This is a genomic window from Enterococcus sp. C74, from assembly GCF_040887125.1.
GTDB lineage: Bacteria > Bacillota > Bacilli > Lactobacillales > Enterococcaceae > Enterococcus_B > Enterococcus_B hirae.
The window spans coordinates 1-57671 of record NZ_JBFOFA010000009.1 but is presented as its reverse complement, the minus strand read 5'-3'; the positions used below and the strand labels follow the sequence as shown (position 1 = coordinate 57671).

46 protein-coding genes (1 of these 46 running past the window's edge) are annotated in these 57671 nt (G+C 37.1%); 34 read left to right on the top strand and 12 right to left on the bottom strand.

The window, feature by feature from the left end; translation table 11 throughout:
* The 5 genes from glpK to AB3H93_RS11425 form a co-directional block, all read left to right on the top strand.
* Window positions 1-711, top strand: partial view of a glycerol kinase GlpK gene (gene glpK, locus AB3H93_RS11445; protein WP_010720962.1) — the 3' portion only. It extends 786 nt beyond the left edge of the window; the window shows 711 of its 1497 coding nt (coding positions 787-1497); its start codon lies off the left edge, out of view; its stop codon occupies window positions 709-711.
* Window positions 712-725: 14 nt separating this feature from the next.
* On the top strand, window positions 726-2549 hold the full coding sequence (gene glpO, locus AB3H93_RS11440) for a type 1 glycerol-3-phosphate oxidase (RefSeq protein WP_010737029.1): 1824 nt from the start codon (window positions 726-728) through the stop codon (window positions 2547-2549).
* The gene (locus AB3H93_RS11435) at window positions 2550-3266 is read left to right on the top strand and encodes an MIP/aquaporin family protein (protein ID WP_010720960.1); all 717 of its coding nucleotides are present in this window, start codon (window positions 2550-2552) and stop codon (window positions 3264-3266) included.
* Between the two features lie 512 nt (window positions 3267-3778).
* Complete coding sequence (locus AB3H93_RS11430) at window positions 3779-5677, top strand: endonuclease MutS2 (protein WP_368020594.1); 1899 nt, start codon at window positions 3779-3781, stop codon at window positions 5675-5677.
* A 203-nt stretch (window positions 5678-5880) separates the two neighbouring features.
* Window positions 5881-6429, top strand: coding sequence for a CDP-alcohol phosphatidyltransferase family protein (locus AB3H93_RS11425; RefSeq protein WP_368020593.1), 549 nt, complete (start codon window positions 5881-5883; stop codon window positions 6427-6429).
* A 135-nt stretch (window positions 6430-6564) separates the two neighbouring features.
* Here AB3H93_RS11425 and AB3H93_RS11420 read toward each other — a convergent pair whose 3' ends face one another.
* Both AB3H93_RS11420 and AB3H93_RS11415 read right to left on the bottom strand, forming a co-directional pair.
* Window positions 6565-6876 carry a DsrE family protein gene (locus tag AB3H93_RS11420; protein ID WP_010720957.1) on the bottom strand — a complete coding sequence of 104 codons (312 nt, stop codon included), beginning with the start codon at window positions 6874-6876 and terminating at the stop codon, window positions 6565-6567.
* Between the two features lie 12 nt (window positions 6877-6888).
* A complete protein-coding gene (locus AB3H93_RS11415; RefSeq protein WP_010737033.1) occupies window positions 6889-7149 on the bottom strand; it encodes a metal-sensitive transcriptional regulator in 261 nt (86 codons plus the stop codon).
* Window positions 7150-7319: 170 nt separating this feature from the next.
* Here AB3H93_RS11415 and AB3H93_RS11410 point away from each other — a divergent pair, with 170 nt between their 5' ends.
* The 6 genes from AB3H93_RS11410 (at window position 7320) to AB3H93_RS11385 (ending at window position 15751) form a co-directional block, all read left to right on the top strand.
* Window positions 7320-7631 (top strand): rhodanese-like domain-containing protein, encoded by a 312-nt coding sequence (locus AB3H93_RS11410; protein ID WP_368020592.1) that lies wholly within the window; start codon window positions 7320-7322, stop codon window positions 7629-7631.
* Window positions 7632-9287 (top strand): FAD-dependent oxidoreductase, encoded by a 1656-nt coding sequence (locus AB3H93_RS11405; RefSeq protein WP_088762444.1) that lies wholly within the window; start codon window positions 7632-7634, stop codon window positions 9285-9287. It begins immediately after the preceding gene.
* Window positions 9288-9362: 75 nt separating this feature from the next.
* Window positions 9363-11498, top strand: coding sequence for a UvrD-helicase domain-containing protein (locus tag AB3H93_RS11400; protein ID WP_368020591.1), 2136 nt, complete (start codon window positions 9363-9365; stop codon window positions 11496-11498).
* A 293-nt stretch (window positions 11499-11791) separates the two neighbouring features.
* Complete coding sequence (locus tag AB3H93_RS11395) at window positions 11792-12301, top strand: hypothetical protein (RefSeq protein WP_010737037.1); 510 nt, start codon at window positions 11792-11794, stop codon at window positions 12299-12301.
* Window positions 12301-13605 carry a glycosyltransferase gene (locus AB3H93_RS11390; RefSeq protein ID WP_368020590.1) on the top strand — a complete coding sequence of 435 codons (1305 nt, stop codon included), beginning with the start codon at window positions 12301-12303 and terminating at the stop codon, window positions 13603-13605. The genes AB3H93_RS11395 and AB3H93_RS11390 overlap by 1 nt, the downstream gene beginning before the upstream one ends.
* A gap of 193 nt (window positions 13606-13798) precedes the next feature.
* Entirely contained in the window at window positions 13799-15751 is a 1953-nt protein-coding gene (locus tag AB3H93_RS11385) for a glycosyltransferase (protein ID WP_368020589.1), read from the top strand.
* On the opposite strand, the gene AB3H93_RS11380 is transcribed toward AB3H93_RS11385, so the two are convergent.
* A complete protein-coding gene (locus AB3H93_RS11380) occupies window positions 15735-16613 on the bottom strand; it encodes a cation diffusion facilitator family transporter (RefSeq protein ID WP_368020588.1) in 879 nt (292 codons plus the stop codon). The two genes, AB3H93_RS11385 and AB3H93_RS11380, sit on opposite strands and share 17 nt — an antisense overlap.
* A gap of 294 nt (window positions 16614-16907) precedes the next feature.
* Between AB3H93_RS11380 and AB3H93_RS11375 the strand changes: the two genes are divergently transcribed.
* Entirely contained in the window at window positions 16908-18365 is a 1458-nt protein-coding gene (locus tag AB3H93_RS11375) for an NAD-dependent succinate-semialdehyde dehydrogenase (RefSeq protein ID WP_368020587.1), read from the top strand.
* A 75-nt stretch (window positions 18366-18440) separates the two neighbouring features.
* Here AB3H93_RS11375 and AB3H93_RS11370 read toward each other — a convergent pair whose 3' ends face one another.
* Window positions 18441-19397: a glycosyltransferase family 2 protein gene (locus AB3H93_RS11370; RefSeq protein ID WP_002317103.1), complete on the bottom strand. Its 957-nt coding sequence runs from the start codon at window positions 19395-19397 to the stop codon at window positions 18441-18443.
* Window positions 19398-19568: 171 nt separating this feature from the next.
* Window positions 19569-19922 carry a PepSY domain-containing protein gene (locus AB3H93_RS11365; RefSeq protein WP_002317104.1) on the bottom strand — a complete coding sequence of 118 codons (354 nt, stop codon included), beginning with the start codon at window positions 19920-19922 and terminating at the stop codon, window positions 19569-19571.
* A gap of 198 nt (window positions 19923-20120) precedes the next feature.
* Here AB3H93_RS11365 and pepA point away from each other — a divergent pair, with 198 nt between their 5' ends.
* The 4 genes from pepA to ytpR all read left to right on the top strand — a co-directional run bounded on the left by pepA (window position 20121) and on the right by ytpR (window position 23225).
* Window positions 20121-21200, top strand: a complete 1080-nt coding sequence (pepA, locus tag AB3H93_RS11360) for a glutamyl aminopeptidase (RefSeq protein ID WP_010720947.1) — start codon at window positions 20121-20123, stop codon at window positions 21198-21200.
* Between the two features lie 292 nt (window positions 21201-21492).
* Window positions 21493-21813 carry a thioredoxin family protein gene (locus AB3H93_RS11355; protein WP_002317106.1) on the top strand — a complete coding sequence of 107 codons (321 nt, stop codon included), beginning with the start codon at window positions 21493-21495 and terminating at the stop codon, window positions 21811-21813.
* A gap of 29 nt (window positions 21814-21842) precedes the next feature.
* Window positions 21843-22310: a universal stress protein gene (locus AB3H93_RS11350; protein WP_002317107.1), complete on the top strand. Its 468-nt coding sequence runs from the start codon at window positions 21843-21845 to the stop codon at window positions 22308-22310.
* Window positions 22311-22619: 309 nt separating this feature from the next.
* Window positions 22620-23225, top strand: a complete 606-nt coding sequence (gene ytpR / locus AB3H93_RS11345; RefSeq protein ID WP_010737044.1) for a YtpR family tRNA-binding protein — start codon at window positions 22620-22622, stop codon at window positions 23223-23225.
* Window positions 23226-23282: 57 nt separating this feature from the next.
* On the opposite strand, the gene AB3H93_RS11340 is transcribed toward ytpR, so the two are convergent.
* Window positions 23283-24569 (bottom strand): S1C family serine protease, encoded by a 1287-nt coding sequence (locus AB3H93_RS11340; protein WP_010737045.1) that lies wholly within the window; start codon window positions 24567-24569, stop codon window positions 23283-23285.
* Window positions 24570-25021: 452 nt separating this feature from the next.
* Between AB3H93_RS11340 and rlmH the strand changes: the two genes are divergently transcribed.
* On the top strand, window positions 25022-25501 hold the full coding sequence (rlmH, locus tag AB3H93_RS11335) for a 23S rRNA (pseudouridine(1915)-N(3))-methyltransferase RlmH (protein WP_002317110.1): 480 nt from the start codon (window positions 25022-25024) through the stop codon (window positions 25499-25501).
* A 191-nt stretch (window positions 25502-25692) separates the two neighbouring features.
* Here the strand turns inward: rlmH and AB3H93_RS11330 are convergent, their stop codons facing one another.
* The 4 genes from AB3H93_RS11330 to AB3H93_RS11315 all read right to left on the bottom strand — a co-directional run bounded on the left by AB3H93_RS11330 (window position 25693) and on the right by AB3H93_RS11315 (window position 30589).
* Complete coding sequence (locus AB3H93_RS11330; protein ID WP_368020586.1) at window positions 25693-27483, bottom strand: nuclease domain-containing protein; 1791 nt, start codon at window positions 27481-27483, stop codon at window positions 25693-25695.
* Window positions 27467-29461, bottom strand: coding sequence for an McrB family protein (locus AB3H93_RS11325; RefSeq protein WP_368020585.1), 1995 nt, complete (start codon window positions 29459-29461; stop codon window positions 27467-27469). Before AB3H93_RS11325 ends, AB3H93_RS11330 begins: the two co-directional genes overlap by 17 nt.
* Entirely contained in the window at window positions 29462-30100 is a 639-nt protein-coding gene (locus AB3H93_RS11320; RefSeq protein ID WP_368020584.1) for a hypothetical protein, read from the bottom strand. It abuts the gene before it with no gap.
* Between the two features lie 108 nt (window positions 30101-30208).
* Window positions 30209-30589 carry a hypothetical protein gene (locus tag AB3H93_RS11315; protein WP_368020583.1) on the bottom strand — a complete coding sequence of 127 codons (381 nt, stop codon included), beginning with the start codon at window positions 30587-30589 and terminating at the stop codon, window positions 30209-30211.
* 1394 nt (window positions 30590-31983) lie between these two features.
* Between AB3H93_RS11315 and AB3H93_RS11310 the strand changes: the two genes are divergently transcribed.
* From AB3H93_RS11310 to AB3H93_RS11245, 14 genes are all read left to right on the top strand, one after another.
* Window positions 31984-33633 (top strand): hypothetical protein, encoded by a 1650-nt coding sequence (locus AB3H93_RS11310; protein WP_368020631.1) that lies wholly within the window; start codon window positions 31984-31986, stop codon window positions 33631-33633.
* 564 nt (window positions 33634-34197) lie between these two features.
* Complete coding sequence (locus AB3H93_RS11305) at window positions 34198-34893, top strand: DUF4767 domain-containing protein (RefSeq protein ID WP_010737048.1); 696 nt, start codon at window positions 34198-34200, stop codon at window positions 34891-34893.
* A 428-nt stretch (window positions 34894-35321) separates the two neighbouring features.
* On the top strand, window positions 35322-36962 hold the full coding sequence (locus tag AB3H93_RS11300; protein ID WP_368020582.1) for a hypothetical protein: 1641 nt from the start codon (window positions 35322-35324) through the stop codon (window positions 36960-36962).
* 362 nt (window positions 36963-37324) lie between these two features.
* Window positions 37325-38143: a toll/interleukin-1 receptor domain-containing protein gene (locus AB3H93_RS11295; RefSeq protein WP_010720936.1), complete on the top strand. Its 819-nt coding sequence runs from the start codon at window positions 37325-37327 to the stop codon at window positions 38141-38143.
* Window positions 38144-38884: 741 nt separating this feature from the next.
* Complete coding sequence (locus AB3H93_RS11290; protein ID WP_368020581.1) at window positions 38885-39628, top strand: hypothetical protein; 744 nt, start codon at window positions 38885-38887, stop codon at window positions 39626-39628.
* Window positions 39629-40001: 373 nt separating this feature from the next.
* Window positions 40002-40310 carry a PTS sugar transporter subunit IIB gene (locus AB3H93_RS11285; RefSeq protein WP_161638034.1) on the top strand — a complete coding sequence of 103 codons (309 nt, stop codon included), beginning with the start codon at window positions 40002-40004 and terminating at the stop codon, window positions 40308-40310.
* Window positions 40311-40316: 6 nt separating this feature from the next.
* The gene (locus AB3H93_RS11280) at window positions 40317-41606 is read left to right on the top strand and encodes a PTS sugar transporter subunit IIC (protein WP_368020630.1); all 1290 of its coding nucleotides are present in this window, start codon (window positions 40317-40319) and stop codon (window positions 41604-41606) included.
* 14 nt (window positions 41607-41620) lie between these two features.
* Window positions 41621-41968, top strand: a complete 348-nt coding sequence (locus AB3H93_RS11275) for a PTS lactose/cellobiose transporter subunit IIA (RefSeq protein ID WP_010720932.1) — start codon at window positions 41621-41623, stop codon at window positions 41966-41968.
* A 10-nt stretch (window positions 41969-41978) separates the two neighbouring features.
* Window positions 41979-43424 carry a glycoside hydrolase family 1 protein gene (locus AB3H93_RS11270; protein ID WP_368020580.1) on the top strand — a complete coding sequence of 482 codons (1446 nt, stop codon included), beginning with the start codon at window positions 41979-41981 and terminating at the stop codon, window positions 43422-43424.
* A gap of 114 nt (window positions 43425-43538) precedes the next feature.
* The gene (locus AB3H93_RS11265; RefSeq protein WP_178306369.1) at window positions 43539-45437 is read left to right on the top strand and encodes a BglG family transcription antiterminator; all 1899 of its coding nucleotides are present in this window, start codon (window positions 43539-43541) and stop codon (window positions 45435-45437) included.
* A gap of 334 nt (window positions 45438-45771) precedes the next feature.
* The gene (locus tag AB3H93_RS11260) at window positions 45772-46710 is read left to right on the top strand and encodes a 2-dehydropantoate 2-reductase (protein ID WP_010720928.1); all 939 of its coding nucleotides are present in this window, start codon (window positions 45772-45774) and stop codon (window positions 46708-46710) included.
* Between the two features lie 13 nt (window positions 46711-46723).
* On the top strand, window positions 46724-47776 hold the full coding sequence (locus AB3H93_RS11255) for a PTS sugar transporter subunit IIC (RefSeq protein ID WP_010720927.1): 1053 nt from the start codon (window positions 46724-46726) through the stop codon (window positions 47774-47776).
* A 261-nt stretch (window positions 47777-48037) separates the two neighbouring features.
* Window positions 48038-48955, top strand: coding sequence for a hypothetical protein (locus AB3H93_RS11250; protein ID WP_010737054.1), 918 nt, complete (start codon window positions 48038-48040; stop codon window positions 48953-48955).
* A gap of 13 nt (window positions 48956-48968) precedes the next feature.
* Window positions 48969-49292 (top strand): hypothetical protein, encoded by a 324-nt coding sequence (locus AB3H93_RS11245; protein ID WP_010737055.1) that lies wholly within the window; start codon window positions 48969-48971, stop codon window positions 49290-49292.
* A gap of 105 nt (window positions 49293-49397) precedes the next feature.
* Here AB3H93_RS11245 and AB3H93_RS11240 read toward each other — a convergent pair whose 3' ends face one another.
* Window positions 49398-51602 carry a GH92 family glycosyl hydrolase gene (locus tag AB3H93_RS11240; protein WP_368020629.1) on the bottom strand — a complete coding sequence of 735 codons (2205 nt, stop codon included), beginning with the start codon at window positions 51600-51602 and terminating at the stop codon, window positions 49398-49400.
* Window positions 51550-52596, bottom strand: coding sequence for a substrate-binding domain-containing protein (locus AB3H93_RS11235; protein WP_010720919.1), 1047 nt, complete (start codon window positions 52594-52596; stop codon window positions 51550-51552). Before AB3H93_RS11235 ends, AB3H93_RS11240 begins: the two co-directional genes overlap by 53 nt.
* A 154-nt stretch (window positions 52597-52750) precedes the next feature.
* Between AB3H93_RS11235 and AB3H93_RS11230 the strand changes: the two genes are divergently transcribed.
* Genes AB3H93_RS11230 through AB3H93_RS11220 form a run of 3 tightly spaced genes read left to right on the top strand, consistent with a single transcriptional unit; the run spans window position 52751 to window position 57608 of the window.
* Window positions 52751-54052: a glycoside hydrolase family 125 protein gene (locus tag AB3H93_RS11230; RefSeq protein ID WP_368020579.1), complete on the top strand. Its 1302-nt coding sequence runs from the start codon at window positions 52751-52753 to the stop codon at window positions 54050-54052.
* Window positions 54053-54062: 10 nt separating this feature from the next.
* Window positions 54063-56744, top strand: coding sequence for an alpha-mannosidase (locus tag AB3H93_RS11225; RefSeq protein WP_368020578.1), 2682 nt, complete (start codon window positions 54063-54065; stop codon window positions 56742-56744).
* Window positions 56745-56747: 3 nt separating this feature from the next.
* Window positions 56748-57608 (top strand): ROK family protein, encoded by an 861-nt coding sequence (locus tag AB3H93_RS11220; protein ID WP_034700407.1) that lies wholly within the window; start codon window positions 56748-56750, stop codon window positions 57606-57608.
* Window positions 57609-57671 lie beyond the last annotated feature (63 nt).

Here is a 57671-nt window from a genome sequence, read left to right as displayed (position 1 = left end):
AAAAATACGTATGGTACAGGATCATTTATCGTCATGAATACTGGGGAAGAACCACAACTATCCAAGAACAATCTATTAACGACGATTGGTTATGGAATCAATGGCAAGGTTTACTATGCACTGGAAGGGAGCATTTTCGTAGCAGGTTCTTCCATCCAATGGTTGCGAGATGGGTTGCAAATGTTACAAAAAGCAAGTGATTCCGAAGAGGCAGCAAAACGTTCCACAAGTGAGGATGAAGTCTATGTCGTGCCAGCATTTGTTGGGTTAGGGGCACCTTATTGGGATCAAGCTGCGAGAGGTTCGATGTTTGGGTTGACACGTGGGACGACCAAAGAAGACATTATCAAAGCAACCTTACAATCGATTGCATACCAAGTAAGAGATATCATTGATACGATGCAAGAAGACACAGGGATCAAAATACCAGTCTTGAAGGTCGATGGTGGAGCAGCGAATAATGAATATTTGATGCAATTTCAGACAGATATTTTAAATATTCCGATCCAACGAGCAGAAAATCTGGAAACTACGGCATTAGGTGCGGCATTTCTAGCTGGTTTAGCGGTTGGTTTTTGGAAAGATACAGATGAAATCAGAGAATTTTATGAAGCGGGCAAGATGTTTGAAGTAGAGATGCCTGAAGAGCGTAGAGAAAAATTATATGGCGGTTGGAAAAAAGCGGTAGTAGCAACACAAGCATTTGAGTAAAGGGAGGGAATGTCATGTTTTCAAGAGGAACAAGACAAGAAAGTATTGAAAAAATGCAACACGAAAAATTGGATCTGCTGATTATTGGTGGCGGTATCACAGGGGCTGGTGTGGCGCTTCAAGCCGCTGCATCAGGAATCAAAACGGGGCTAATCGAAATGCAAGACTTTGCAGAAGGTACTTCTTCACGCTCCACAAAATTAGTACACGGAGGGATTCGTTATCTTAAAACTTTTGACGTCGAAGTTGTAGCAGATACTGTAGGCGAACGAGCGGTGGTCCAAGGCATTGCACCGCACATTCCAAAACCTGATCCAATGTTACTACCGATCTATGAAGATGAGGGGGCAACGACATTTAATATGTTTTCAGTCAAAGTGGCAATGGATCTCTACGATAAATTGGCAAATGTGACTGGAACAAAATATGAAAACTATACGTTGACACCAGAAGAAGTATTAGAACGAGAACCATTTTTGAAAAAAGAAGGGTTAAAGGGCGCTGGTGTTTATCTAGATTTTCGGAACAATGATTCACGTTTAGTGATCGATAACATCAAAAAAGCAGCAGAAGATGGTGCTTACCTAGTAAGTAAAATGAAAGCGATTGGCTTTTTATATGAAGGAGATCAAATCGTGGGTGTCAAAGCACGTGATCTGTTAACGGATCAAGTCGTGGAGATCCACGCAAAAATAGTGATCAACACAAGTGGTCCATGGGTCGATAAAATCCGTAACTTGAATTTCAAACGTGCGGTATCACCTAAGATGCGACCAACCAAAGGTGTTCATCTAGTCGTAGATGCTAAAAAACTGCCTGTTCCACAACCAACATATTTTGACACGGGCAAACAAGATGGCCGAATGGTTTTTGCCATTCCACGAGAAAATAAAACGTATTTTGGAACGACAGATACGGACTATCAAGGGGACTATACAGATCCAAAAGTAACGCAAGAAGATGTGGACTATTTATTAGATGTCATCAATCATCGTTACCCAGATGCAAACATCACCCTCGCAGACATCGAATCAAGTTGGGCAGGGTTACGCCCATTATTGATCGGTAATTCTGGTTCTGACTATAACGGTGGTGACAACGGCTCTATTTCAGATAAAAGCTTTAGTAAAGTCGTTGATACGGTTACTGAATATAAAGAAAACAAGGCTTCTCGGTTAGAAGTAGAGGATGTATTGAATCATTTAGAAAACAGCCGTGATGAAAAAGCCCCTTCTTCGATTTCTCGAGGCAGCTCGTTAGAACGTGAATCGGATGGTTTGGTGACACTATCAGGCGGGAAGATCACAGACTACCGTAAGATGGCAGAGGGCGCACTAAAATTAATCCGCCAGTTGTTGAAAGATGACTACCGAATGTCAGTAAAAGAAATCGATTCGAAACATTATCCCGTTTCCGGAGGAGATTTTGATCCAACGAAACTGGAAGAAACTGTGGAAGAATTGACAAAAATCGGAGTTGAATCTGGTTTAGCAGAAGCTGATGCAAAATACATTGCAGATTTTTATGGAACCAATGCGAAAAAGATTTTTGCTTTGGCAAAAGAAATGACACCGTATGAAGGACTAAGTTTAGCTGAATCTGCTCGTTTACGTTATGGGTTAGAAGAAGAAATGGTATTAGCACCAGGCGACTACTTGATTCGCCGCACGAATCACTTGTTGTTTGAACGTGATCAACTTGATGCAATCAAACAACCGATCATTGATGCCATTGCGTCTTACTTCGCTTGGTCAGCAGAAGAGAAGAAGCGTCAAGAAGCTCATTTAGAAGAATTGATCGCAGAGTCGGATCTACGTGAATTGAAGGGGGAAAAATAGATGAGTGCAGAAATGACGCAGATCATGGGAGAATTTATTGGTACGATGATTTTAGTTTTACTTGGTGATGGGGTATGTGCTGCGGTTAACTTGAACAAGAGTAAAGCCCAAGCTTCTGGTTGGATCGTGATTGCTTTTGGTTGGGGACTAGCCGTTACAATGGCTGTCTATATTTCCGGATTTATGGGACCTGCTCATTTGAATCCAGCCGTATCTTTAGCGATGGCGATGACCGGTGCAATTGGCTGGAACTTAGTGATTCCGTTTATTATTGCGCAAATGTTAGGAGCGATCGTCGGTGCTGTTTTAGTTTGGTTGACGTATTTACCACATTGGAGTGTGACGAAAGACCAAGGCGCAATTTTAGGTACATTTGCGACAGGTCCTGCCATTCGAAATTATCCAGCGAACTTTATCACCGAGTTGATCGGTACCTTCGTTTTAGTACTAGGATTATTAGCGTTTGGACAAAACTCATTTGCCGATGGTACGAATGTCTTTGCTGTCGGAGGTTTGATCTTAGCAATCGGTCTTTCCCTAGGTGGACCAACTGGCTATGCGATCAACCCAGCTCGTGACCTAGGTCCACGTCTGACCCATGCGATTCTACCAATTGCAAACAAAGGAAACTCAGACTGGGGCTATTCATGGATACCAGTAGTAGCGCCAATGGTCGGAGCTGTCGTGGCTGTGGGCATGTACATGTTGATGGTATAAAAAAGCGATAAAGTGTGTTATTCCTTAATAAATAATATAGAAAACGGTAAAATAGGTCTTCTATTTTACCGTTTTTTAGAACTTGACAAAGAGCAGCGCTTTAAAAAATGGGTTATTGAAGATCGCAAAATCAACGGGGTGCTTTGCTGACAAACAGAAATTTTTTTTAGATTTGTTCATGGGACTTGATTGAACTAACCAGAATGAAATAAAGGGCTTTCGTTATTGATTGACAGTGACAGCTAAACTTGCTATAGTGAATTTGAAAATAAATAAAACCTAGATGAATGAGGTATTTTGATGAGTGTAGCAGGTATCTAACGTAGTAAGTTGAATAGCCAATAGAGCCGTAAGCTTATTTGGCATGCTTATAGATGGTACCTGTCATTTCATAACCAACAATTCTATTAATGAGGGATGGGGCGCGTCTTATTTGAGATGTTCCTCATCTTTTTATTTTTCCTAGGTCTTATTTATTTTAGGACAGGTATCTCTTCAAAAAAGGAGAGAATATGAAACAAACAATCGATAAATTACAATTTAATCAAATCAAAGAAGAAGTGAAAAAACGAGCTATTGGACAATATAGCAAAAAGCGTATCGAAGAAATGACCCCGCAAACTAATCTACAGACAGTCAAAAATCGCCAAGAAGAAACAAAAGAAGCGCGACAAATCTTAGAAAGTCAGCAACACGTTCCCTTTATGGGATTGACACGGATTGATGCGTTGACTTCCCAAGTGAAAAAAGGCTTTTTACTGACACCAACTGAATTGATCGAGTATGCAGATTTTTTAAGAAGTAGTCGAATGATCCGGCGTTTTTTTGAAAAAAATCAATATCAAACACCCTTGTTGCATGTTTATAGTAAGAATATGCCTGATTTGTCGATGGTCGAAGAGTTGATCTATCAACAAATCAAGAACCAAAAAGTGAGTGATGAAGCCTCACGAAATTTACGAAAAGTACGAAAACAATTACAACTAACAGAAAAAGAAATCCAGGATCGTCTTTTAAAGTTTCTAAGACATCCGCATAACAAAGAAATGATCCAAGAAGCAATGATTGTTCAAAAAGGCGATCACTATACGATCCCAATCAAAGCTAGTTATAAAAACAAAGTGCCAGGCACGATTGTTGAACAGTCAAATAAAGGAACGACCGTCTTTATCGAACCAACGGCTGTGGAAAAAGCAAGTATGAATTATCAATTGTTAAAAGCAGAAGAAATAGCAGAAGAATATCAAGTTTTAGCTTATTTGACTGGTGCTTTAGCAGAACAAGAACAAGCAATCGATTTGATTATCGAAACGATTACTAGATTAGATATCATTTTCGCCAGAGGGAAGTATAGTCGAGAAATCCATGGTGTGACACCACGGATCAATCAATCAGAATACATCAAGATCAAACAAGGGAGGCATCCGCTGATCCAAGGGAAGGCTGTTCCGTTAGACTTTGAACTTGGTAATGACTATCGAGGATTAGTGATCACTGGAGCGAATGCAGGTGGTAAGACTGTCGTATTAAAGACAGTGGGGTTATTGACGTTGATGGCGATGTTTGGTTTACAGGTTCCGGCAGCCGAAGGAACAGAGCTAGCTGTTTTCGATGAGATTTTTGTGGATATTGGCGATCAGCAAACGATCGAGAATGCGTTAAGTACGTTTTCTGGTCATATGCAAAATATTGCCGAGATGTTACGCAAGGTGAGCAGAAATACCCTTGTATTACTTGATGAGATCGGCAGTGGCACAGAACCTAATGAAGGAGCAGCGCTAGCAGTTGCTATCATGGAAGCCATGTATGAACAAGGGGCATTGATCGTTGCAACTACTCATTATGGCGAAATCAAAAAATTTGCGAATGATCATGAAGATTTTATTCCAGCCGCAATGGCATTTGATAAAGAAGCATTGAAACCTAAATACCTTCTTCAAGTGGGGGAAACAGGAGAAAGCCAAGCGCTATGGATCGCTCAAAAAATGAACATGTCGCAAACCTTAATCGAACAAGCCCAATATTATATCCAGCATAAAGCTTATCGGACAACCAAAAAAGTGTTTCAGACAACGAAAGTAAACGTGCCTAGGACGAAGACACAAGTGCAGCAATTTTCGAAAGGGGATCGGGTATATTCTGCGGTCCACCAACAAGAAGCCTTAGTTTATGAAGATACAGCAGAAGAAACGGTTACGATTTTCTTGGATAAAGAGTTAATCAATGTCCCACGAAAACGTCTCACGTTAAAGATGTCAGCAGAAAAGTTATATCCAGTCGGTTATGAATTAGACCATTTGTTTACAGACTTTCAAACTAGAAAATGGCAAAAAGATCTAGCGCGAGGATCGAAAAAAGCGCATAAAAAATTAGCCAAAGAAGCTAAAGAACGACGAGAAAAAAGAGACTAGGGGTTAAATGAAGACATTGTTTTAAAGAGGAATAGCCAATAGCTCTCGTCTTTTTTCGACAGTCGTTCCAGTAGTTTTTACGATCCAAGTATGTGAATAGCTAAATTGGAGAGTTACTCATGACTTTAGACAACGGGAAAAAATTGGCACTTGTACCGATTTAGGTTAAAATGGAACAAAGTTTATTTAGGGAGATGTCATGTATGAAACTGACTTCGAATTGGCGAAAAGAAATAGGAACGATCCCTAATCTCTTATCAATTTTTCGTGTGGTTCTTTTGCCGTTTTATTTTTACTTTGTTTTAGAGCAATCGTTTATGCTTGCCGGTATCTTGATTGCTGTATCAGGAATCACTGACTTTTTAGATGGATTTATTGCTCGTAAGTTCAACCAAATCACGGAATTGGGGAAATTATTAGATCCAGTGGCAGACAAGTTGACGCAACTGGTCTTGATCCTTTCCATGGCTTGGTATCGACCAATGATTTGGTGGATATTCGGTTTGTTTCTGATCAAAGAAGGGTTCATGTTTTTTGCTGGTATCATTGGATTGAGAAAAAATGTGAAATTAGATGGAGCAAAATGGTATGGGAAATTAGCAACTGCGGTCATTTACGCAGGCATGGTGCTTTTACTGTTGTTTCCCGAACTTCCTGCGATCTGGGTCAATTGGATCTTTGGATTGATCACTTATAGCTTGCTTCAATCCTTCATTTTGTATATCCGTGAATATCATAGACTATTGAATTAAGAGAGTGATATCTCAAATAAAAGAACTCAAACCAAGGAAGTGGTTTGAGTTCTTTTACTTGATGAGGGGATGGATTTCCGCTCATTGTTTTAAATTCTGTAGGAGAACCTTGCTTAACTCTCGAAGCTAGTAGTCTTAAGGTTTGATATAAGCATAGCCTTTTTCTTGTAATTCAATGAGGTCTAAAATACCAGCTGGTACCACGATGACTTTTTCAGGCAAGGATTCTGTACTGATGTGATTGCCACGTAGCGCATTAGCACAAGCGTGGAAGGTAACCCCTAAAGCAAGAAATTCTTCATTTGCTGGATCAAGGTAGCCGGTGATGCCTTCACCGTTGACACTAACCACAATCGTCGTTTCAGGAGCGATTTTCAATAGGTTCTTGACGTTATTCATCGTTTCATGCCACTTTCTCGTTTCATCGATATGAAAAACAACTTTCATTTGAGTCTCTCCTTATTTTTTGATGATCAAGTTGATTGCTTGTTCCATTTTTTTGGCTTGCTCTTCTGCGCTGTTTTCTGGATGCTCCAAACAGTCTTTTAAGTTTTCTGCCACGATCATTCCCATGACACGATCAATGCTAGAACGAACGGCACTTAATTGTGTGATAATTGCCATACAGTCTTTCTCTTCTTCAATCATCTTTTGGATGCCGCGAATTTGTCCTTCTGTTCGTTTTAGTCGATTGATGATGTTCTTGTCATTGATTTCCATTTGAAAACCTCCTTTATGCTTCTAGTGAGATGATACCCTATGTAGGTATATTTTGTAAATAATTATGTCGATTTAAAAAAACCAGAATTTGAATAGTTGACAATTCTCTCTTTTTTGTGTTGAATATACCCCGTAAGGTATTTACAAAAATAAAAAAGGTGGAAATCAAGATGTCACTATTTCAAACAGTCAAATCAATCTCAACAGCGGAATTAAAAGAAAAATTGAATGGTTCTATTCAGTTGCTCGATGTAAGAACACCAGCAGAATACCGAAGGGGGCATATCAGACAAGCGAAAAATATTCCACTTCAACGTATTCTAAGTTTTAAAGGAAAACAAGAAGCGCCTGTCTATGTCATCTGTCAATCGGGAATGCGGAGCAAACAAGCTACGAAAGAGTTGAAGAAAATGGGGTATGATGTTATCAATGTACGTGGTGGAATGAATCAATGGTTTGAACCAACAGTAGGAGGGAAATAAATGAAAATTGTTATTGTCGGCGGGGTAGCAGGGGGGATGTCTGCTGCTACTAGATTACGTCGTTTAAAAGAAGATGCTGAAATCGTCGTGTTTGAAAAAGGACCGTATGTCTCATTTGCCAATTGCGGGTTACCTTATTATCTCTCTGGTGAGATCAGTGAGAGAGAGAATCTTTTGGTACAAACACCAGAATCATTGGCTGCTCGTTTTCAATTAGATGTGCGTCCCAATCATGAAGTCACAGCCGTTTATCCAGATGAAAAGAAAGTTGAAGTTTTATCTGACGGGAAAAAATGGCAGGAGAGTTATGATGTATTGCTTCTTTCCCCAGGGGCAAAACCAGTCAGACCAGCTATTTCAGGATTAGCAGAAGCCAAAAATGTTTATACTGTTAGAAATGTACCGGATATTGATATGGTAATGACTGCTCTTGAAGAACAACCCAAAAAAGCTGTCGTAGTAGGGGCAGGCTTTATCGGATTGGAAATGGCAGAGAATTTAAAAAAACGTGGACTGGCAGTTTCAATTGTAGAACTGGCACCACATGTCCTGCCTTCTTTAGATGAAGAAATGGCGGTGCATATCCAAAATGAACTCATTAAACAAGGCGTCCATGTCCAAACAAAACGTTCTGTCACTGCTTTTGAACATGGTGGCAAGCAGTTACGCTTGGATGATGGCACAACGATCGATTCTGATTTAACGATCCTCTCAGTAGGCGTTCAGCCAGACAGTACATTGGCAAAAATGGCTGGACTTGAAACAGGGCTGCGTGGGGGGATCGTAGTCAATGAACACTACCAAACAAGTGATCCTTCCATCTATGCGGTGGGAGATGCCATCGTTATCAAACAACAAATTACAGGTGCCGATGCGTTGATTTCTCTTGCTTCTCCTGCTAACCGTCAAGGGCGACAAGCAGCAGATAATATAGCGGGAATCGTTCGTAACAATCGAGGAAGTCTTGGTACGTCAATTGTGCGGGTCTTTGACCTTGCTGCTGCTTCTACTGGATTAACAGAAAGAATGGCCCAACAAGCCAACTTACCTTTCTCAGTAGTCCATGTTTCTGGGAAAGACCATGCTAGTTACTATCCTGAAGCTACAGATATTTTGTTAAAACTGATCTTTCATCCTAAGACAGGTGAAATCTATGGTGCACAAGGAGTCGGTGCCAAAGGTGTTGATAAACGAATCGATAGTTTAGCCACAGCCATCAAAGGACAACTAACGATTTTTGATTTACCGGAATTAGAATTTACCTATGCGCCACCTTTTGGTTCTGCGAAAGATCCAGTGAACATGTTGGGATATGTGGCCATGAATGTTGCAGAAGGGCTAAGCGAGACGATCCAATGGCATGAATTGCCAGAAGCACTTGCACAAGGAAAAATCTTACTCGATGTTCGTAATGAAGGCGAGTTGCAAAACGGTGCTTTTAAAGATGCGCTGAATATTCCTTTAAATGATTTACGCTGTCGATTGGCGGAATTAGACCATGAGAAAGAATACATTGTCAGCTGTCATAGTGGACTGCGTAGTTACTTAGCAGAACGTATCTTGAAACAAGCAGGCTTTCATGTCCAAAATCTCGATGGCGCCTTTGCTTTGTATCACGCTGTTCGTCCAGAAGACTTGATTTATCCAGAAAAATAGAGCTTTGCCTTGCATTCTTAGTAAAATGGCGCTAGACTGGTTAGTTCTACTACTTCGAATCAAAGGAGAATGTGTATGGTCAACACACGAAATTTAGAAGAAGCCTATCTAGCGTCAGTTTATCGGCAATTACTAGAAAAGCAGGAAGAGTATCAGCAACTATTACAAGAAACCAGTGCGTACGGACGGGATTCGTTACAAACGATGTCCGAAGATATTCGGATCAATTTTGATAGTTATTTAGACAATCTTGATACGTATTCACTGATTGAGATGAAAAATCGCGAAATCGATCAATTGAATCTCAAGATCCAATCAGCTAATGATACTTTGAAAAAAATCGAACGGCTATTGATGAGTCCCTATTTTGGGAAGATCGAAATTGATTTTTTAGAGGAAGAAGCACAAGGAAAAAACAGTCACGAAGCTTTTTATATTGGTACGGCTAACTTTACTAATGATGAGGATGAAACCTTGGTTTATGATTGGCGTTCGCCGATTGCTTCTCTTTTCTATAACAATGATTTAGGTCAGTCTTCTTATTTAGTGAATCAAAACCAAATCGAGGTAATGATCCATGAGCGACGTCAATTTATCATCAAAAAAGATCAATTGCTCCACTTTTTTGACACCTCGGTAGCAATCCAAGACGATGTCTTACTTGATGCTTTAGAACAAAGTGAGACGTCAGAGATGAAGGCAATCACGGCTACGATCCAATCTGAACAAAATACGATCATCCGAGACACTACAAGCCAAAATATCTTAGTCAATGGCGTGGCAGGCAGTGGGAAAACCTCAACGATCATGCAACGAATTGCTTATTTGCTTTATCAATACCGAAACCAACTTTCTGCGGATGATTTGCTGATTTTGTCACCGAACCATCAATTTATTGATTATATCGGTAAGGTATTACCTTCGTTAGGTGAAAAAAATCCGTTGAATGTCACGATGCTTCAGTTGGTGGATCAACTTTTTTTAGGGAATGTTGAGTCAGAAAAAGCTTATTTTCAACGGATTACGCAGACGGATGTGGATGACCAGACAGCAGTTCTCAGAAGTCAGGCATTTATGAAGCAGATCGAGCAAGCGACCTCCTTGTTTACTGAACAGGCTGATTTCTTTTTAGCTATCAAAAAGAAGGAAAAAATCGTGATCTCAAAAGAAGTGATCAAAAAAATCTATGGTAGCACGCCCGATTACCCGAGTCTAAGAGAAAAACTTCAAGCGACTAAAGACCGATTGTTGCGCTACTGGGAAAAGCAATTGCTGAAACAAGCAGGTAGTGACGCCATTAAAGATCAATTATTATCCTTACCAGAAGAGATGCAACAAAAGTATTTCCAACAGTTGATCACCGATGAATCGCCAGAGAAATTAGTCAGTTATGGCAAACAATTGCTTCAAAGAAAATATCGAACAGTAACGAAACAAATCAAACAGTTGGCGTGGGTCGATGAACAATTTTTATTTGAGGAGATTTATCAAAGTTACACTGGGAATAAGTATCAGCGAACAACTCCTTGTACATTAGATGAAGCCGTCGCACGTTTGCATGTGCGCCATCTGCTGATCGAAAAAATCACCCAAGTCAAAAAGTTCGTGTTGATCGATGAGGTGCAAGACTATACAAGTGCGCAACTTTTGCTCTTGTTAAACATCTTCCCCAACGCTCGCTTTACACTCGTAGGAGATGAAAATCAGGGGATTTTTAATTCCACGACTTCTTTTGAAGCAATTGAACGCTATTTTTCAACGGCTGGACGATCTGTGACGAGATATGATTTATTGAATAGTTATCGTTCAAGCGGGGCAATCACGACTCTCTTTACCCAATATTCAGGGGAAAAAGAAAAGATCGCTATTGTTTCCGTTCGTCCTTATGGGGAAGAGCCGGAATTTACGACTGTAGCGACTTTTGATCAGTGGCTCAGTCAGGTCAATGAACGACAACAGCACACAGGTGAACAATTAACAGTTATTACGTTGGAAGAACAGCAAGCCGCAATGATACAACAAAAAGTAGAGCGGAACAATCAGCTGAACATCCAAGTACGCCCATTGAGTCTTTCTAAAGGACTCGAATTTGATCACGTACTGATTTATCTAACAGCTGAACCGAATACCCCACGTGAAAGAAGGCAAATGTACACGGCTATATCTCGAGCAATGAAAACTGTCGTTATTTCTTTGGTAACAGATCAATAGAGAAAAAACAAGTTATCTTTAGTGAGACTCGCTAAGATAACTTGTTTTATATTTTTATTATTTTAGTTATTTTAATTTATTAAGAAAACCTTAACGTCAAGATCAAATCTCATACATATTTCAAGAAACAAGCTACTATTAAATAAACAAATTTAAATAAATACAATAAAAGTAAAGTATAAGTAAGGTCTAGTTGGTCATTTTGATGAATTGTTCGTCTAGCTGTCATCATCAAAAAATGTAAAGGTTTTTATAAAAGGGGACTAAATTTATTTTTTAAAGGTGGGAGAAAAATGAATACTCGAATAAAACGTGAAGAAGTAGCAACTCTTTTGATTAAGGATAAGTTTTTTGCCAAAGGAAATCGACGGTTAAAAATCAAGCAATGGATTGTTGCGATTCTAGGATGGTGTGGCGTGATTTTTCCATTTATTTGGGTAACTATTTCGTTTCGGGCTTCAATGAAAGGGAGAGGATTACAATGGCATTCGTTTCCGGAAGAACGAAAAACGTTTTCTTTTTTGTTGCTATTTTTAGCGGTTGCTTTTTTAGGCTTTGTTCTTTTATTCTTATTCATGACTCGTTGGAATAATCGTCGTTACCAGACGATGCTAAGAAGTGAAAAAATGTATGATGAAGAAAAATTAGAAAAGCGTCGAGATATTTTAGAAACGGAATTCAGCATGCGCTTTGGACCTAAGGAAGAGCGTGAAGCGGTTTGCTATTACGTAGTATCAGAAGAGCAAAATCTTGAAAAAGATTTGATCGAAAACCTCTACAAAAACGAGGGGGTCGAACTCTAATGGTCAGAGTCATTCATACAGGTAATGAACTACTGGATTTTGTAGCTACGATCATTTATTTTATCCTTGTTTCTTACCCAATCCTTGGTAGTTTTGCATGGTTTATTGGGGTATTATGCTATTCGTTTTTATTTAAATATAAGCACATTGATTGGGCGGAGATTCCGACAGAGGTCGAACCGTTTATCACGATCATGGTACCGGCCCACAATGAAGAAGTGGTGATTGAAGACACAATCGATTATTTAATGACAAAAATCAATTATGGGAATTATGAAGTGTTAGTGACAGATGATGGTTCAACGGACGAAACCCCGGCAATATTAGCTCGTTTACAAAAAAAATACCCCAAATTACGAGTGATCCGCATTGATAAAAATAAGGGGAAAGCTCACGCATTTGATATTGGGATGGCTTTTGCCAAAGGTCGGTTGATCTTAAGCAATGATGCGGATACGGTACCTGAACCAGATGCTTTGTCAAATTATGTGAATTACTTTATTCACCCTGGTGGTAGAAATATCTCTGCTGTTACTGCCAATATGGACGTGAAAAATCGTACGTCTTTACTTGGAAAATCCCAGACTGTTGAATTTTCGAGCATCGTAGGGATCATCAAACGAACACAAGCAGGTGTACTTGGTGGTCTTTATGCGTACAGTGGGGCAAATACCATGTATCGAAAAGACGCATTGATCGATGTTGGCGGCTTTCGTCAAGATCGGGCAACAGAAGATATCAGTATTGCGTGGGATCATCAGTTGAATGGCTGGATCTCGGTGTTTGCGCCAACCATCATATTTTTTATGGAAGTTCCAGTAAGTTTGCCGATGCTTTATCGTCAGAGAAAACGTTGGGCAAAAGGGGGGACGGAAGTCTGGTTGACGAATTTTAAAAAAGTCCTCTTCCATCCTTTTGAAAATATCGGCAGGACGTTCATGTTTATTGATCAAACTTTTAGTATTATTTGGTCGTTGTTCTTTTGTATTTCATTTTTCGTTTTTATTATTTTAATGGGTATTTATCTTTATCAAGGAAATTTTGAACAAATCTATCGGACATTGACGATTAGTTTTCTGTTTGTTTGCTTCGAAATGATCTCAGGCATCATTCAACTGATTGCATCTTTGGTGGTAGACGATCAAGGAAGAAAATTGAAATATATGTTATTTGCCCCATTGTATATGTTGTTATTCTGGATGGTCAATGCGATCACCATCATGACAACCTTTATCCCAGCAATCAAAACGATTTTAGGATACGGAAGCGGAACATGGAAAAGTCCAGAACGAAAAAGTGAATGATGCAACTGAAAAGGACTAGCAAACAAGTGACTGTAGCAGAAGACGAAAGCCGTCTTTTACTACAGTCTTTTTGGTTACATAACTAACTAAATGATCTTAAAAAAACAGCTAAACGATCCCTGGAAACCGTTTACTAACTGTTTTTTATAATAACCATTATAATGTTTAATATAAACATAAAGGAGGAGATAATGTGGAATTGTACTATCTGACGGGGTTGTTTTTAATAATTATATTGTTGTATTTGTTGGCAAAAAAATATGATTTTGTCAAACAACTTTTTTCAAAGATCACGATTACTTTTTTAGTTGTTTATTTGATATGGCGTTTGTTTTATACCATACCAATAGATAGTTCTGTTTCTTTAATATTTGGGATCATTCTTTACATTGCAGAATTTATCGGGTTATTTGTCTACGGTTTTTTTATTTACCTATTTTCGAATAAATTGTCAAATGAACATCTCTATGAGGCCTATGACGAGAGTTTTCAACCAAGTGTTGCGGCGTTTATTTGTACGTATAACGAAAATAGTAAATTAGTGATCGCCACGGCTTTGGCTGTCAAAGCGTTACGATATCCCAATAAAAAAATATATATTTGCGATGATGGTCATCGTGAGGAATTAAAAGAGATGGCGGAACGTTTTTCCATCGGTTATTTATCACGAGAGGGCAATGAGCATGCGAAAGCTGGCAACATCAACTATGCACTCTCACAAACGACTAGTGACCTCGTACTACTATTGGATGCAGATTTTATTGTCAAAAAAAATATCATTTTTGAAGCCGTGAATTATTTCAAAAATCCTAAAATGGCACTCGTTCAATATCCTCAAACCTTCTATAATAAAGATCCATTTCAGCTTTTAAGAAATTCCTTTTATAATGAGCAAGAATTATTTATGCGCTTTTTGGAGCCAGCTCTTTCTCGAGAAAATGCCCTGATCCATATCGGGACAAATGCAATTATTAGAAGAAGTGCTTTAGAAGAAATCGGTGGGGTTCCAACGAATAGTATTACAGAAGACATGGCGACAGGGATGTTGTTACAAAATGCCGGCTACGAGACCCTCTTTATCAACAAGGCTTATGCATTGGGAATTACCCCTTATACAGCGAAAGAACTAGCTTCCCAACGCTCGCGTTGGGCACAAGGTACGAAGCAGATTTTTGACCACTTCAAGCCACGAAAGTTAAAAGGATTGTCATTGATGCAAAAATTGTGTTATTACAACTCTTATTTGTATTGGTTTACTTCTTTCCAGAAAATTATTTTTTTATTAGCTCCTACGCTGTTTATGGTTTTTGATATTTTTATTGTAAGAAGTAACAACCATCAATTGTTACTATTCTTTTTACCGCCGTTTGTTATGATCACCTTATCCTTTAGGTTATACGTACCTAAAATAAGAAATCTAACGAGTTCTCACATTTATGACTGCTTTGTGGCACCGATCCACACAGGAGCATTACTAAAAGAATTTTTCAAACCACAAAAGAAATTCAACGTAACGAAAAAAGAAATTGTCGGGAGTAACGCATTTGATTGGCGTACGGTGTTCCCGCATATCGTCCTTTTTTGCTGGATTCTTTTTGCTTGTATCATTGCTCTTTACCGATTGATTCGTGGGGAAGGCTATGAATTTGGTTATATTGTTACGTTAGTATGGTCAGTCTATAATCTTTATGGCTTGTTTTATGCCATCACGATCGGTAAAAACCGAGATATCGAAAGTGACAGTGAAGCATTAAGTATTACAGTCAATCGTCAGTTATCCTATGATTCGAAAATCTTTGAGATGTATCAAATGAGTTTTAATGGCTTTCGGATCAGAACTGGTGGGGAATCATTCATTCCGGGAGAAAACTATATGTTTGTTGATCAACAACAAGGGTTGCAGATTACTTCAGTGTGTCGAGAAACACAGGAAGCTTACACCACTTTCTCATTTGAAGATTTGACCCCACAATCAGCGGAAGAACTAGCGAGTTATTATAGTGACCAGCTGAATGCTGCCAAACAACTAGAATTTGATATGGAAGATGATTTAGTAGAAAGCAAAAAAAGAAGAATCACTCGCTTTTCAAAAAAGGCGAATGATTCTTTTTTCATTTTTTATCAGCTATTCAAGACTTCTCCATAGGCTCGACATGTACATCTGTTTCGTGGACTTGGAATTGTTCAAATAAAGTGTGTTCGATCAAATCAGAAATATCATGACTTTCTTTGACAGTCAAATTAGGGTCCATGGTAACAGTGATATCTACATAGGTATTTGAGCCATAAGTACGCCCTTTGATACTCTTCACGCTTTGGACTTCCGGGATGTTATTGACTGCTTGTTTGTAGCGCTCTAATTTTTGTTGGTCAAAGCCATCAGATAAAGAAAAGGAGCTTTCTCTAAAGATATCAACCGCTGTTTTTAAAATCAATAAACCCACGACGATTGCAGCGGCACTGTCCAACCAACCCAAATTGAAGGAGGCTGCAAACACTGCCACGGCTGTACCGATACTTGTCCACGCGTCACTAAGATTGTCTTTCGCAGCAGCTAGTAAACCAGGACTGTTGACTTTCGTGGCTAGTTTTTTATTAAAGAGATAAACCCCATACATGATCAGCGCTGAGACAATCCCAACAATGGCTGCGGTCATATCAGGTGATTCCATTTTTTTGTCAGTAATCGAGAGAATCGAAGAGTACAAGACTTCCAGACCAACCAATAACATGATAAACGAAGTGATTAAACTCGCAATATTTTCAGCTTTCCAGTGACCATAACGATGTTCAGTGTCTGCAGGTTTGCGTGAGATTCTCAAACCAATCAATACAGCAACCGAAGCTAGGATATCCGTAAAATTGTTTAAGCCATCGGCTCTTAACGCTTCAGAATTTGCGAGATTCCCGATAGTCAACTTCAGTATCGAGACTACGATATAAGCGACAATACTGATGATTGCACCTAATTCTGCTTGTTTCAATTGTTTATATCTGTCTTTGTTCACACATTTTCACTCCAACATAAAGTATTTTATTATCTTATAATATTTTCGAATAAAATCACTAAAAGTGTGGAAAATATAATGGTTTTGGATAGGCGAAATTTGGAACTATTCCGAGCTTAACTGAATCGATAGGAGCAGCGAATCAAAAGGGATCAGCTATGATGGCACCTGCAGTAGATTCAGTGATGAGCTAAAAGCAGAAAGCAGGAAAGTCATCTGATGCGTATGCTTTGAGCTTTAAATTTAACCGTGTTAGGGTAGATTTGTACCGAATAAGAAGGAGGAAAGAGACACATGGCAAAAAGAGATTTACCAAAAGTCGAAACTCGTCTTTATATCAATGGCAAATGGCAGACAGGAACAGAAGGTACCTTCGAGGTGATCAACCCTGCAACAGGTGAAACCTTAGCGAATGTTCAAAAAGGTGGAGAAAGTGAAACACATGAAGCAATCAAAGCCGCTAAGAAAGCATTTGAAGAGTGGTCAAAAACTTCTCCTGCTCAACGGGCAAAATTAATGAACAAGATGGCAGATCTAGTGGAAGAAGACAGTGAACGTTTAGCTACGATCATGACGATGGAACAAGGAAAGCCACTCAAACAAGCTGCTTCAGAAATCAACACGAATGTTGAAAATTTGCGGTGGAATGCTGCCGAAGGGCAAAGAATCTTAGGCGAGATCATTCCTTCTCCGGCAACCAATGAATGGCAAGTACGTAAAGAACCAGTTGGAGTAGTAGGTGCAATCACTCCTTGGAACTTTCCATCCAATATGATTATCCGTAAGATATCTCCAGCAATCGCGGCTGGCTGCACGGTTATCTTAAAACCAGCAAAAGCGACACCGCTTTCTGCATTGGCGTTAATGGAGCTTTTTGATCAAGCTGGCTTTCCTCCAGGAGTCGTCAATATCGTGACTGGAGACTCCTCAACGATCGGTAAAATTCTAACTGAATCAGAAGACGTGCAAAAAATCACTTTCACTGGTTCGACAGAAGTAGGACAAATCTTAAATAAACAAGCAGCATCAACATTGAAAAAAGTTTCCATGGAACTAGGCGGACATGCGCCGTTGATTATTTTTCCAGATGCAGATTTAGAATTAGCAACGGATCAATTGATCAAAACAAAATTCATCAATAACGGACAAGTATGTACGTCGCCTAATCGAATTTTTCTTCATGAAGCAATCAAAGATGAAGCTACGAAATTGATCGTCGAAAAAATCAAACAAGTATCCGTTGGTAATGGCTTAGATGATCCAACGACAGGACCTTTGATTAATCAAGAAGGTGTGGAAAAGGTAGAAGAACAAATCAAAGATGCCGTAGATAAAGGAGCCAAGATTTTAGCAGGTGGGCAACGACTGACAGAAGGCGAGTATGCGCATGGCTATTTCTTTGAACCCACTGTTTTGGATGGTGTCACGAAGGAAATGGACATCTTTTATCAAGAAACCTTTGGACCAGTGATTCCGTTGATTGCGTTTAAGGAAGAAGAGGAAGTGATCAAAGATGCCAATGATACCATCTTTGGGTTAGCTTCTTACTTCTTCGCAACGAATATCCACACGATCGCGAATGTTAGCCAAAAACTCCAATATGGGATGGTCGGTGTCAATGATACAGCTATTTCAAATTCAGCTACGCCATTTGGAGGGGTCAAGCATTCAGGCTTTGGTCGGGAAAATGGAACTTACGGTGTGGAAGAATATGTAGTAGCGAAGTTTGTGACGATTCGGACAGCTAAATAACTAGCGTATCAAAAAGCAAAAAAATAACCAAAGAAGCTAGATTTTTCCCAGCTAGTTTCTTTGGTTATTTCTACGTTATTTCTGTTGTTCTTGCTTTCGACATTCATGATAGACATGATAGAGATTTAGTTCATATTCTTTTTTGGCATTCGTTACAACAGTATCTAAAATCAACCCAGTAACTAATGAAAGTAAGGCAAGGATCATCAATCCGGTACTTAAAATAGCAGAAGGTACCCGTGTGATAAAGTGAGTCAGCATATACTCTCGGATCACTGGAACACCGGCAAATAAGCCGAATACAAAAAAGAAAAAGGTCCAGATGCCAAAAAACATCAATGGTTTGTAGTCTTTCCACATTTTAACGATCATCATGATCACTTTAAATCCATCAGAAAATGTATTCAGTTTCGATTCACTGCCTTCTGGACGGTCTCGGTAATCGATCGGCAATTCGACCAATTTGAATTTTTTGTCTAAGGCATGGATCGTCAGTTCAGTTTCGATTTGGAATCCGGAACTCATGATCGGGAAACTTTTGACAAAAATACGATTAAATCCTCGATAGCCTGTCATGACGTCTCGTATTTTTGTTTTATATAATCGTGTGATTGTGTTTTTTACTAAATTATTCCCAAAATCATGAAACGGACGTTTGTTTTCGTCAAAGTAAGTCCCATTTGAAAGTCGGTCTCCAATTACCATATCCGCTTCACCTGAGCGAAGTTTATCCAGTAATCCATGCACCGCTTCGGCAGGATAGGTATCATCACCATCCACCATGAGATAGTAATCTGCATCAATATCAAAAAACATTTGCCGAATGACATTTCCTTTCCCTTGTCTTGGTTCTTTTTTGACGATTGCCCCACACGCCACGGCAAGTTCATAGGTGGTATCAGTCGAATTGTTGTCATATACGTAAATCTCTGCTTCCGGTAATTCTCGTCTAAAGTCTGCAATGACTGTTGAAATCGTCGCTTCTTCATTATAACAAGGAATCAGAACAGCAATTTTCTCTTGTTGTTCCATTTTTCACTCTCCTTAAATCATAGAAAACAAAATCTCTATTAAGAATACTGTATCAAATTCTTAAATGCTAGTACCTAGAGAGAATTTTCACTTCTTTTTGTTTCTATTGTAAAAAGCCCCGTATAAAACCACTATTTTTATATTAATGGTGATGGCTGAGACTTCGCTTTATTAAATCAATTCATTCTTTTTTCTTGAAATCTCTAACACGGTGCCGGTATACGCATCCGCTAAAAATTCGTAGCAAATGATTTCGCCATCTTCTAGGCGGGAAATCCCTCCACGATAAGCTTTGGAATGGATCGCAAATTTTCTAGTCGGTTCTTTTTCAAATGAGATCCAAGACCCCTCGATGGACCCTTCTTTTAAGAATGATTCTTTGACTTGTTCTAAGACTTGATCGGCTGATAACGTTTTCTTACGTTGATACAAAACCATTGAAGTGATGCCACTGATTAAACCAAGTCCGATACCTATAGCAAGACCGTTTTTAAAATTATTTGACTCACATTCTTCAGAATACATACGTCTTACCTCCTTCTTTGTCCAAAAAGATTATCTTCATTTATTCTACCATACTCTGTGTTTTTCTTAGAAATAAATAACCGCTATCAATTAAAATAAGCTATAATAAATGTGAGTGATTGACTAAGAGTAATACAAATTAGTCAGTCAACTATAAATTTGAGAGGAGCATAGTCTGAATCTTAGGCGAACTTTATTATGGATGAAAAAACATTTCAACGAATCAAAGAGTTAACAGAACTTCAAGGAACAAGTGGTTTTGAACAAGACATTCGTGCGTATATGGAAGCGCACATGGAACCCTTAGTGGACGAATTACAACTAGATGGTTTAGGTGGAATCTTTGGCTTACGCCAACATGAAGAGGCAGATGCCCCACGCGTGATGGTTGCGGCTCATATGGATGAAGTAGGATTTATGCTAACCCAAATCCAGGACAACGGTTTATTCAAAGTTGTACCTTTAGGTGGCTGGAATCCGTATGTGGTTTCTGCTCAACGCTACACATTGAAGACTTCTTCTGGTAAAAATTACCCATGTATTTCTTCTTCTGTTCCACCACATTTATTACGTGGAACAAGCGGCCAAAAATCAGTGGAAGTGACAGATATCTTATTTGATGCTGGTTTTGAATCACGTGAAGAAGCAATGAGCTTTGGCGTATTGCCAGGCGATACGATCGTACCATTCGCTGAAACCATCAAAACGGCTAATGGCAAAAATATCATCAGTAAATCATGGGATAACCGCTATGGTTGTACAATGGTGTTAGAAGCGTTAGAAGCGCTGCAAAATGAAAAACTAGGTCATACATTGATCGCAGGAGCAAACGTGCAAGAAGAAGTTGGTTTACGTGGGTCAAAAGCTTCTGTCAACAAATTCAAACCTGATCTATTCTTTGCAGTCGATTGCTCAGCAGCAGACGATACGGTAACGAAAAAAGGGACATTCGGACATCTAGGTGAAGGAACCTTGATGCGTATCCAAGACCCAGGATTGATCATGTTACCACGCTTGCGTGAATACTTATTAGACGTGGCTGAAACAAACAACATTCCATATCAATACTTTGTCTCAAAAGGCGGCACAGATGCAGGTGCGGCACATACACAAAACGAAGGAATCCCAAGTACGGTGATCGGAGTCGTAGGACGCTACATTCATACACATCAAACAATGTTTAGCATTCGTGACTTTGAAGCAGCAAGAGAGATGTTGATCCAAACATTAAAAGGATTAGACAAATCGACTGTCAATACGATCGTTTACGGAAAATAAGAATATATCCTTTAAACGAAGTGAAACGAGAACCATGGATCGTGGAACAGAGATAAGCGAAGGATAGTATAAATAGTTAAGAAGTTCAGAAATAGAGGAAGTCCTATTATTGGGCTTCCTTTTTAGGTCTTCTTGTTTTGTCGTCAGTCAGTAAATACGGGGGAAATCGGTGAATCGTTTTTTTGGTTGAAGCACCTGAATTTTTTGAATACAAAAGTGAGGACTGGTTAGGAGTTGGTGACTTTTAAAGAAAGGTGTATAATTTAAATATAAGAAGAAAAGAGGGACAGCAATGATTATTCCAGAAAACTTAGAAGAATTAGCAGGTTACGTTGAAAAAGGGAACAGTGTCTTTTTCTTTACCGCAGATTGGTGTGGCGATTGTCGCTTTATCAAGCCTCAAATGCCAGAAATAGAAAATGATTTTGCCGCATGGCGTTTTATTGAAGTCGATCGTGACAAATACATAGATGTAGCCGCTGAGTGGAACATTTTTGGAATCCCAAGTTTTGTAGTGATCAAAGACGGTAAAGAATTAGGTCGTCTAGTGAATAAAGATCGGAAAACAAAACAAGAAATCGAGGATTTTTTAAATCGTGTGACGAACGGCTAACATCTGGATATTTGTTAGGAGGGATCAGGATGGAACAAGAATATAAAAATATTTTGGTCGGGATCGATGGAAGTGAACAAGCACTTTCTGCCTTTAAAAAAGCAGTCGAGGTTGCTCGAAGAAACGACGGAACCGTCTATGTAGCAAATGTGATCGACCAACAATTTTATAATTTCATGGGCTATGTCCCAATAGATCAAACGCTAGTTGACCAACAAACAGAAGCAGCGAAACAAATGATCGAAGACTGCAAAGCTTATGGAAAAACAGTTGACTATCAAAAAATCGAAGGAATCGTCGCTTATGGTTCTGTTAGAGAATCAATGGCAGTCAACTTACCAAAAAAATATGCGATCGATTTGATCATGGTCGGTCAATCAGGATTAAATGCGGTTGAACGATTTATGACAGGTAGTGTTTCCAGCTATGTCATCCGCCGAGCACCATGTGATGTCTTGATTGTCTCTGATGAAGTGGAGAACAACACCGACAATTAAATACGTTAACTAAGAGATAGTGAAATGCCTAGCTCTAAGAAATAAGCCGGAGAATCCGAAAATAGTTCCTCCTATTTTTGGGATTCTCCGGCAAATTTTCTGATAGAGCGACTTTTTGCATGCTGTTTACTCGTTTTTTAGAGTGAAGGGCAAGATATATTTCACAGGCTCGTTGCTATTGAAAATTCTTGCGATTCCATAAATAAGAAAATAGTTGTTCGCACTTTTTTTGAAGAATGAAAAAAAGCATGCACAAAAACTTTTTTTTTGTTAAGATAAATGTCAGCAAAGGATAATGGAGGAAAAAACATGATTTTTGCTTATAATAAAGCGCACGTGGGAGATACCTTGATGGTCATCGTCTCAAATGACAACGGAACCGAAAATACGGTCATCCGTAAATGGAATGTTGCTCAAATCAAAGATGAAACAGGACAAATCGTTGGCTGGAATTTTTTCCATATCTCCGACCATCTTACGATTGAAGGTAACGGACAAGTCAAACTAACAGAAGAACAAATTGCACAGTTGAACCGCTTGATCAAAGAAGCTGGTTTTGAAGAAACGTTAACAGAAGAAAATGAACCAAAAATCGTTGTTGGCTACGTCAAAACTTGCGTACCACATCCTGATTCTGATCACTTATCGATCACTGAAACACAAGTAGGAAAAGAGGAAGTCTTACAAATCGTTTGTGGCGCTCCGAACATCGAAGCAGGACAAAAAGTCGTTGTTGCCAAACCAGGAGCTATGATGCCTGATGGAATGATGATTTGGCCAGGAACATTACGTGGGGTTGAAAGTCACGGAATGATTTGTTCGGCGAAAGAATTACAATTACCAGATGCACCGAAAGAAAAAGGGATCCTTGTTTTACCAGAAGATGCAGTGATTGGCGAAGCATTTCCAAAATAAGCAAAAAACAGCACAGTTGCCGAGCAACCGTGCTGTTTTTGTATAGGAAATTAGTTATTAGTTACCAGAGTTCTCTGATTGGCTTTGTTTTAATGCAGATTGATCAATTGTTAATTGAATCGTTGTTGTTTTCTTTTCTTTTCCGCGATAGTAAGTGACCTTCACTGAATCGCCGACTTTTTTCTGATACAAGACAGATTGTAATTCTACACCAGAAGAAACATCAGTATCATCGATTTTTGTAATGACATCATATTGTTTCAAGCCAGCTTTTTCTGCAGGTGTCGCCGGTTGAACGCTGGTAACAATCACACCATTTGTCACAGACTCAGGAATTTTCAAGATTTGTTCTTGTTGTTGGGTTGAAACGGCTGAAAGGTCAACCATTGTGATCCCTAGAGCAGGACGGGTTACTTTTCCATCTTTTTCAAGTTGGTTGATAATATTTACTACATCGTTACTTGGGATCGCAAAGCCCATTCCTTCCACGCTTACACCTGATGAAGAAGCAGAAGTACTTGCAATTTTACTTGAATTGATCCCGATTACTTGTCCTTCAATATTAACTAATGGACCACCAGAATTACCAGGGTTAATCGCAGCATCTGTTTGGATCGCATTGATATTGACCGTTTGATTTGACTCGTTCGTGCTGGTTACTTGGCGATTCAATGATGAGATGATCCCCGAAGTCACAGAGTTGGCATATTCAGAACCTAGAGGAGAACCAATTGCGATCGCCGGTTCACCCACTTTCAATGAATTAGAGTCACCAAATGAAGCAACTTTGTTCACTTTATCTGCACTGATTTTCAAAACAGCTAAGTCAGAATAAGCATCCGTCCCGACTAATTCAGCTTTGACTTTTGTTCCATCTTTTAATAAAACTTCTAATCCTTGTTGTCCTTCCACTACGTGATTATTCGTTACGATATAAGCGGAATTACCACTTTTTTTGTAGATGACACCACTACCTTCACTAGAAGCCTCTAGATTGCTATCATCAGAACTTTCTTGTTGTTGTTGACCAAACAGTTGCCCAAAGCCGTTGGTCCCTTGATTTTGGCTTTGAAGATTGATAACAGATACCACCGCATCTTGGACTTTATCGACCGCATTCGTGATATCTGAATCGACATTGACTTTGACATTTTCAACGACAGTTTCGCCCGCTGAATTTTGATGACCACCCGAATTTGACGCTGCGTTTCCAGAACCCATGACAGCATAAAAAATACCAGCCGTTACCAAGCCCCCAATAATTCCACCGACTAAGCCTAGACCCAGCTTACGCCAGATTCCATTATTCTTTTTCATTTTTGGTGTCACATCTTTTCTCTCCATGTGATCTGCCTCCATTTATCATTTTCTTCTATCTCTAAGTATAGACTTATTTGTTAAGATTAGTCTACTTGGAGACTATGAACTTTTTATGAAAAACTTTAGGAAAAATCATTGCGTTCAGATGAAAAAATAAGAAAAAAGTTTTCCACAAATCCTGTGTAGAAATCAGCGGAAAACTCGCAGAAAAACAATACCCTTTTTTATCCACAAGATGTGGACAACGTGGATAAATCGGTGCAAAACATACGTTTGCTTAAGAAATACTTATAAAATAAGCCAAAACCATCGTCTTTTCTGTGGATAAACCTGTGGATGATGTGTATAACTATGTGGGAATCTTTAAATAAATAAAAAATAACTCGCTTTTTCTTTTAGCAAACATTTCGTTATAATAGAAAAGAAGGAAATACGAACAACGAACAATGAAGAGAAAAAATGAAGGAGTAAAGCAATTGAATATCAAAATCATTTCAGTCGGTAAACTAAAAGAGAAATACTTGATCCAAGGAATCAATGAATACGTCAAAAGGCTGCAAGCATACGCTAAAATCGAACGAATCGAAGTCCCCGATGAAAAAGCACCTGAGAACTTGAGTGAAGCTCAAATGCGCCAAGTCAAAGAAAAAGAAGGCGAGCGGATCTTGAGCAAAATCAAAGAACAAGAATACGTCTACGCACTAGCGATCGAAGGGAAAAATCCAACCAGTGAAGCTTTCGCCAAAGAAATCGACCAACTAGGAATCCAAGGGAAAAGCCAGATCACTTTTGTCATCGGTGGCTCACTCGGCTTAAGCGAAGCCGTCATGAAACGCAGCAACGCCCAAATCTCATTTGGCAAAATGACCTACCCCCACCAACTCATGCGCTTGATCCTCGTCGAACAAATCTACCGTGCTTTTCGAATCAATGCGGGTGCGCCGTATCATAAGTGAGAATGTCTAAGATTGAATACTTATGAACAATAAGTTAGCTTTTTTTGGAATATATATAAATTAACTTGAAAGTTGCTGATAATTATAAAAAATAATAATAATGGATAATAATTCTATTATGTATTCAAATTTGTTACAAAAAATTGAAGATGAAGAGCGCTCTCATGTATAAAGAGACGTTCTTCATCTTTTTAATTTCTACTTTGTTGATTAAATAAAGAAATTCTTTCTTCAATACTTGTTTGAATTTTTACTGAAAGTTCTTTTTCATCAGATGAAGGATTTAATAAGTGAAAAAAAATACCTTCTTTTTCGTAATATTTAGGTGCAGTTTTTTTTCTCCCTTCATTTGAAGGGTACAAAGCAATGACGGCAGAGACAGCTTGCAAAGAACGCGTAAGAATTTCAGGAAATGCCAAAATACTTGACATAGTATTTTGCTTATAAGCCATTAATTGTTGACGTTGTCTACCTTTATCATTATCAAGTATATTGTCTAGTTTTTTATATTTTACTTCAAATATTAAGCTACCGATATAGTATTTTTCTTGAATTATAATGTCTAATCTAATATCAGGTTTATTTCGTTTTGAAGAGGTTTTTACTGGGCTGTCTAGTGTATTGGAGAAATCTTCTTTTTTCATAGAATTATTATATACAAGATTAATTCGTATATCATTTTTACTTAATACGACAGTAGTGTCTTCATGTAAAAACGGTAATTCTTGAGACAGAATGTCATTCTCAAAAATCCATCCAGAAATAGGAGTATAGCCTTGCATGGATAGGGCTCTAATAATTTTTATAAAGCACCAAATTTCATAGAGTATATCTGTGCGTTTCCAATAATACTGATATCTATTTGAAAAATTTAAAGTATTACGATTCTTTATACTTTTTAAATACATTTTATATATAGTGTTATATTTAGGATTCATAACAAGTGACTTTGGAACATTTATAGGTCTTCTTGATGAAATGTTTTTCATTACTGGTGTATCTAAAAATTCAAGGATATATGCATAAAAATGTTTTATCTTTTGCTGATTGTTTTTCAAAGTTTCAATTTTTCTATTATATATGTTTCTATTATAGTTTTGTACGCTTTGAGAGTGCGCGCCAGTAAACTTATCTTCTCTTTTTTTCTCTTCAATAACACCTTGAAGGATTTTCTCTAAATATCTATCAGCTAGAAGCGAAAAATTTTTAAAATAAGATAAGATAAACTTGATCCATTGATTTTCAATAATATCATATTTTATTATTCGACTGGGTGTATATAGTAGACCACGTTTTTCTGGGTGAATTTGTAACTGTGAAATAGTTTTTTGATCAACTAAATTTTTACTTCCTATTGGTTTCCAGTTATATCGTTTGTCAATTCTATATTTTGCTTCTTTTTTTAAACTTTCAAGAGAAACTATTGCTTGAGGTATATTATCCTCAAACTCTAATATTCGTTGAAAAAGTTGATCATTCATTAGATAATTTGAAGTAGTCATTTCACGACGAGAAGTTTTTTTAGGAATAAAAGTTCTTGCAAGACCGCCAACCATTTTTTCAATTTCAATTTTCATTTTTTCCCATTCCGGTACACCTAAATCTTTAAGTATTACTTCAAATCGAGAGTAAAAGATAGTTTCACCGATTTTAACATAAAGAGTATAGTAACCTGGAATAAGAGGTACTGTTTTACCTTGATCCCTGTTATAGATGATTACATTACCGTCACTTGGAATATAGCAAGTATCTCCATTTTCCTCTTGTATTTGATTTTCAATCAAATAATCATCTAATTCTGGTATATATAGTCTTGCTTGTTTGTCTATGCTGTTAAATGTAAAGCTTAGATTAGAAAATTCTTTTACTTTAACCGGTGTATACTCTAATAACGATGTTTCATCTTGAAAAAATAAAAGTTCGCATTCTTGTTCTTCACTTTTATAACCAAAGTTCAATCTTATACTAAAGGGTAAATCCATGTAAATTCAACTCCCTAGCTTTCTGCAAAAGAATTTTTTTAGTATATTTAAAATCTGAAGTCTCAGGATATTCATTAATAATTTGTTCAAATTCACCCATTTGTCTTAAATCATTATCATTCCATTTACCAACTAATTCTGATAATTGTTCATCAGAACCTCTGATTTTACTTAATACTCTCTGAACAAGTTGAATGTCGATAGCTTCTCTTCTTGGTAAGTCATTTTGTACTGGAAGGTTTTTTAAATATTCATCAATTTGTTTTAATATTCTCCAACCGATACCAATATTTTTGTCTTTGGAATTAATTGCTAGATGGAGTTTCCAAAACATTTCTTTTTCTTTCTGGGTCAAGCCATTAGTAGGATTAGAATTTTTAAAATTTTTGAAATCATCATATTTAAGTTGATTACGTTTCTTTTGATCTGATTGGATATAATCATTTACATCACTAATTTCATGGAATGGTACTAACTCGAGTGAAATAATATTTGATCTATCTAAAACTTTATCTGAGAATTGATGAGTAGATTCATCAGTATTTATAGTTCCTACAAATAATATGTTTTGTCCTACTTCAATTGTAGAAGGATAGGTCGAAGAGTTGTATAATTTATTTTCTAGATCTTCATTATACAGTTTGATTTTCCTAGTACTTGGCTCCATTTCTAAAACTGAAAGAAATTGGGAAAAATAATGTTCAACCCGAGCTAAGTTCATCTCATCAAAACACACCATATAAATATTTTCTTTATGCCTTGAGGCTTCTAATAGTGCATCAATTAGACCACTATCCCCTGGACGATAGACAGAATTTACAGTATCAGCATAGCCCAATAAATCAGAATCATCTTCCCAAAATGGTCTCACAGAAATAAACTTTATTTGTGTATCTGATAATTGCAGTGCTTTTGCATAGGAGGTTACTAACTGAGATTTACCGGTACCACTTAATCCAGCTAATACCACCAAACTATCACCCAACATAGCAGTATGAAAATTCCATAAGTCTCGTTTTGAGTAGTGTAATTTACTACGCATTGTGAGTTGATTAAATCTCTCTATAAATTCATTCTGTTCAGAAAAATAATCATTTTGTTGAATAGCGTGTTTATTTTCTAATTCAGACATATCTATTTGCGCTTGTTCAGTAATAATTGAACTTACTTGAGATATTTTGGAATTATAGATATTTTCTATGCCTTCGTTAATATCTTTTTTATTTTCTATAATTTTTTGAAGTAATAGATAAGGAACAAAAATTATATCTTTTGTTTGATTTATGAAATCATCGTAACCTACATAGTCTTTACTACCTTCATCAATATACTTTTTGTAAAAATTATCTTTTTCTATCCTGTATGCTACACCGTACAATGAATTGTTTTGTCCGATTATTTCACCAAATAAAACTCTTGATCCATCAGTGTTCTCCCAAAAAACATTTAAAGGATAATCTTCATTATCTTTTGAGAAATTTACAAGTTTTCCAAGAAGTTTGCCGTTTAGTAATTGGCTTTCAAAGCTTGTTTCGTCTTTAATTACAGAATCACTGTTATTTATAGAAAAAACCGGTATAGGTACTAATGATTCATTCTCTTTTATTAAATTTTTAAAAACTTCAGATTTAGGTTTGGGAATTAATTCTAAATCATCACCTTGATAATAATTTCTTGCTTGTTCATGATTTCTTTTAATTTTTGGTGTACAAACGATAATGTAAGGGTCTAAAAATTCTTTGAGTGATTGGGCACGAGTACTATGAGATTCGTTTATATCATCAATAAATCCAAATTTTGTAAGTGTATTACTATATATTTGTATACCCTCTACATTATCAATTACACTACTTGGGAAATCTGAAAGAGGAGTTAGAAAAAAGTACATTAAATCATCCGAGTTTATTTTAATTTTATTGAAATCATCCTCTAAATAACCAATAATTTGGTAATCTTGTTTACCTATTTTTAACACCATTTATATTTCCTCCTTCATAAGCATAGTAAAATCATTTAATTCTTGAATTTTTATTTTATTTTTTAAACTTTGTATAATCTTTTTTTTCATTCTGGGAATTAATTGAAAAGTTGTAATCCATAATTCATTGATATCATTTTCTTCAATTATTTTAATGACATCTTCGAGAGGTGTATCAGAATTAGTGATTATAAAATTATAGTCTTCTCTGATAACAATTTTCCCTGGAACACCAATTAATAAAATATTTTTTCTATTTTTTTTTGTTTTTTGTGAAATAGTTTTTTCTGTTTTACTTTCATTTACAAGATTATTATATCTTTTTTCCAATCCGATGATTTCTTTTTCTTTATTTTTAAGCGTGCTACTTAAAACAGAGAATTTTTTTTCTAAATTAAGATACTTATTTTCTGAATTTTTTAATTTTAATAAACTATCAGTTATTTCTTCTTTATATCTATTTATTTCACATTCTTTTTCAGCGAGAAATTTTTTTTCTAGTTTTCTGAGTTCTTTTATTTTATCGTTATTATTTTTTTCTATTTTTTTCTTGAGCCTTTCATTTTCTTTTAGTAATATTTTTTCCCTATTTTCAGCATCAATTATATCTTTTTTATAATGGGCTAATAGATCTTTCATTTTTTGATATTCAAGTGAAATATCAGTGCAAAACTTATTCTTATTCTTTTTTTTATTTTGTATATATATTAAAGAATTATTCTTAAATTTTATTAACCCATCAACATTTTAAAAAAAATCAATAATTTTGTCTTCATCTGCTTGTTCAATCAAATAGATATAAAAAGAAAAGGGGGATTCCAAATCTTTATTTTTAATTTCCTCAAAAAATACTTCGATGCTCTGAATAGAAGTATTTTTATAAATATTTTCATCGTTTGCAACGATATCATGAAAGTGTCCACTACTAATATATTTAAATATATACATTAAATTTTTTTCTTTAAGAAATTGGTTAAATAACCTATTTTTAAAAGATTCCGATAGGTTTTTCGGAATAATAGTTGAGCCACTTAGCTTTTGTGGTAGCACTTTCGCTAATTTATTAAGATGTTCTAAATCAAGAGAATGAAAAACATCTTTCATAAAACTTATAGTTAAAGTTTTCAATTTTGACTCCCTTTCTTTTATTATTATAATAACAATAGTAGTATATCATGAATAGGATAGTTCATTAAATAAAATTAAGTATCTTAGTTATTAATAACTATATATAAATCTTAATCTAGTAGTCTTAATTTAATATGGAGATACTAAATATGGAAATAGCATACTTTTAGAAAAGCATTTCTTATATTTGTTCGTTATGTCTATTCAATTAGATTGAAATAAATAATATAGCAATGAAATAAAGTTAAATTCAAATATGTATTGTATACAATATCCATGAAGAGGTTGAGTTAACATCAAGAAATAAGAAGGAATTTCCGAAAATTGCTTCTCAAATTTTTGGTAAAATTCGGCTTATTTCCGAAGATGCTGAACACTTTTGTCTCAACCTCACTAATCTTAGCATGTTTATTTGGTTAAAATAGTTTTACCGTGACGGAGCATGATCCGTTGTTTGAAATGATAAAAATTTCGAAAAACGTAAGTATGGATTCTAATACTTTGATAGGATCGTTTAAACATTCTAGTGATAGCGTTATAAATAAGGCAATCGTTGATTTGCGACAATGTCTAATCGTTCATACCTTTGTCCATCCATCATAAAAAGATATTGGCGAATTTCACCAATATCAAAAAGTATAAAGCTTGATCTTAAAAAATAACCCCACCCACCAAACCAGGTTAACTCATGAACGAGTTAACCTGGTTTTTTACTCATATTCCAAAATCTTAATAAATGTTTTTTACGTTTTTTTGAAAGAAAGTACGTTACTTAATGAAATTTGGCACGATAAAGTCTATCAATGGGTATCTAGAGATAGGGGACTATTTTTTGTTGGTTTCGGCTTATTTCAAGGGACTACTGCTTAAACAGCGCTTTAGAGTGAATGATAAGATTGAGGTTCCAAATAAATCTTTAAATAAAAATAACGATATTTTGAATCATCAACTCGATGAAGCCTTTTCATGTCTATGTTATAGGTTATTAAATGACAAAACTAGTTATTTTTTGATAAAATCACATACGTTATAAATTGAAATCTGTCAGTCGTTTAGAAGGGAGAAGGGATCAATGAAACCATCTATTCGTCAATGGATAGCTTAGGATTTAATAATGGATTTTGAGGTAACTAACTCATATGTTGAAAATAATCACACCTTTTCATTATTCAAAAGATGAAAAAAATAATGAATGAGTGAGAGAATAGAAAAAATATTTTCTTGCTGATTAGGTATAGTGTATTTCATGTTAGTTAAGAAAAATAAGTATGTCATAAACATAACTAGCAAGCTCTTTTAATATGAAATGATAAAAATGAGAGGTATTCACCCAATGAATAATCACTGAGTCATTTCAAATAGAGCGACGTATGAAAGGAGAAATAAAAATCGTTATGAGATTCAATCGAAAAATCATTTTGTTTGTTCTGCTAATAGCTATTGCAAGCACTTATTCCTTTATCTTTTTTAATAATACAGAAAAGATCGCAACGACAGGAGATATCGCTTTTCATTTTTCCAGGATCAAAGGATTGGCTTCTGTATTTTCGGGTCCGATCAATTTTACTACATTCAATAGTTATGGTGGTGGGGTCAACTTTTTTTATCCTTATCTAACCCTATTTCCAGCTGTGATCTTTTACTGGATTACCCATAATTTGATCTTAAGTTATATGTTATATGTTTGGGTACTGAATGTTTGTACCATCCTCATCACCTTCTATTACGGACGGAAATTTTTTAAACGTGTAGATGCGGCATTTTTATTTAGTTGTTTCTATACTTTTTACGGGTATCGAATGATCGATATTTACCAACGTTCAGCGATTTCAGAATCAATTGCTCTGACGATTATGCCAGTAGTCCTCTACTACACGTATAGACTTCTTTTTGAAAAGAAGAATTGTGTGATTCCTTTAGCTGTTAGTATGAGTTTGCTTATTTATACGCATGCCCTTTTTACGTTTATGAGCGTAATAGTTATTGGGCTTTTGTTTATCGGTTCACTTTTGGCTAAACGAAAAAAGAAAGAAAATGTTTTGGACTTGTTTGTTGGAATGGCAAAAGCTGTCGGCTGGACGATTCTCTTAACAGCGTATGCTTGGTACCCAATGCTGCAGCAAGTCCTGCATCAAAGCATCAATCGTCCTTTCCGCACAAACCTTCAGGAGCGGGGAGTGAACATTTTTGAAAGTTTGTTTGGTGCGATGACTAATGATTTGACGACATTTACAATGGGAACGATTGGTGTCGTGTCATTAGTCCTCCCGCTTTTCTTTTTGAAAAGATTTGAACGAAGAGAAAGAGTCATTTATTTTTGTGCAGTAGCTACGTGGTTTTTATCGACGAATGTTTTTCCATGGTTTCTTTTCCAAAATACACCTATTCAATTGATTCAATTTCCTTGGAGAATCTTAGGGTTTCAAGTGCTTTTCGGATCATTGATCTTGGTGATGGTCTTTTTGAAATGCAGACCAGATCAGAAAAAAAGTATATGGTGGATTGGCGGAATCGTCCTCCTGCTTTTGACACTAACAGTAGTAACGAAAATAAATTATACGCAAAAAATCCAATCCTATAACGGTCGTCTGATTATGACAAAAAAAGAGATTAAGCATTACACGACTTCAGGGACAGGGGGACTTTATGATTATGCACCGTCTGATGCGCTGAAATACAAAAATCAGTTGAAAAAACATGAAGTAAAAGTTGGGAATGAATGGAAAAGTAGTTCTCATAAAGCGTATGATTCAAAAATCATTTATACAGTGGAAGATGCGCAAGGGCAAAAAATCACGTTACCTGTGTTTGATTATTGGGGAACCGTTGCGAAAGTAAATGGTCAAACGACTAGCATAGAAAATGATGACGGATTAGTAGCGGTTAAAGGAAAAGAAGGAACGACTACGATTGAGGTTTCCTCTACCTATCCGCCAACGATGATTTTTGCATTACTAACAAGCGTTGTAACTTTTTTATTTATCTTTATTCGATATTTGCTGAGAAGAAAAAATTTAGTAAAAAGTAAAATGGTCCCCCGATGAAGGGATCTAAAGTGAATGGCAGTGCAGAACAAACGTGAAAATGAATAAAGAAAATTTATAGAGTTTTCTTTTATTTTATGGATGAATAAGTTGACTATTAGAGACACCATTTTCAGCCATTTTTGAAATAGCAACCAATGATCGTATTCCTCAACGATACCGCTAGAAACAAGGTGGACGTTGAGGATTTTTTGTTAATTGTATCAGTCTATTTGTTTTAGCTGTTTCTCTTGTGCCTAATGTTTTAAGTTCTGTATATTCACAGCAATTACGGAGAATATCTGAACAAAGAGTTAGATGTATTTGATACTAGTCATAATTGATAAATGAGGGGGTGCGTTTTTCCGTGTCTCTTTATAGTTGATCAGTATTTTCTATGGCGAACTACTCCTTAGAAACCTACATAAACCTTTTTTTGAGTATCTGATTCTGATTTCGTAACGGTTAAACCAATTTTCTAGTTTGCAGATGAGGGATTGGTTAGAAATAATTTTTCAAATTTTCGGCATAATCTCAAGTTTGGTTTGTTAGAATGAGTGAAACAATCAAGGAGGAGTTTTATTAATGAAAAAGGGGATATTGTTGGCTGTGGGGTTGTTGTTTGTACTAGCTGGTTGCGGAACGGATCAGGCAAAAGATGTTTCAAGTAAATCGACAGACACTATTGTTACAAAAACAAGTAAGACAGGTTCAACAACGACGAAAGAATCTGATAAGACTGAATCATCCAGCTCGTCAGAAACAAAGGTAAAAACAGAGTCCACGGCGACGAGTACATCAGAGTCAACTCAAACTACAACGGCTGAGTCTGCGACACCAAGTAGTCAGCCAGTTGAAAAAAATAGCTGGGATGCGAGTAAGGCGACTGAATTAGCTACGTTTATGTCAACTTGGGGTCAGGAAATGGGACAACAGTATAGAAGCTACAATGATCATGTGAATGCTAATTATTATGGATTGCAAGTACCACAATACATTTTTGATGGGCAATGGTCTATGGTGATTGATCAAACACCAGTTACCGTAGAATGGTCAGAAAATGGCAGAGGACAAGCGGGATTTGAATTAGTGGCGATCTACTCTGATATCGATCATCCAAAACCGTCTGGAGCTCATTTGTATTTCTTTGGTTTCCAACAAAATCAACCTAAGGTAATGGTGACTCAGCAAAACCAAGGAAACCCAAACAATTATTTGTATTTCAAAGAAACTGAGAATAATGAATTGAAGAACGGTTTCGAGCGGATTGTGAATAGCTAGAGGAGACGTCCTTCCAAACTTAGAAAGAAAATTTCTTGGAAAAGAGGTTGTGAAAGCATTGGTTAGCTCCGATAATAATAAGAAAGAATTTTTAGAAACAGTTTCTCGTGTTTTTGAAAAATTTAGGCTTATTTCAAGGAGCTGATGCTTGAACACCATGGAACAGAGGTTGTGAAAGCATCGGTTAGCTCCGATGCCAATAAGAAAGAATTTTTTGAAACAGCTCCTCATGTTTTGAAAAATTCAGGCTTATTGCAAGGAGTTGATGCTTGAACACCATTTATCTGTTTCCAGAGCAAAGAGTGAGATGGATGTCTCAGTCTTTTTTTTGTTTCTGAAAGGATAATTTGCTAAATAAAACAGAAAAATTTATGAAAAATTCCAATAATTACGTTATACTTATTATGATTTTTTGAAAGGAGTTACTAATGAAAACAAAGAAAAAATTGCTCTTATTTGTTATATTAATACTTATTGCGGGTCTTTATTCTGTGAATTATTTTAGGCATGCACAAACGATTTCTACGACAGGAGATATCGCATTTCATCTTTCCAGAATTAAAGGATTATCCTCTATATTCTCAGGACCAATCAATTTTACGACTTTTAATAGTTATGGCAGCGGTGTAAACTATTTTTACCCCTACTTGACCCTTTTTCCAACGGTAATTTTTTATTGGATTACCAATAATTTGATCGTAAGTTATATTTTATACGTATGGGTGTTGAATGTTTGTACCATCCTATTGATGTTTTATTATGGTCAAAAATTTTTAAAGCGAGTAGATGCTGCCTTTTTATTTAGCTGTCTGTATACATTTTATAGCTATCGAACGATTGATATTTACCATCGTTCAGCGATTGCAGAAGCGATTGCACTGACGATTATGCCTGTAGTTTTGTATTATGCTTACAAAATGATCTATGAGAAAGCAACAGCTGCGATCCCGTTAGCAATCAGTATGAGTTTGCTTGTTTATACGCATGTTCTCTCTACTTTCATGTGTGCGTTTTTCATTGGAATGATGATCATAGGCAAACTGATTGTGAATAAACTAAATAAGGAAGAAACCATTCGCTTGGTGTTGGAGATGTCAAAAGCTGTGGGAATGACGATTCTTTTAACGGCCTATTTTTGGTATCCTATGTTCAAGCAAACCATGTATCAATCCATCAATCAGCCAGGAAAAACAGATCTGCAAAATCAAGCGATCAATGTATCTGATAGTTTGATTGGGGCCATGAATAATGATTTGGCCTCCTTTACAATCGGGATTATCGGGATTGTTTCTTTGATTCTTCCGCTTGTGTATTTTAAAAAGCTAACGAGCAAGGAAAAAGTGATTTACCTGATTGCAGTAGCTACCTGGTTATTATCAACTAAGCTGATCCCATGGGCACTATTGCAAAATACACCCGTTCGATTGCTTCAATTTCCTTGGCGGATATTAGGGTTTCAGGTACTTTTTGGCTCATTAATTTTATCCATTGTTTTTAATAGGATGGTATTTGGACAGAAAAAAAGAATACTTGGTATTGCAGCGATTGTTTGTTTTATGTTTGTTGTTTCGGCAGCCACTAAAGCCAATTATAATCACAAAGTGCCAACACTAGGTGACCATTTAGAGGTGAATAAAGACACTCTAGGTAGTTACATCACTGTAGGTGTTGGAGGGGTCTTTGACTATGCACCACTAGAAGCCATGAAATATAAGGAGCATGTGCAAAAGCATGAAATAAGAGTAGACAATGAATGGCAAACAGCAGCATATAAAGCTTCTGATTCCAAAATAGTCTATACAGTCAAAGGTGCTAAAGATAAAAAAATCACGTTACCCGTGTTTGATTACTGGGGAACTACAGCAAAAGTGAATGGGCAAAATACCAAGATTGAAAACAATGAAGGATTAGCAACATTTGAAGGAAAAGCAGGAACAACGGTAATTGAAGTTTCTTCTAAGTATCCCTTTACAATGATTCTTGCTTTTATTGTCAGTCTAGGAAGCTATCTTTTTGTTTTTATTCGTTTCTTGATCGGCAAATGTTTCGTTTCGAAAAAAATTGCGTAATATAAATATTCGTACGAGGACAAAAAACTGAAAGATTCGTTAACATCTAGTGAGATCACTAGGTGTTTTTTTATTCTTATTTACTTCATGGTGAATGACAGTAGAAAAAATAGACAACATCGAGTGATTGATTTTTAGAATAAAGTTGAACGATTATGATGGCAAAAGAACTTTTTATGAGTTTAAAGTTATTTAATAGTATTTTTCTAGTATTTTTATAGTGGGTTGCATTATATAAATATGTGGAAAAAGTATATACGTAGCTTTTTGTTTATTGATAAAAATAAACAATTTAGCTGTTGGAAATCCGATTTTAGCGAATGATGTTTATTGTTTAAGTATATAAAGAAGGAGAAAATATGATGTTTGAAATATTTAAAGGGAAAACTATTTCTCTAAGTAATCCGACTGTCTTATTAAGTCATAGTTCTAAAAATAAAAATTATGGTGATCTCATCCGAGACCTATTGGTAAGCTGTGGAGTTCCTAATGATATGTTATTGTATTCTTCTCATAAAATGAATGAAATACCAGTTGGCAATAACATTTTTGACTATCTCGAAAAAACTATAAAAGTAAAAAAACATGCAGTTTTTTTACTTTCTGATGACTATTTCGAAAGTACTGCTTGTTTAAATGAAATGGGAGCTATTTGGCTCAATCAAAATCAGTACACACAATTATTTTTACCTGATTTTGATTTAAAGCATCATAGCTATTTAAGCTGTTGTATAAATAGTAAAGACAAAGGGATATTTTTAACTGGAGATGACCGTTGTCAAAAGGGTTTAACAGATTTTGTAAGAAATATTCTAAGGGATAGCTTTTTATCATTTAATGAGACAGAACTGGCTTATAATGCGGAGATATGTTGTAAGAATTTAAGAGATTTAATCCCCAGAGATAAAGTATGGAAATCAAGAATTAGTGAAATAACGGAGAACAAAGGATATGTTTTCGCTAAAATTGAAAATTTAATTCCTACAGGAGAAGTTTTTAAAGAAGGTGAAAATCACTGGTTACAATTAAACACGAACTATTTTCCTGAAGCAGAATCAATGAAAGTGGGAGATAGGATAGCATTTAAAGTGAAGGATTTTACAGAGTGCAAAAGTTTTCAAGAGTTAAAAAATTATAGAAATATATATGCTTATAGAGAAACACTTGAGATTATTGATTAGTATAAGCTATATTAGGAAATTTTATGCTATTTTGTAGAATATATATGTAATAGAAAATACAAGAATGACTTTTATTTATTAGAATATTAATGAATAAATTGGTTTGGCTATCCCACCGTATTAAATAAGAATAACGCATATTAGTGAACAGAAAAGGAGTCGCTTTCTGTTCATTTTTTATAAATTTTAAAAAGCTATCAAGTGATAACAGGTGAGACGTCCATTTAACTGTCAGTTATTTCTTCACAGTTGCCAGTGCCTATCAGTCTCATAAATGACATATAAGTCGTTAATCATATTCATAAAATTGAATATTCTTTAATGAAAAAACGGTTTGATATTTTTAGAGAGAAATCCAGTTTTTTTTTAATTTGTTTCATCAATGATTATTGGATAAGGCAATCTTTCAGATTCGACAGAGATCCTACGCTTATAAGCATTCTTTTTCACCCAGTCAATGGTTAATACAGAATTTGAATAGATCATTATCTAGCAGTCTTGCTTTTAATGCATTGATTAACACTTAACAAGCAAAACTCCAGATTCAACATTCATTTGTTCGTTTATTAATTTTTTTTCATAACTAAGTTATTGCTAGTCAATTTATTGTAAAGTAACGTATGAAATAAATGGACTGATAACATAGCTTCTGAAATTGCCGTTTGAGCTAGTGTAGCAATGAGGGATTTAGGGATTTCAGCGTTAGATTGTTGCTAACAGAAGATGAATGGGGTGGGGAACATGAAGAAACATTATTTGGCTTGTTTGTTGTGTCTGTTCTTTTTATTTGCTTTGCCAGTACAGGGCTTTGCAGTAGCGGGTGGACATGGAGGTGGCTCAACGAGAAGCGGTGGATCTGGCGGAAGTTTTGGTGGTAGTTCGGTCGGACATCATTTTTATGACGATCGGCCAATTATCGGACGATCACGAGGGTATTATCGATCGAGTTCATACGGTGACGTAGAGGACTATGTATTAATGGGGGCGTCTGTTGGTGGTTTTGCGGCGTTTGCTTTATTTAAAAGGAAGAAAGAACAGCACAGTGTGACCAGAGAGCTATTTTCTCGTATGCCTGGGAAAAAGAAAGCGAAGAAAAGATTGCTTTCAGAGATCGAAACCAGCTTCTTTGCGATTCAAAACGCTTGGGAACATGAAAAAATGGAAAAAGCCTCGCGCTATTATACGAAAAAATTATTTTTGGAGCATCAACAGGTCTTACAAAAGAACCAAGAAGAGGGTATTAAAAATCATACTAAGAAAATCGTCCTGCAACAGTTGGGGAACTATCGTCAAATAGAGGAAGACAGTTTCTCGATCCGAATTGATTTTAGTTGCTATGATTATACGATTGATCGAAAAAATAACCTGCTCTTATCAGGGTACAAGCATCAGCGACAATATTTTTCTCAGATCTGGTATTTCAATTATTCAGACAAAGAACAAAAATGGCAGGTAGATTATATCCAACCGATTTCATTGGGTTAAGGTAACGGTAGGAATGATTAGTGGATGCTGAGTTTATTGATAACAAAGCATAAATCAAAAAATGGCATAGAGGGGGAGCCGTGATCAAAATGAATCTGGTCGGCTCTCTTTTTTTGTGGGAATGTTTTTCTTTTTTAGTGAAGTACGGGGATACTCATAGGAATGTTAGCCAACAGAGGGGATGAACCTGGCTATCATAGTTCATTTTTCAACAGGACTTGTGGAGCAATGAAAAGTGGAGAGTGAACCCTATAATAGCTAAAAGAGAACCTCACGTTAATTAATTTCCGCTACCTAGGAAAAAAGTAAGTTTGAAAGCGCATACCTTGGTAGCTAAACTAAACGTGTAAGAAAAAAAGGGGAGATGGTAAAGATGGCAAAAAATATTTTGTTGATTTGTGGTTCGGGTGCTTCTAGTGGATTTATGGCGGCTGCTATTCGAAAAGCAGCGAAAAAAAGAGGGGAAGAAGTAACTGTGAAAGCGGCTAGTGAGTCGCAATTGGATGAACGGATCAATGAGATCAATTATCTGTTGATTGGTCCGCATTTGTCTTATATGTTAGCAGATCTCAAAGCACAAATTGAAGGAAAGAACGTGAAAGTAGCAGTCATTCCACAAACAACCTATGGCACTTTAAATGGAGATAAGGCACTAGATCTGATTTTAAGTATGGAGGGCTAACGAATGATGAATAAAATTATGGACTTCATGACGAACAAATTTGCGCCAAAAGTAAATAAAATTGTCAAGAATCCTTGGGTCTCGGCGATCCAAGATTCGATCATGGCGGCTTTGCCGTTAGTTTTTGTTGGTTCTTTAGTCACAGTGGTTTCTCTGCTAAAAAATATTTTTGCAGGTTTACCTGATTTTTCAATGATTAGTAATTTTTCTTTTGGGATGTTTGGTTTGATTGTTTCTTTTTTGATTCCTTATTATCTCATGGAAAAAAAGGGAAACAGCGGTCAAAAGCTGATTTCAGGTGCTACCGGATTAGTGTTATTCATGATGTTACTATTTCCCACAGTATCTGCTGAAGGAAATGCTACGTTTATTCTTTCTCGGTTTGGCGCTACAGGCATGTTTCTTGCGATTATTTCTGGTCTTTTTGTTGCCTGTGTGATGAATTTTGCTGCTAAAAGATCATTTTTCGATGAAGATACACCGATCCCTGATTTCGTGGTGGGGTGGTTTAATAGTTTATTGCCGATTACGTTTATCTTGATCGTTGGTTGGTTTATCACGGTACAAATGAATGTTGATTTCTTTGAAGTGGTCGTTTGGGCATTCAGTCCATTGGCAAAAATCGTACAATCTTACCCAGGTTTTGTCTTATCCGTTTTTATCCCGGTCTTTTTATATACGTTCGGTATTTCAGGTTGGGTGATGATGCCGGCCATCTATCCTGTATATATGGCTGGATTAGCTGCTAATGCTGAGGCTGTTGCAAATGGTGGACAAGCAATGAACATTGCTACTCAAGAAACTTGTTATGCTTTTTCATCAATGGGTGGTGTGGGGACTACCTTGGCCTTGTCTGTGATGATGTTGCTGCTAAGTAAATCAGCACAATTAAAAGCGATTGGTAAAGCGGTCTTTATCCCTTCAATCTTTAATATTAATGAACCGTTGGTTTTTGGGGCACCGATTGCTTTTAATCCTTACTTGATGATTCCTATGTGGATCAACGCACTGATCGTACCAACGATTTCTTATGTGGTGATGAATATGGGCTTCGTGAATATTCCTAGTCAATCATTCTTGTTGTGGTACATGCCATATCCATTTACATCTTATTTAGCCACTCAAGATTTCCGTGCGGTCATCGTCTGTCTGTTGATCTTTGTTATTACATGGTTTATCTTCTTACCATTTTTTAAAGCATATGATAGTTCATTATTAAAACAAGAAAAAATTGCTGAAGAACAGGAAGCAGCGCAAGCGAAAGCGAAAGCAATGCAAGCTTCAACGGCTCAATAATTGGAGGTAGTAGTATGTCACAACAGTTTGTGGAAGAAACAGATAGCCTAAACGAATTATCGATGAATATTTTGATCCATGCAGGTAATGCTCGTGAATTACTGGTAAAAGGTCTGAATGCACTGGAGGAAATGGCGTTCGATGAAGCAGAAGAATTGATTCAATCGGCACATAAAGAAGTGGTGATTGCTCACGGCTTGCAAACAGATACGTTACAAATGGAAGCTTCAGGAGAGCAGATCCGCTATTCTACGTTGTTCTGTCATGCGCAAGATACGTTGATGACAGCACAAAGTGAGATATTGATTGGTGAACATATGGTGCGGTTATTTCGGAACTTTTCAAAAAAATTAACTAAATAGGAGGTATTCCATGTTTAAAGAATACAAAATGCCAAAAGATTTTCTTTGGGGAGGGGCGATTGCTGCCAACCAAGCAGAAGGGGCGTATCAAGTTGATGGTAAGGGCATCAGCCTCGCTGATTTACATGTTTTCCATGCGGATAAAACAAATGCAGAAATTGCGGAAGAGCAACATAAAGGAATGTCTTTGGCTCAGTTGAAGGCGAATATGACAGATGAACAAGGCTATTATCCTAAACGCCATGGGATCGATTTTTATCATACCTATCCTGAAGATTTAGCGCTATTAGCAGAGATGGGCTTTAAAACATTTCGGACGTCGATTGATTGGTCGAGGATTTTTCCTACGGGCGATGAAACGGAACCGAATGAAGCGGGTTTGGCTTATTATGATGCATTGATTGATAAAATCCATGAGTTAGGGATGGAGCCGATTATTACGATGCTTCATTATGAAACACCAGTAGACATTACTTTAAACTACGGTGGTTGGCATAATCGGAAAGTGATCGATCTATTTGTAAAATATGGAAAAACAATTTTAGATCGTTACAAAGATAAAGTGAAGTACTGGATCGTCATCAATCAGATCAACTTGATCCAATTTGAACCATTCAATTCAACTGCTATACCTTATGATACGGTGGATCATTACGAAGAAGCTAGTTATCAAGCGATCCATAATCAGTTCGTTGCCAGTGCTAAAATCTATGAATATGGGAAAAAGCTCAACCCTGAAATGCAAATCGGAACGATGGTTGCAGATTGCACCGCCTATCCATTTTCTTGCGATCCAGATGATATTATTTTGGCTTTACGTCGTAATCGGATGGAGTATTTCTATACAGATGTGCAATTTCGAGGGGAATATCCTCAGTATGCGTTGAATTATTTTGCTGAAAATAATATCTATCTCGAGATCACTGAAGAAGACAAAGCCATTTTACAAGCGAATACGATGGATTATCTGGCTATTTCTTATTATTATTCGCAAATGGTCGACTCCAAGAAAAACGATTTGAACCCTGCATCGGTGACACCAAACCCGAACTTGAAAGCTAATCCATGGGGGTGGGCAGTGGATCCTAAAGGGTTGTATCATTCACTTTCGCAATATTGGGATCGTTATGGTAAAGCGATTATTATTGCAGAAAATGGCTTTGGAATGTATGACCAGTTGGAAAACGGCAAGATTCATGATGATTATCGGATCGATTATCTGGCTAGTCACATTGAAGAAATGAAACGTGCGATGTATGATGGAGTCAATGTGATTGCTTATTGTGCCTGGGGGCCGATTGACATTATCAGCTGTTCATCTGCTCAAATGGAAAAACGTTATGGATTTATCTATGTGGATCTGGATAATGAAGGAAAAGGTAGTGGTGATCGGATCAAAAAAGATAGTTTTTACTGGTACAAAAATGTGATTGAATCGAATGGAGAAAATTTGTAAAGTCGCCAGTTTAAAGAATAGGTGTGATGCGAGACATGGATCTTCGTATCCACCTTTTTTTGAGATAGTGTGGCAAATCAATGGATAGCAACACATGTGTGGGGGAGATAGAAAGTGGCAACGAAAAGGCAAAGAGAGATTATCGCGTATCTTGCAAAACGACAGCAGCATTGGGTCACTGCGACGGAACTAGCAACATTTTGTAACTGTACGACTCGAACCATTCGTAATCAAATCACAAAGATCAATGAGACAGAGCAACAAATTATTTCTAGTAATCAAGGGTATCGGATCAAACAACCTACCCAGGATAAGCAAGTGATCCAAACAACGAATGACCGGCAATCACAGTTGTTTTTGACGTTGTTAAAAAGCAATCATGGCATTGATCTCTATGATTTGGCAGACACGATGTTTCTCTCTGAGTCAACGTTAAAAAATGACATCCAGCTTTTGCGTAACGAGATTCAAAACAAACAATTGAAATTAACGATCAAAGCCAATCAAATTTATTTAGAAGGATCAGAAAGTGATAAAAGGCGTTACATGATTTCGCTATTGTATGAGGAAGGCGATTACCAGGAAAAACTAAAGTATCATGTCCAAGATATGATTGGCACGCTTTCGCTTATTGATCTAGAGCAAACCATCCATGATGTCTTAGCTTCACACAAAATCAAAATCAATCGTTATTCGATGAACAATATTGTACTTCATTTTGCGATTAGTATTGAACGGATCCGCCAAGGAAATGATTTGAAAAGTGTGAAGGACTTTCCATTAAGAAATGATGCAACGGAATTTCAATTGTGTGTGGAGATTACTGAACTTCTTTCGAACACTTATCACATTCATTTTTCTGATGCTGAAGTCAAGCAGTTATCCTTACTTTTTATTGGATTACAAAATGAATATCTTACGAATCGCAAAGAGCTATCCTTGTCCAAAATTGTTGAAGCTCGAGTGATCGAAACACTAAATGAAGTTTTAGAGAAAGTCAAAGAAACCTATTTGATTGATTTACAAGATGAAGCTTTTTTCAATAAATTAGCTATCCATCTGCAAAATCTTTATGATCGCTCTCAATATGAACGGTTCACCCGGAATAGCAGCCTTTTAGATATTAAAACAGCCTATCCGTTAACGTATGACATTGCGGTTTACTTGTCGATGTTGGTACAGGAAAAATTAGCGATTTGGTTTAATGAGGATGAGATTTCTTTTATCGCTTTACACATCGGGGCTTACTTAGAAAGCAAAAAAGAAAAAAGACCAAAGTTGCGAGTGCTAGTTGATCACAACAATTACCATGATTTTGAAGAAACAAACGTTCAAAATATTCGTAGTATGCTAGGGGAAGATGTGGAGATCGTGGCGGTTGATCATCACGAGGTAAGCATACAGGAAAATGATGTGTATGTCTCTTCTGATCGTGACAGAGTGACTGAAATCAATGGCGCAGTATATGTCCATCCTATTTTGACACGTAAAGATTTTGCAAAGATCCAAAAACGGGTGACTGCCAAGCGAAAAAGTAATTGGCGAAAACAGATGTTTCATTTGATTGATCGGTTTATTATTGAAGATCTCTATTTTAATCAATTTGATCCGACCGATCAGACACCTAAAATGATTCGGGAAAAATTGTTTGATCGATTGTTAGTGACAGGGTATGTGGAGGAAGAATTTTCCCAGAGGATGGAAAAACGAGAAGCGATGTCATCGACCAGTTTCCCATCAGGTATCGCAGTACCCCACTCGCTGGAACAACAGGCGAAAAAAAGTGCCCTTTCGATTATGACCTTGCAAGAAACCCTCAAATGGGACGAATATCCTGTTCAAATCGTAGCTTTAGTTGCCATCTCACAAGATGAAGCCAAAGAATTTAATGATTTTTTTGAAATGTTTATCGAAATCGTTTCTGATCCGATCAATGTGCGATTGTTAGCGGGTGCAGAAAATTTTACAGAATTCATCTTAAAAATGAAAATGTTGGTCGAAACGGAAGAATGATCCGTGAATGTTGAGGGCGTTGGTTTTATTCTTGTATGAGAGGAACGCTTGCTTTTGTCTTAGAGGTCACTGCTAATCGATCATTGCCAAAGTAGCCGAAAGCTTTCTATTGATGTTCGGTTACTTTTTTTTGTGCTTGCAGTGGTGGAAGGAAGTAATTTGAAACATCTTTCTGCTAACTTCCAATTGAACGGAGAAGTTTAGGATTGCCCGTTTTTCTCTTAGGCAAGCTGATTTCACGTAAAGTAGTGTAAAAAGAAGGCTAAGCTATAGAATAAAATTGTGTAATAAATCTTAGATAGGTATAATGTAAGGCAAAAGGGAGGAATAAAACATGAAAATTGCAATTGCAGGAGCTGGAGCGATGGGAAGTCGTTTCGGTCTGATGTTACATCAAGGTGGAAACGAAGTACTATTGATCGACGGCTGGGCAGATCATGTCCAACAAATCAAAGAGCATGGGTTAAAAGCAGATTTCAATGGCGAAGAAGTAGTTGAGAAGTTACCAGTCGTTCTTCAATCAGAAGTAGGCGAAGAAGATCAGGTAGATTTGATCATCTTATTTACTAAAGCGATGCAATTAGAAAAAATGCTAACAGATATCCGTCCATTGATCAAAGAAGAAACGGAAGTATTATGCTTATTGAATGGTATCGGACATGAAGATATCATTGAAAAATTTGTTCCAATGGCAAACATTTATATTGGTAACACCATGTGGACGGCGGGCTTAGAAGGACCTGGAAAAGTCAAACTGTTTGGAAGTGGTTCAATTGAGCTGCAAAATCTTGGAGAAGGCAAAGAAGAACAAGCGAAAGCACTAGCTGAAAAATTATCAGAATCAGGCTTACATGCGAAATTCTCTGATAACATCCATTATTCCATTTACCGTAAAGCTTGTGTGAATGGCACGATGAATGGGTTATGCACGATTTTGGATGTGAACATGGCAGGGTTAGGTCAAACTTCGACTGCGCATAAGATGGTGGAAACGATTGTTCGTGAATTTGCGGCAGTGGCAGAAGCTGAAAATATCCACTTAGATATCCCAGAAGTGATCGCTCATTGTGAATCTTGTTTCGATCCAGAAACGATCGGATTACATTATCCATCCATGTATCAAGATTTGATCAAGAATCACCGCTTGACGGAAATCGACTACATCAACGGTGCGGTTTCAAGAAAAGGGAAGAAATATGGTATTGCAACACCTTATTGTGACTTCTTAACAGAACTGATCCATGCGAAAGAAGATAGCTTGCAGGTAAAATAAAGGGGGATAATTGATGGAACAGACACAAAGCATGTCACCAAAGATTTTTCTGAACAAAGTACTAGCTGGTACAGCAACGGGGATTATCATCGGATTGATTCCTAACGCAGTATTAGGGGCGATTTTAAGATACTTTAGTGGTTCTTCTTTTGCGATGGCTGTTGCTCAAATGGCGGTCATCTTCCAATTAGCGACACCGTTGATTATCGGTGGATTGATTGCTTTGCAATTTGGTTTTGCACCGATGAAGATGATGGTGGTGGCTGGTGCCGCATTTGTCGGGTCAGGGGTGGTGAAGTTTACTCCTGAGCTTGGTGAAACAGGTGTGTATGTTGGTGCTGGCACAGGCGATATCATCAATACGATGATCACTGCTTCTATCGCAGTTGGGCTGATTTATCTGATTGGTGAACGATTTGGTTCGGTAGCGATTGTGTTGACTCCGATCGTTGTTGGTGTCGGCGCAGGAGTGATCGGGTTTTATCTCTATCCTTATGTGGCAGATATTACCTCAGCTATCGGAACGGTCATCAATAATTTCACGACGCTACAACCTTTACTGATGTCGATCTTGATTGGCTGTTCTTTTGCCTTCTTGATCATTTCACCGATTTCCACCGTAGCAATCGGAGTGGCGATCCAACTAGATGGTGTTTCAGCAGGAGCGGCAGCAATGGGTGTCGCAGCAACGACTTTCGTTTTGATCGTGAACTCGTGGAAAGTCAATAAATCAGGAGTGACGATCGCCATTACGTTAGGAGCGATGAAGATGATGATGCCTAATCTGTTTCGCAGACCGGTTATTCTCGTTCCTTGTCTGATCAGTGCAGTGATTACAGCTATTCCAGTTGCTTTGTTGTCTATTTCAGGAACCCCTGCCTCGGCTGGTTTTGGGATCGTTGGTTTAGTTGGTCCTTTAGCTTCTTTAGATGCAGGTCTAAATCCGGCTCTTGTTGTTTTGAGCTGGTTAGTCGTCCCAGTTGCGGCAGCATTGTTCACTCAGTTTTTATGTGAGAAAGTATTGAAACTATATGATCGAGCAGATGTGTTTGAATTCTTAGGCTAGTGAAACGGCTGATCTTTTGGCTGAGTCTGCTCCTTTGGTAGTGAGACAAATCATCTCAATAAAAAAAGCTTGAATTTTTAATTCCTTTTTTCGAAGGAGATTAAAAGTTCAGGCTTTTTTAATATAAAAAACGAAATTTTTTGTGGATATAGATCAGTGTAGGTATTTTTTTGCTTCTTAGTAGCATTATTTAGTAATATTGATAGTATTTATTTTTCATTAAGCGGTATAATGTTTTTGAATATAATGGAGGGGCGTAATATGGAGATAATGCAAGCGGGTATCAGAGTTCCAAAAAACCAATTGGTAGAAAAAGTGAAAGAATTACATTTTTCAGAAAAAATTGTTAAACATTTAAATGGGGCAATAGTGACGAGTGGTACCGTCATGGAAATTATAAATAAAGGAGAATACGTATTAGATATTCCACCGGAAATATTAAAGGGACTAAAAAATGGAACGTATCGTTTTGTCTCTGGGAAAGATGGAGTATATGCACAGATTGCTGATAAAAAAAGTGGCGAATTTGTTAAAAATTTGACATTAAAAAATGGAACAAGCGTTTGTTCAGCTTTGGGTCCTGCAGCAATAGTAGTAGGAGTCATGTTAGAACTTAAAAAAATCGAAGACAAATTAGATGATCTTAATTTGAAAATAGACGAAGTAATCAAAAATTTTGAAAATGATCGTTATGCAGGTGTAGTTTCTGCTAAAGAGAAATATGAACAATCAGTGTTAATAAAAGATCCTCAAATAAAAAAACAGTTGTTAGTTAATGTGCTAAATGATATCACTACTGTGAAATATCAATTGTTAAAACAGTTAGAAGGAAAGGTAATCAGTTACCGAAAAAACCGTATGAAATTTGGTGATAAAGAAAAGTCAGCAAATGATATTTTGCAAAATATTTTATTTATAAATGAGAGTTTTAATATCCAAGTAAATTGCCTTTCAGATTTAGATGAATATGTTGCTTTGAACTATAGCTTAAATCTCCATAAAAAAGATTTGGAAAGCATTTTGACTAGAGAAATGGCGTTAAAATTAGATGAGTATTTTCAAAAATCAACCAATCCAATAACAGAAGCAATTGATGATATTCATACGTTGATTCATACTATCTCTGATATGATCGAAGCGGATCCTGAGTATATTTTAAGTGGATATGTAACGGACTAATGGGGGGAAAGCAATGTATAAATGTACAAATTGTGGACGAGAAATATCTGAACCTAAAAAACTATGTGCATATTGTAAAAAAGAAAAAAATAGGATAACGAACGTGAGTAAACGAGCGTTAAAAAAGACAGTAGAATTTACGAATGAAAAGACAGAAGTAATCGGCAACAAGTTCTCTTCTTTGAAAATAAAACAATTGAAGTCATCAATAAAAATAAATACAAGCATGAAAGAAACAGGTACTAAAGTCAAAACAGAGGTCACGGATACACTAGCCAAAGTTACTGAACAACTAGTAAAAAAAGGAAATAGTCAAAAGAAAAAAAATAAAAAATAATCTTATCGAAAAATTCATTCTAAATCTATCAAAACACCTTCTTTGAGACTAAGAAATTCAAAGAAGGTGTTTTGTCTTATAGAATAACCAAATAAGTCAGCTTGTTTATTTGGTCAAAGAAAAAGGGAAGTCTTCAGCGTCGTGTTTTGTAGGATTAGGAACAATCCCCAACTGATAAGCAATCGTGCCACCAGTCAGCAAGTCTTCATGTGTAAAGAAGAGTTTGCGATAGCTAGTTTCATTTCTTGTGATCTCATGGATAAATTGTTGTTGTGGGTGATTAGGGCTTGTTTCGATTGTTAAATGTTCACCATTAGACAACGTAAGCACAGCTTTGTCGACTAAAGGCATCCCGATGACATATTCACCTGTTCCTGGCGTGACAGGATAAAAGCCTAAACTATTAAAGATATACCAACCTGCCATGCTCCCATTGTCTTCATCTCCTGGATAACCGGTCGGGGTATCATCGAATGTTTGTGTCAGCAATTGTTTGATCAATGGTTGTGCCATTTCGGGTTTACCAATATAACTGAATAAATAAGGATAGTGGAAGCTTGGTTGATTGGAGATGGCAACTTGTCCAAACTCGATCGCTGCCATTTCACTCATTTCATGGATCTCAAAACCATAACCGCCAACTTCAAAAGTTGGTGCTTGGTTACATAATTCAATCAGTTTTTCTTCAAATTGATCTGGTCCACCGTGAGCATTGATCAAACCAGCAAAATCATGGTAAACAGCAAAACTACTTTGCCAAGCGCTACCTTCTGCATAATCCTGACCCCAACGTGTGGAAGAAAACGGAGTACGGAATCTTCCTTCGGGATCTTTGGAACGCATGAAGCCGGTTTCCGGATCAAAGACATTTTGATAATTGAAAGATTGCTTTTGATAGTGTTGTGCGGTTGCTGCTTCATTCAAACCGGTGGCTACTTGGCTGATACAAAAGTCACTATAAGCGTAATCAAGGGTGTGGTTGATTGATTCGTGGTAAGTATTTGGTACATAACCATATTTTAGATAATCAGTCGTTCCTTGACGTCCGTAATTTTGTTTTTCACTTTGGACCGTAGCCCCTTTTTTCATTGCTTCGAGAAATTCAGCCATTAAATCTTTACGGATTCTCTTAACCGAGGCATCAGCGATCACTGCATCAATCAATGTTCCTGGCATGAGACCGCGCTCATCTGGCGAAAGCCATTTTGGTAAAAAGCCAGTTTCACGATAGCTGTTCAAAAAGCCTTCAAGCATCTCTTCATATTTTTCGACAGCAATCAAAGAGTAAAGTGGATACACTGTTTTATAAGTATCCCAAAAACCATTATTGGTATAAAGTACACCTGGTTTTACACTTCGACTAGTGGTATCATAATGGATTTTTTGTCCGGTCGAGTCGATTTCATAGAACGTTTGTGGGAATAAAAATACACGGTAGAGATTGTGGTAAAACGTCCGTAACTGTTGCGGATCATGATGCTCGACTTTGATTCGGTCAAAATAGTTTTGCCATTGTTGTGAACTATTCAGCAAATAGTCATCAGGCGTTTGATGTAACTCTTGTTCTAGATTAAATGAAGCTTGTTCAGAACTGATGAAGGAAGTACCGAAACGAATGACTTGTTTTTTTACGTCGCCAAAATAAATCGGAACCGACCCAGCGTCATCGGCTGCTAACTGTGACAATTCCTTTGATTGGATTGGCTGTTCAAAATGTAAGACAAAATAGAAGGTAAAATCAGGATCTTCGGCGCCTGCAAAATGAGTGACTTGTCCTTCAATCGTATAGGGATCTTTTAGAACTAATTGATGTTTACCAGGAAATGACAAAAGTAAACCGCTCTCATTTTTGTGGTAATCAATGGTTAGGACACCACCGTACATGCTAGGGATCAACGTGGAGCGAATACCATCACGTAATTGGTTGATCGTTAAATGAGTTGGACAGAATGTGCTTTCTTCTGGACGATACGAACTTTGTGCATGGAACAGGGTATTTTCAGGTAATAACCCATTGATCGGAGTGAAGACAAAATAGCTGAAGTCACCCATCCATGGACTTGGCTGATGAGTCAAACGGTAGCCTTGGAAGGTGTGATCGTCAGGATGGAACCACCAGCTACCTTTTTGATCAGTTGTCTGTGGGGCAAAGTAATTCATCCCAAAAGGAACACCAGTATAAGGCTGGCAGTTCCCATTTGAGAAGTTCGCTTGATTGGCTGTACCGTGACGAGTATCAATATGTTGAATGTTCATGTTAAATCTCCTTTGTTGAGTGTCGTTTAATAAATGAGACTGGTTGGCTCGTATCTTCGGGAATGTTATTTGTTTTGAGCCAAGTGATCAAAGCATTTCCTGCAAGTTCTCCTAGTTGGTGGAAATCTTGAGCAATCGTTGTTAATGGTGGATCAACTAAAGCGGCTGCTTGGATATCATCGAATCCAACGATCGAAAAATCATCTGGGATACGATAGCCTTGTTGTTTTAAATGATTCATCGTTTGAATAGCTACCAGATCGTTTTCGCAGACAAACGCAGTGACCTGATGTTCATTGATGTAGGTCAGTAACGTTTCAATCGTAGTGCCTTTTGCATCTAAAGTTGTATGAAACGGCAAATTGGCTTTGTCCAAAGCTTCCAGGTAACCCAAGTATCGTTGTCGGACAGATTGTGGATGCGCCTGTTCACCAAAAAGATAGGCAATCTTTTTATGCCCTTTTGAAATCAAATGAGCCGTAGCCAAAGAACCACCTTGGAAATTATCTGAAAGGACAGTTGGAAAAGGAAGTTCATAGATTTTTTTATCTAAAACAACAACTGGGAATTGTTTCAATGATAATTCAAAGAGCAGATCCAGATGTTGATCGGTCGCAAACGCATAATAAATCATTCCGTCAAATTCTTGCATGATTTCCTTCGCCGTTTTGTTTGCCAGAAAATCAACAGTCGTCATCATGACCTCTAACTGATTTTCTTGCATCACTGGATTTAGTCCTTTTGTAAAATCTCCGACAGAAAGGTCAGATAAAAAGGGAAGTAGGAACAGGATGCGACTATTTTTAATCACATCGTTTCTATTAAGATCACTAGTCGTTGCTTTGACAAAACTGCCTTTTCCTCTGACACGATAAATCAGACCTAATTGTTCTAATTCAGTTAATGCACGTTTAGAAGTGATTCGACTCACTTGATACTTGGTGGACAATTCCTTTTCGGTAGGTACCTGGCTGTCAACAGGTAACGATCCATCAGCAATTGCTTGTTGTAAGTCATGAAAGATTTGTTGGTATAGTGGTTGATTCATAAAAGCACCTTCTTATAAGATATATCATATAAAGATCATAGCATAAAACCACTAAAAGTAAATAAGAAAAATCTCATTTTGAAAGCGTAGACAATTGTAAAATGACGAGGTATAATCCTCTTATGATATATCAATAAAGAAAAGAGGAAAATAAATGGCATACAAAGATATACCAAAGTCAGTTCAACAGTTTATGGATGAAATTACTGCAAAATGTGGAGAAGAGCATGCAGATTGGGCAGCGAATTTCTCTGCTGCCTTTGCCAATACATTGTTAACGACAGTCAAAAGACATGAAGACGGGACGACTTTTTTATTAACTGGTGATATTCCAGCGATGTGGTTGCGTGATTCCACCGCTCAAGTCCGTCCATATTTAGTCATTGCAAAAGAAGATGAAGACTTAGCTTCGATGATTAGTGGGCTTGTCAAAAAACAATTTGAATATATCAACATCGATCCATACGCAAACGCATTCAATGAAGAAGCAAATGGAGCGGGGCATCAAAGTGACCATACTGAAATGAATGATTGGATCTGGGAGCGTAAATATGAAATCGATTCCTTATGTTATCCTATCCAATTAGCTTACTTATTATATAAGAACACTGGTCGAACGGACCAATTGAATGATTCGTTTGTTGAAGGAATCAAAAAAGCCTTACATGTCTTCAAAACCGAACAAGATCACAATCAATCTCCTTATACTTTCGAAAGAGATACGACGAGGAAAGAAGATACCTTAGTCAACGATGGGCGTGGAAGTGCAGTTGCACCAACTGGAATGACTTGGTCTGGTTTTCGTCCAAGCGATGATGCGTGTCAATATGGCTACCTCGTTCCTTCAAATATGTTTGCTGTAGTAGTGCTGGGTTATATTGAAGAAATCTTTACGAACATTCTCACGGAAGAAACAAGTAGTAAAGCAATCCTTGAAGAAGCCAAACTTTTAAAAGAAGATATCCAAAAAGGAATCGAAGACTATGCGTTGACTAAAAACCAACAAGGAGAAACCATCTATGCTTATGAAGTTGATGGATTAGGAAACGCTTCTATTATGGATGACAGTAATGTACCTAATTTGATTGCTGCTCCGTATTTAGGTTACTGTTCTACCACAGATGAACAATATTTGGCAACGAGAAAAACGTTACTAAGTAAAGAGAACCCTTACTTCTATGAAGGGAAATATGCAAAAGGGATCGGATCATCTCACACTCCAGAAAATTACATCTGGCCGATTGCATTAGCGATGGAAGGGATGACCACTGAAGATAAAGAAGAGAAAAAGCGGATTTTAGACTTATTAGTTGCGACAGATGCTGGTACACATTTGATGCACGAGGGGTTTGATGTCGATGATCCAAACAACTACACCAGAGAATGGTTCTCTTGGGCGAACATGATGTTTTGTGAATTAGTGATGGATTACTTTGATATTCGAGTAGCGAAATAGGAGGAATAAAATGAAAAAGAAAGTATATATCATTTCGCACAGTCATTGGGATCGTGAATGGTACATGGCTTATGAACAGCATCATATGCGTTTAGTCGAATTGATGGATGATCTTTTGGAATTATTTGAAACCGATCCAGATTTCAATAGTTTCCATTTAGATGGACAAACGATTATTTTAGATGATTATTTACAAGTACGTCCAGAAAAGAAAGAAGCGGTGCAACGAGCAATTGATGCGGGGAAATTAAGGATCGGTCCTTTTTATATTTTACAAGATGATTTCTTGATCAGTTCAGAAGCGAATGTCCGTAATATGTTGATTGGAATGGAAGAAAGTAAGAAGTGGGGAACGCCTGTGATGCTCGGTTATTTCCCGGATACTTTTGGAAATATGGGGCAAACACCACAAATGATGAAACAAGCAGGACTTTCAGCTGCTGCTTTTGGACGAGGCGTAAAACCAATTGGCTTTGATAATCAAGTCTTGGAAGCAGAAAATTATTCTTCTCAATATTCTGAAATGTGGTGGAAAGGACCAGATAGCACAGAAATCTTTGGGTTACTGTTTGCCAATTGGTACAGTAATGGAAATGAGATCCCGGCTGATAAAGAGACAGCAAGAGCCTTTTGGGACCAAAAGCTGGCAGATGCAGAGCAATACGCATCAACCGATCATCTGTTGATGATGAATGGAGTGGATCATCAACCGGTTCAAAAGGATGTAACAGCAGCAATCAAATTAGCGAATGAATTATATCCAGAGTATGAATTTATCCATTCCAATTTTGTCGATTATCTTGCGGCGGTGCAAAAGGACTTGCCAGAAGAACTTGGTTCCGTTGAGGGAGAGTTGACCAGTCAGGAAACAGATGGCTGGTATACGTTAGCGAATACTGCTTCAGCACGTGTCTATTTAAAACAATGGAATACTAAAGTTCAAAGACAAATTGAAAATATTGCTGAGCCATTAGCAACGATGGCTTATGAAGTCACAGGTAAATATCCCCATGATCAATTAGATTATGCGTGGAAAACGTTGATGCAAAATCATCCACATGACAGTATTTGCGGGTGTTCGGTTGATTCTGTCCATCGAGAAATGATGACACGGTTTGAAAAAGCAGATGAAGTAGGGAAGTATTTAGCAGAAGAAGCAATCAAACAACTTGCCCAAGCGATCGACACTAGCAGCTTACCAGCAAAAAGCTATCCTTTCTTAGTTATGAACACGGCTGGATCAGCAAAGACTGGTGAAGCAGAAATAACGATTGAGTTAGAAAGAAAATGTTTTGCAGAAGGAATACCTGAGAAATTATATGAAGAACTAGAAAAGCAACCACCAAAAAGCTATCATGTAGAAACATCCAATGGTGAAGAAGTCCCTGCATTACTATCAGAAACATTTGTGACGTTTGATTATGATCTGCCAAAAGATCGGTTTAGGATTCCTTACATGGCGAGAAAAATCACGGTCACTTTACCAGTGAGCGAAATGCCAGCTTTTTCTTGGAACACGTACGTATTAATAGAAGGAAAAGCTAAAGAAGAAAAAGAGACGATGATCCAAAACGATGGACGAGTATTAGAAAATCAACAAGTTCGGCTAGAGATCAAATCGAATGGCACCTTGACGTTGAAAGACAAATCAACGGGCAAACAACTAGATGAATTATTGACATTCGAAGATGTTGGGGATATTGGAAATGAATATATCTTCAAACAGCCTGAAAATGACCAACCTATTTTATCAAAGGAAAATGATCAAAGTACCGTAGAAGTCGTAACTGATACGAGTGAATTAGCACAAGTAAAAGTTACCCAGGAATTATTGATCCCAGTAGCTGCTGATGAACGTTTAGCAAAAGAACAACAGATGGTCATTGAGTTTCGTCACCGTAAAGCAGGTCGTTCAAAAGAAAAGCGTGTGTTAGAAGTAACAACTGTTATCACTTTAAGAAAAGACAGCAAAAAAATCGACTTTGAAACAAAAGTGAATAATCAAATGGATGATCATCGCTTACGTGTGTTGTTCCCAACAAAGTTACATGTGAAACAACATCAAGCTGATAGTATTTTTGAAGTGGTTACCCGTCCCAATGATGTATCAAGTAGTTGGGAAAATCCAACAAATCCACAGCATCAACAGGCGTTCGTTCATTTAGAAGGAAACGATTATGGCGTAACAGTTGGCAATTATGGATTAAATGAATATGAAGTAATCGATGACAGTGTGATTGCGGTGACTTTACTACGTTGTGTAGGGGAATTAGGAGATTGGGGATATTTTCCAACACCAGAAGCCCAATGTCATGGGGTACATTGCTTTAACTACAGTATCGAAGTGCATCAGCCAGAAGAAAAATTTGCTAGTTACCATCATGCTTATAGCGCACAAATTCCTTTTTCTACCACGCAAATGGCGATTCAAACAGGAACCTTGCCAGCTGAAAACAGCTATTTAACTTGCGAAGGGGAAACGTTTGCAATTACTGCTTTGAAACGAAGTAAATTTAGTGATAAAGTAGTGGTGCGTGGGTTTAATTTGTCCGGTCTTGATTCAACATTACAAATCACTAAAAATGGGAAACAAGGGGAATTATTGAATCTGCTAGAAGAAACAGTTGAGCAAACGATTGCTCCGACCGTTAGACCTTATGAAATTCGGACAATCGGATTCGAGGAGGAATAAGCAATGTATGGTGGAATAGAAGCAGGGGGAACAAAATTCATCTGTGCCGTTTCAAATGAAGGCGTTATCGTAGAAAGAGTAAGTATTCCTACAACTACACCTGAAGAAACACTAAAGCAAGTATTTGATTTTTTTGATCAATATGAACTAGAGGCGTTAGGGATCGGTTCGTTTGGTCCGATCGGTATTGATAAAAATGCCGATAATTATGGGTATGTTTTGGCAACACCTAAACCTGGATGGGGCAACTACAATTTTTTAGGCAGCATCCAAGAACGTTACGGGATTCCGATGGCTTGGACGACAGATGTGAATGCAGCAGCTTACGGCGAATTGCTAAAAGGAGCCGCACAAGGGAAAAAGAGTTGTATTTATTTGACTGTCGGTACAGGGATCGGTGCCGGTGTGGTCCTTGAAGGAGATATCTTTTCTGGACTTGCCCACCCAGAAATGGGGCATATCTGGGTAAAACGTCATCCAGAGGATACCTATGAAGGAACATGTCCTTACCACAAAGATTGTTTGGAGGGATTAGCGGCTGGACCTTCAATTGAGGCACGAACTGGAATCAAAGGCCAAGAACTTCCTCAAGATCATCCAATATGGGACATCCAAGCCTATTATATTGCTCAAGCATTGATCAATTATACGTTGACGTTAGCTCCTGAAAAAATCATTTTAGGTGGCGGAGTGATGAATCAAGATCACTTGTTGCATAAAATTCGACAACAATTCGTTGAGTTAATGGGTGGGTACATGGAAACGCCACAAGTAGATGAATACATTGTACGCTGGGGTCTGCCGAATGAGAGTGGAATTATTGGCAGTTTGCTTTTAGCAGAAAAAGAACATGGTAAACAATAAGGTGTATATATTCTATATATAGTAATAAAAAACGGCTAGAGGTGTGTCCCTAGCCGTTTTTGA

Bases quoted from the DNA above. Each gene is read 5' to 3' on its own strand.
- glpO (WP_010737029.1), top strand. From the start codon at position 726: ATGTTTTCAAGAGGAACAAGACAAGAAAGTATTGAAAAAATGCAACAC.
- AB3H93_RS11435 (WP_010720960.1), top strand. From the start codon at position 2,550: ATGAGTGCAGAAATGACGCAGATCATGGGAGAATTTATTGGTACGATG.
- AB3H93_RS11430 (WP_368020594.1), top strand. From the start codon at position 3,779: ATGAAACAAACAATCGATAAATTACAATTTAATCAAATCAAAGAAGAA.
- AB3H93_RS11425 (WP_368020593.1), top strand. From the start codon at position 5,881: ATGAAACTGACTTCGAATTGGCGAAAAGAAATAGGAACGATCCCTAAT.
- AB3H93_RS11420 (WP_010720957.1), bottom strand. From the start codon at position 6,876: ATGAAAGTTGTTTTTCATATCGATGAAACGAGAAAGTGGCATGAAACG.
- AB3H93_RS11415 (WP_010737033.1), bottom strand. From the start codon at position 7,149: ATGGAAATCAATGACAAGAACATCATCAATCGACTAAAACGAACAGAA.
- AB3H93_RS11410 (WP_368020592.1), top strand. From the start codon at position 7,320: ATGTCACTATTTCAAACAGTCAAATCAATCTCAACAGCGGAATTAAAA.
- AB3H93_RS11405 (WP_088762444.1), top strand. From the start codon at position 7,632: ATGAAAATTGTTATTGTCGGCGGGGTAGCAGGGGGGATGTCTGCTGCT.
- AB3H93_RS11400 (WP_368020591.1), top strand. From the start codon at position 9,363: ATGGTCAACACACGAAATTTAGAAGAAGCCTATCTAGCGTCAGTTTAT.
- AB3H93_RS11395 (WP_010737037.1), top strand. From the start codon at position 11,792: ATGAATACTCGAATAAAACGTGAAGAAGTAGCAACTCTTTTGATTAAG.
- AB3H93_RS11390 (WP_368020590.1), top strand. From the start codon at position 12,301: ATGGTCAGAGTCATTCATACAGGTAATGAACTACTGGATTTTGTAGCT.
- AB3H93_RS11375 (WP_368020587.1), top strand. From the start codon at position 16,908: ATGGCAAAAAGAGATTTACCAAAAGTCGAAACTCGTCTTTATATCAAT.
- AB3H93_RS11370 (WP_002317103.1), bottom strand. From the start codon at position 19,397: ATGGAACAACAAGAGAAAATTGCTGTTCTGATTCCTTGTTATAATGAA.
- AB3H93_RS11365 (WP_002317104.1), bottom strand. From the start codon at position 19,922: ATGTATTCTGAAGAATGTGAGTCAAATAATTTTAAAAACGGTCTTGCT.
- pepA (WP_010720947.1), top strand. From the start codon at position 20,121: ATGGATGAAAAAACATTTCAACGAATCAAAGAGTTAACAGAACTTCAA.
- AB3H93_RS11355 (WP_002317106.1), top strand. From the start codon at position 21,493: ATGATTATTCCAGAAAACTTAGAAGAATTAGCAGGTTACGTTGAAAAA.
- AB3H93_RS11350 (WP_002317107.1), top strand. From the start codon at position 21,843: ATGGAACAAGAATATAAAAATATTTTGGTCGGGATCGATGGAAGTGAA.
- ytpR (WP_010737044.1), top strand. From the start codon at position 22,620: ATGATTTTTGCTTATAATAAAGCGCACGTGGGAGATACCTTGATGGTC.
- AB3H93_RS11340 (WP_010737045.1), bottom strand. From the start codon at position 24,569: ATGGAGAGAAAAGATGTGACACCAAAAATGAAAAAGAATAATGGAATC.
- AB3H93_RS11330 (WP_368020586.1), bottom strand. From the start codon at position 27,483: ATGGATTTACCCTTTAGTATAAGATTGAACTTTGGTTATAAAAGTGAA.
- AB3H93_RS11325 (WP_368020585.1), bottom strand. From the start codon at position 29,461: ATGGTGTTAAAAATAGGTAAACAAGATTACCAAATTATTGGTTATTTA.
- AB3H93_RS11320 (WP_368020584.1), bottom strand. From the start codon at position 30,100: ATGAAAGATCTATTAGCCCATTATAAAAAAGATATAATTGATGCTGAA.
- AB3H93_RS11310 (WP_368020631.1), top strand. From the start codon at position 31,984: ATGAGATTCAATCGAAAAATCATTTTGTTTGTTCTGCTAATAGCTATT.
- AB3H93_RS11305 (WP_010737048.1), top strand. From the start codon at position 34,198: ATGAAAAAGGGGATATTGTTGGCTGTGGGGTTGTTGTTTGTACTAGCT.
- AB3H93_RS11300 (WP_368020582.1), top strand. From the start codon at position 35,322: ATGAAAACAAAGAAAAAATTGCTCTTATTTGTTATATTAATACTTATT.
- AB3H93_RS11295 (WP_010720936.1), top strand. From the start codon at position 37,325: ATGTTTGAAATATTTAAAGGGAAAACTATTTCTCTAAGTAATCCGACT.
- AB3H93_RS11290 (WP_368020581.1), top strand. From the start codon at position 38,885: ATGAAGAAACATTATTTGGCTTGTTTGTTGTGTCTGTTCTTTTTATTT.
- AB3H93_RS11285 (WP_161638034.1), top strand. From the start codon at position 40,002: ATGGCAAAAAATATTTTGTTGATTTGTGGTTCGGGTGCTTCTAGTGGA.
- AB3H93_RS11280 (WP_368020630.1), top strand. From the start codon at position 40,317: ATGAATAAAATTATGGACTTCATGACGAACAAATTTGCGCCAAAAGTA.
- AB3H93_RS11275 (WP_010720932.1), top strand. From the start codon at position 41,621: ATGTCACAACAGTTTGTGGAAGAAACAGATAGCCTAAACGAATTATCG.
- AB3H93_RS11270 (WP_368020580.1), top strand. From the start codon at position 41,979: ATGTTTAAAGAATACAAAATGCCAAAAGATTTTCTTTGGGGAGGGGCG.
- AB3H93_RS11260 (WP_010720928.1), top strand. From the start codon at position 45,772: ATGAAAATTGCAATTGCAGGAGCTGGAGCGATGGGAAGTCGTTTCGGT.
- AB3H93_RS11255 (WP_010720927.1), top strand. From the start codon at position 46,724: ATGGAACAGACACAAAGCATGTCACCAAAGATTTTTCTGAACAAAGTA.
- AB3H93_RS11250 (WP_010737054.1), top strand. From the start codon at position 48,038: ATGGAGATAATGCAAGCGGGTATCAGAGTTCCAAAAAACCAATTGGTA.
- AB3H93_RS11245 (WP_010737055.1), top strand. From the start codon at position 48,969: ATGTATAAATGTACAAATTGTGGACGAGAAATATCTGAACCTAAAAAA.
- AB3H93_RS11235 (WP_010720919.1), bottom strand. From the start codon at position 52,596: ATGAATCAACCACTATACCAACAAATCTTTCATGACTTACAACAAGCA.
- AB3H93_RS11230 (WP_368020579.1), top strand. From the start codon at position 52,751: ATGGCATACAAAGATATACCAAAGTCAGTTCAACAGTTTATGGATGAA.
- AB3H93_RS11225 (WP_368020578.1), top strand. From the start codon at position 54,063: ATGAAAAAGAAAGTATATATCATTTCGCACAGTCATTGGGATCGTGAA.
- AB3H93_RS11220 (WP_034700407.1), top strand. From the start codon at position 56,748: ATGTATGGTGGAATAGAAGCAGGGGGAACAAAATTCATCTGTGCCGTT.